This is a genomic window from Ruania albidiflava DSM 18029 (assembly GCF_000421225.1).
In the GTDB taxonomy this organism is placed as follows: domain Bacteria; phylum Actinomycetota; class Actinomycetes; order Actinomycetales; family Beutenbergiaceae; genus Ruania; species Ruania albidiflava.
On sequence record NZ_ATWL01000001.1, the window covers coordinates 1 to 57,322 of the forward strand.

Annotated in this window: 49 protein-coding genes (1 of these 49 cut by a window edge); 28 read left to right on the forward strand and 21 right to left on the reverse strand. The window is 70.5% G+C overall.

Translation table 11 applies throughout. The features are described from left to right. Both K338_RS0100005 and K338_RS0100010 read left to right on the forward strand, forming a co-directional pair. Positions 1–628 (forward strand): cytochrome c oxidase subunit I (locus tag K338_RS0100005; protein WP_022916130.1); only part of this gene is annotated, 628 nt, incomplete at its 5' end. Between the two features lie 65 nt (positions 629–693). Next, entirely contained in the window at positions 694–1,092 is a 399-nt protein-coding gene (locus K338_RS0100010; protein ID WP_027286259.1) for a cytochrome c oxidase subunit 4, read from the forward strand. Between the two features lie 441 nt (positions 1,093–1,533). Here K338_RS0100010 and K338_RS0100015 read toward each other — a convergent pair whose 3' ends face one another. From K338_RS0100015 to ctaE, 5 genes are all read right to left on the reverse strand, one after another. Then, positions 1,534–2,145: a superoxide dismutase gene (locus K338_RS0100015; protein WP_022916132.1), complete on the reverse strand. Its 612-nt coding sequence runs from the start codon at positions 2,143–2,145 to the stop codon at positions 1,534–1,536. Positions 2,146–2,276: 131 nt separating this feature from the next. Further along, complete coding sequence (gene qcrB, locus K338_RS0100020) at positions 2,277–3,986, reverse strand: cytochrome bc1 complex cytochrome b subunit (RefSeq protein WP_022916133.1); 1,710 nt, start codon at positions 3,984–3,986, stop codon at positions 2,277–2,279. Next, the gene (gene qcrA, locus K338_RS0100025) at positions 3,983–5,038 is read right to left on the reverse strand and encodes a cytochrome bc1 complex Rieske iron-sulfur subunit (protein ID WP_022916134.1); all 1,056 of its coding nucleotides are present in this window, start codon (positions 5,036–5,038) and stop codon (positions 3,983–3,985) included. Before qcrA ends, qcrB begins: the two co-directional genes overlap by 4 nt. Next, the gene (qcrC, locus tag K338_RS0100030; protein WP_022916135.1) at positions 5,035–5,814 is read right to left on the reverse strand and encodes a cytochrome bc1 complex diheme cytochrome c subunit; all 780 of its coding nucleotides are present in this window, start codon (positions 5,812–5,814) and stop codon (positions 5,035–5,037) included. Before qcrC ends, qcrA begins: the two co-directional genes overlap by 4 nt. Before the next feature lie 53 nt (positions 5,815–5,867). After that, complete coding sequence (gene ctaE / locus K338_RS0100035; protein ID WP_022916136.1) at positions 5,868–6,515, reverse strand: aa3-type cytochrome oxidase subunit III; 648 nt, start codon at positions 6,513–6,515, stop codon at positions 5,868–5,870. Positions 6,516–6,790: 275 nt separating this feature from the next. Between ctaE and K338_RS0100040 the strand changes: the two genes are divergently transcribed. Both K338_RS0100040 and trpD read left to right on the forward strand, forming a co-directional pair. Beyond that, positions 6,791–7,228, forward strand: a complete 438-nt coding sequence (locus K338_RS0100040; RefSeq protein ID WP_022916137.1) for a response regulator transcription factor — start codon at positions 6,791–6,793, stop codon at positions 7,226–7,228. Positions 7,229–7,246: 18 nt separating this feature from the next. Further along, on the forward strand, positions 7,247–8,296 hold the full coding sequence (gene trpD / locus K338_RS0100045; protein ID WP_245542868.1) for an anthranilate phosphoribosyltransferase: 1,050 nt from the start codon (positions 7,247–7,249) through the stop codon (positions 8,294–8,296). A 161-nt stretch (positions 8,297–8,457) separates the two neighbouring features. Here the strand turns inward: trpD and K338_RS0100050 are convergent, their stop codons facing one another. The 4 genes from K338_RS0100050 to K338_RS24185 all read right to left on the reverse strand — a co-directional run bounded on the left by K338_RS0100050 (position 8,458) and on the right by K338_RS24185 (position 13,237). Then, on the reverse strand, positions 8,458–8,739 hold the full coding sequence (locus tag K338_RS0100050) for an Lrp/AsnC family transcriptional regulator (RefSeq protein WP_022916139.1): 282 nt from the start codon (positions 8,737–8,739) through the stop codon (positions 8,458–8,460). Between the two features lie 77 nt (positions 8,740–8,816). Next, complete coding sequence (locus K338_RS19520) at positions 8,817–10,586, reverse strand: DEDD exonuclease domain-containing protein (protein ID WP_084480500.1); 1,770 nt, start codon at positions 10,584–10,586, stop codon at positions 8,817–8,819. 126 nt (positions 10,587–10,712) lie between these two features. After that, on the reverse strand, positions 10,713–12,530 hold the full coding sequence (locus K338_RS0100060; RefSeq protein ID WP_022916141.1) for an AMP-dependent synthetase/ligase: 1,818 nt from the start codon (positions 12,528–12,530) through the stop codon (positions 10,713–10,715). A 77-nt stretch (positions 12,531–12,607) separates the two neighbouring features. Next, positions 12,608–13,237, reverse strand: coding sequence for an AdipoR/hemolysin III family protein (locus K338_RS24185; RefSeq protein WP_157612122.1), 630 nt, complete (start codon positions 13,235–13,237; stop codon positions 12,608–12,610). A 175-nt stretch (positions 13,238–13,412) separates the two neighbouring features. Between K338_RS24185 and K338_RS0100070 the strand changes: the two genes are divergently transcribed. The 3 genes from K338_RS0100070 to K338_RS0100080 all read left to right on the forward strand — a co-directional run bounded on the left by K338_RS0100070 (position 13,413) and on the right by K338_RS0100080 (position 16,681). Next, on the forward strand, positions 13,413–14,651 hold the full coding sequence (locus K338_RS0100070) for a pyrophosphate--fructose-6-phosphate 1-phosphotransferase (RefSeq protein WP_040652542.1): 1,239 nt from the start codon (positions 13,413–13,415) through the stop codon (positions 14,649–14,651). Between the two features lie 63 nt (positions 14,652–14,714). Continuing rightward, positions 14,715–16,067: a class II 3-deoxy-7-phosphoheptulonate synthase gene (locus K338_RS0100075; protein WP_022916144.1), complete on the forward strand. Its 1,353-nt coding sequence runs from the start codon at positions 14,715–14,717 to the stop codon at positions 16,065–16,067. Then, a complete protein-coding gene (locus K338_RS0100080; RefSeq protein WP_022916145.1) occupies positions 16,067–16,681 on the forward strand; it encodes a molybdopterin-dependent oxidoreductase in 615 nt (204 codons plus the stop codon). Before K338_RS0100075 ends, K338_RS0100080 begins: the two co-directional genes overlap by 1 nt. Before the next feature lie 29 nt (positions 16,682–16,710). Here the strand turns inward: K338_RS0100080 and pknB are convergent, their stop codons facing one another. Next, positions 16,711–18,630 (reverse strand): Stk1 family PASTA domain-containing Ser/Thr kinase, encoded by a 1,920-nt coding sequence (pknB, locus tag K338_RS0100085; RefSeq protein ID WP_022916146.1) that lies wholly within the window; start codon positions 18,628–18,630, stop codon positions 16,711–16,713. A gap of 38 nt (positions 18,631–18,668) precedes the next feature. After that, the gene (locus K338_RS19530) at positions 18,669–20,216 is read right to left on the reverse strand and encodes a LysM peptidoglycan-binding domain-containing protein (RefSeq protein WP_022916147.1); all 1,548 of its coding nucleotides are present in this window, start codon (positions 20,214–20,216) and stop codon (positions 18,669–18,671) included. A gap of 223 nt (positions 20,217–20,439) precedes the next feature. Here K338_RS19530 and K338_RS0100095 point away from each other — a divergent pair, with 223 nt between their 5' ends. Continuing rightward, positions 20,440–20,799, forward strand: coding sequence for an Rv2175c family DNA-binding protein (locus K338_RS0100095; RefSeq protein WP_022916148.1), 360 nt, complete (start codon positions 20,440–20,442; stop codon positions 20,797–20,799). Between the two features lie 29 nt (positions 20,800–20,828). On the opposite strand, the gene K338_RS19535 is transcribed toward K338_RS0100095, so the two are convergent. Continuing rightward, a complete protein-coding gene (locus K338_RS19535) occupies positions 20,829–21,926 on the reverse strand; it encodes a polyprenyl synthetase family protein (RefSeq protein WP_169579497.1) in 1,098 nt (365 codons plus the stop codon). A 133-nt stretch (positions 21,927–22,059) separates the two neighbouring features. On the opposite strand from K338_RS19535, the gene K338_RS0100105 reads away from it, so the two are divergent. From K338_RS0100105 to K338_RS0100130, 6 genes are all read left to right on the forward strand, one after another. After that, positions 22,060–23,298, forward strand: a complete 1,239-nt coding sequence (locus K338_RS0100105) for a DUF4192 domain-containing protein (RefSeq protein WP_169579498.1) — start codon at positions 22,060–22,062, stop codon at positions 23,296–23,298. A gap of 96 nt (positions 23,299–23,394) precedes the next feature. Next, positions 23,395–23,781: a universal stress protein gene (locus tag K338_RS0100110; RefSeq protein WP_022916151.1), complete on the forward strand. Its 387-nt coding sequence runs from the start codon at positions 23,395–23,397 to the stop codon at positions 23,779–23,781. 54 nt (positions 23,782–23,835) lie between these two features. Then, positions 23,836–24,924, forward strand: a complete 1,089-nt coding sequence (gene gcvT, locus K338_RS0100115; protein ID WP_022916152.1) for a glycine cleavage system aminomethyltransferase GcvT — start codon at positions 23,836–23,838, stop codon at positions 24,922–24,924. Between the two features lie 20 nt (positions 24,925–24,944). Then, positions 24,945–25,316, forward strand: coding sequence for a glycine cleavage system protein GcvH (gene gcvH, locus K338_RS0100120; RefSeq protein ID WP_022916153.1), 372 nt, complete (start codon positions 24,945–24,947; stop codon positions 25,314–25,316). Positions 25,317–25,327: 11 nt separating this feature from the next. Then, complete coding sequence (gcvP, locus tag K338_RS0100125; RefSeq protein WP_022916154.1) at positions 25,328–28,210, forward strand: aminomethyl-transferring glycine dehydrogenase; 2,883 nt, start codon at positions 25,328–25,330, stop codon at positions 28,208–28,210. A gap of 203 nt (positions 28,211–28,413) precedes the next feature. After that, positions 28,414–29,988 (forward strand): RNA polymerase sigma factor, encoded by a 1,575-nt coding sequence (locus tag K338_RS0100130; RefSeq protein ID WP_022916155.1) that lies wholly within the window; start codon positions 28,414–28,416, stop codon positions 29,986–29,988. 217 nt (positions 29,989–30,205) lie between these two features. Here the strand turns inward: K338_RS0100130 and K338_RS0100135 are convergent, their stop codons facing one another. Then, on the reverse strand, positions 30,206–30,430 hold the full coding sequence (locus tag K338_RS0100135; RefSeq protein ID WP_022916156.1) for a DUF7455 domain-containing protein: 225 nt from the start codon (positions 30,428–30,430) through the stop codon (positions 30,206–30,208). 153 nt (positions 30,431–30,583) lie between these two features. Between K338_RS0100135 and K338_RS0100140 the strand changes: the two genes are divergently transcribed. The 3 genes from K338_RS0100140 to K338_RS19540 all read left to right on the forward strand — a co-directional run bounded on the left by K338_RS0100140 (position 30,584) and on the right by K338_RS19540 (position 34,714). Then, entirely contained in the window at positions 30,584–32,707 is a 2,124-nt protein-coding gene (locus K338_RS0100140; protein ID WP_022916157.1) for a DNA gyrase/topoisomerase IV subunit B, read from the forward strand. Positions 32,708–33,046: 339 nt separating this feature from the next. After that, complete coding sequence (locus K338_RS0100150) at positions 33,047–34,027, forward strand: GNAT family N-acetyltransferase (protein WP_022916159.1); 981 nt, start codon at positions 33,047–33,049, stop codon at positions 34,025–34,027. A 3-nt stretch (positions 34,028–34,030) separates the two neighbouring features. Beyond that, positions 34,031–34,714 (forward strand): lysoplasmalogenase, encoded by a 684-nt coding sequence (locus K338_RS19540; RefSeq protein WP_022916160.1) that lies wholly within the window; start codon positions 34,031–34,033, stop codon positions 34,712–34,714. Between the two features lie 82 nt (positions 34,715–34,796). On the opposite strand, the gene K338_RS0100160 is transcribed toward K338_RS19540, so the two are convergent. Next, a complete protein-coding gene (locus K338_RS0100160; protein ID WP_022916161.1) occupies positions 34,797–37,265 on the reverse strand; it encodes a DNA gyrase/topoisomerase IV subunit A in 2,469 nt (822 codons plus the stop codon). A 160-nt stretch (positions 37,266–37,425) separates the two neighbouring features. Here K338_RS0100160 and K338_RS0100165 point away from each other — a divergent pair, with 160 nt between their 5' ends. Genes K338_RS0100165 through K338_RS19545 form a run of 3 tightly spaced genes read left to right on the forward strand, consistent with a single transcriptional unit; the run spans position 37,426 to position 41,854 of the window. Next, the gene (locus K338_RS0100165) at positions 37,426–40,071 is read left to right on the forward strand and encodes a GNAT family N-acetyltransferase (protein WP_022916162.1); all 2,646 of its coding nucleotides are present in this window, start codon (positions 37,426–37,428) and stop codon (positions 40,069–40,071) included. Positions 40,072–40,115: 44 nt separating this feature from the next. After that, entirely contained in the window at positions 40,116–40,712 is a 597-nt protein-coding gene (locus K338_RS0100170) for a DUF5998 family protein (RefSeq protein WP_022916163.1), read from the forward strand. After that, positions 40,709–41,854, forward strand: a complete 1,146-nt coding sequence (locus tag K338_RS19545; RefSeq protein WP_022916164.1) for an alkaline phosphatase family protein — start codon at positions 40,709–40,711, stop codon at positions 41,852–41,854. The genes K338_RS0100170 and K338_RS19545 overlap by 4 nt, the downstream gene beginning before the upstream one ends. A 77-nt stretch (positions 41,855–41,931) precedes the next feature. Here K338_RS19545 and sepH read toward each other — a convergent pair whose 3' ends face one another. Beyond that, entirely contained in the window at positions 41,932–42,972 is a 1,041-nt protein-coding gene (gene sepH, locus K338_RS0100180) for a septation protein SepH (RefSeq protein ID WP_022916165.1), read from the reverse strand. 302 nt (positions 42,973–43,274) lie between these two features. Between sepH and K338_RS0100185 the strand changes: the two genes are divergently transcribed. Then, entirely contained in the window at positions 43,275–43,574 is a 300-nt protein-coding gene (locus K338_RS0100185; RefSeq protein ID WP_022916166.1) for a DUF4193 domain-containing protein, read from the forward strand. 112 nt (positions 43,575–43,686) lie between these two features. On the opposite strand, the gene K338_RS0100190 is transcribed toward K338_RS0100185, so the two are convergent. After that, positions 43,687–44,139 carry a DUF3093 domain-containing protein gene (locus K338_RS0100190; protein ID WP_022916167.1) on the reverse strand — a complete coding sequence of 151 codons (453 nt, stop codon included), beginning with the start codon at positions 44,137–44,139 and terminating at the stop codon, positions 43,687–43,689. Positions 44,140–44,272: 133 nt separating this feature from the next. Between K338_RS0100190 and dut the strand changes: the two genes are divergently transcribed. From dut to K338_RS19555, 4 genes are read left to right on the forward strand one after another with little or no spacing between them, the layout of a single operon-like run. After that, on the forward strand, positions 44,273–44,749 hold the full coding sequence (gene dut, locus K338_RS19550) for a dUTP diphosphatase (protein WP_040652490.1): 477 nt from the start codon (positions 44,273–44,275) through the stop codon (positions 44,747–44,749). Beyond that, positions 44,746–45,516 (forward strand): DUF3710 domain-containing protein, encoded by a 771-nt coding sequence (locus K338_RS0100200; protein WP_245542869.1) that lies wholly within the window; start codon positions 44,746–44,748, stop codon positions 45,514–45,516. Before dut ends, K338_RS0100200 begins: the two co-directional genes overlap by 4 nt. Beyond that, a complete protein-coding gene (locus K338_RS0100205; RefSeq protein ID WP_022916170.1) occupies positions 45,513–45,893 on the forward strand; it encodes an OB-fold nucleic acid binding domain-containing protein in 381 nt (126 codons plus the stop codon). The genes K338_RS0100200 and K338_RS0100205 overlap by 4 nt, the downstream gene beginning before the upstream one ends. Continuing rightward, positions 45,890–46,654 carry a DUF3159 domain-containing protein gene (locus K338_RS19555; RefSeq protein WP_022916171.1) on the forward strand — a complete coding sequence of 255 codons (765 nt, stop codon included), beginning with the start codon at positions 45,890–45,892 and terminating at the stop codon, positions 46,652–46,654. The genes K338_RS0100205 and K338_RS19555 overlap by 4 nt, the downstream gene beginning before the upstream one ends. Here the strand turns inward: K338_RS19555 and K338_RS0100215 are convergent. Further along, complete coding sequence (locus K338_RS0100215; RefSeq protein ID WP_022916172.1) at positions 46,584–47,264, reverse strand: potassium channel family protein; 681 nt, start codon at positions 47,262–47,264, stop codon at positions 46,584–46,586. The two genes, K338_RS19555 and K338_RS0100215, sit on opposite strands and share 71 nt — an antisense overlap. A gap of 2 nt (positions 47,265–47,266) precedes the next feature. Continuing rightward, on the reverse strand, positions 47,267–47,920 hold the full coding sequence (locus tag K338_RS0100220) for a potassium channel family protein (RefSeq protein WP_027286263.1): 654 nt from the start codon (positions 47,918–47,920) through the stop codon (positions 47,267–47,269). A gap of 99 nt (positions 47,921–48,019) precedes the next feature. On the opposite strand from K338_RS0100220, the gene K338_RS0100225 reads away from it, so the two are divergent. From K338_RS0100225 to K338_RS0100235, 3 genes are all read left to right on the forward strand, one after another. Then, positions 48,020–49,981 carry an APC family permease gene (locus tag K338_RS0100225; RefSeq protein WP_022916174.1) on the forward strand — a complete coding sequence of 654 codons (1,962 nt, stop codon included), beginning with the start codon at positions 48,020–48,022 and terminating at the stop codon, positions 49,979–49,981. 3 nt (positions 49,982–49,984) lie between these two features. Continuing rightward, positions 49,985–51,223, forward strand: a complete 1,239-nt coding sequence (locus K338_RS0100230; RefSeq protein ID WP_022916175.1) for a class I SAM-dependent RNA methyltransferase — start codon at positions 49,985–49,987, stop codon at positions 51,221–51,223. A gap of 94 nt (positions 51,224–51,317) precedes the next feature. Then, positions 51,318–54,143 carry an aconitate hydratase gene (locus K338_RS0100235; RefSeq protein WP_022916176.1) on the forward strand — a complete coding sequence of 942 codons (2,826 nt, stop codon included), beginning with the start codon at positions 51,318–51,320 and terminating at the stop codon, positions 54,141–54,143. 190 nt (positions 54,144–54,333) lie between these two features. Here the strand turns inward: K338_RS0100235 and K338_RS0100240 are convergent, their stop codons facing one another. The 3 genes from K338_RS0100240 to K338_RS0100250 all read right to left on the reverse strand — a co-directional run. Continuing rightward, complete coding sequence (locus K338_RS0100240) at positions 54,334–54,837, reverse strand: nucleotidyltransferase domain-containing protein (protein ID WP_022916177.1); 504 nt, start codon at positions 54,835–54,837, stop codon at positions 54,334–54,336. Positions 54,838–55,081: 244 nt separating this feature from the next. Beyond that, on the reverse strand, positions 55,082–57,082 hold the full coding sequence (locus K338_RS0100245) for a S9 family peptidase (protein WP_022916178.1): 2,001 nt from the start codon (positions 57,080–57,082) through the stop codon (positions 55,082–55,084). A 7-nt stretch (positions 57,083–57,089) separates the two neighbouring features. Next, positions 57,090–57,322: the end of a GuaB1 family IMP dehydrogenase-related protein gene (locus K338_RS0100250; protein ID WP_022916179.1), read on the reverse strand. 1,222 nt of this gene lie beyond the right edge of the window; the window shows 233 of its 1,455 coding nt (coding positions 1,223–1,455); its start codon lies beyond the right edge, outside the window — the gene reads right to left on this strand; its stop codon occupies positions 57,090–57,092.

Sequence of the window (57,322 nt, forward strand, 5' to 3'; positions counted from 1 at the left end):
CACGTTCCTGTTCGGCGGGTTGACCGGCGTGATCCTGGCCAGTCCGCCGCTGGACTTCCACGTGACCGACACGTACTTCGTGGTGGCCCACTTCCACTACGTGGTCTTCGGCACCGTGGTGTTCGCGATGTTCGCCGGGTTCTACTTCTGGTGGCCGAAGTTCACCGGCAAGATGCTCGACGACAAGCTCGGCAAGATCCACTTCTGGATGCTGTTCTTCGGCTTCCACGGCACGTTCCTGATCCAGCACTGGCTGGGCGTGATGGGCATGCAGCGCCGCATCCCGGACTACCTGCCGGAACCGGACTTCGTCTGGATGAACCAGGTGTCCACCATCTCCGCCATGCTGCTGGCGATCTCGACGCTGCCGTTCCTGTGGAACGTGTACAACACCTGGCGGCACGCACCGAAGGTCACCGTGGACGACCCGTGGGGCCACGGGAACTCCCTGGAGTGGGCCACCTCCTGCCCGCCGCCGCGGCACAACTTCGTCACCCTGCCGCGGATCCGTTCCGAGCGACCGGCCTTCGACCTGCACCACCCCGAGGTGTTCGCCCTGGACCACGCCGAGCCCGACCCGGCTCTGGTGGGTGGCGGCACCGGTAGCAAGGAAGGACAGACCAAGTGAGTACCCGGGTACGCAAGCCGCGGCAGACGGGCTCGCACCAGCCGCGCACCGAGCCGTACAAGCCGATGCGACCCGAGGCGGTGTTCTTCGTGGCCCTGGTGTTCTTCTTCGTGCCGGTGTTCCTGCTGTACGGCTTCTGGTCGTCCTGGGAGCCAGTCGGATCCACGATCCTGCTGCTGTGCGTCGGGCTGTGGGGGATGACCGGCGCCTACCTGATGATCGTCGGCAAGCGCATCGACCCCCGGCCGGAGGACGACCCGGTGGCCGAGATTGCTGACGGGGCCGGCGAGTACGGCCACTTCTCCCCGTGGAGCTGGTGGCCGCTGGTGATCGCCATCGGGGTGACCCTGGCGTTCCTGGGGGCTGCGGCCGGCTGGTGGGTCACCTACCTCGGCTTCGCCGTCGGTCTCGGTGGTCTGGTCGGGCACGTGCTGGAGTACAACCGCGGCCCGCACGCGCACTGACCCCCGGACGGAGCACCGCCCGCTCGCTGGACGTTCCCTGGTCCCCTCAGGCAGAGGGAACCAGGGAGCGTCGGCACATGTGTGCGGCTCCGGCGGCCACAGCCCCTCCTGGACGTTCCAGGGCAGCGCGCGGCACAGCGAGCGCAGCCGCTGCTGCCGCGCTGGTGGGGATTGTTGCAGCGCAGGTGCGGCTGCGGCGCGGGGAGACGATCTGGGGAGGCACAGACCGTTGCTCAGGTGGTCGACGGCTGCGACGCAGCGGTGCTGCTTGGCCGCATGTCAGAGGACGGCGGAGCGCACCAGCCGGGCACCGTGGCACGCTCATGGTGCCCGGTCGGGCATGCGCCACGCACGAGACGCGGCAGTCCCCGCACCTTTTCGGGTGCGGGGACTGCCGCGTGGAGGTTCGTCTGACGCGGCGGAGCCGCGCCACGGACGGACTCAGAGGGTGTTCTGTGCGCGCGCCTTCTCGAGGCGGGCAGCCACGTCCTGCCAGTTGGCGATGTTCCAGAACGCCTTGACGTAGTCCGCCTTGACGTTGAGGTAGTCCAGGTAGAACGCGTGCTCCCACATGTCCAGCATGAGGATCGGGGTGATCGACACCGGCACGTTGGACTGCTGGTCGTACAGCTGGAAGATCGCCAGCCGCTGGCCGAGGCTGTCCCAGCCGAGAACTGACCAGCCGGAGCCCTGGATGCCGGTCGCAGCTGCCGCGAAGTGCGCCTGGAAGGCCTCGAAGGATCCGAAGAACTCGGTGATCGCGGCGGCGAGCTCACCGTCCGGCTGGCCACCACCGTCGGGGGAGAGGTTGTTCCAGAAGACGGTGTGGTTGATGTGCCCGCCGAGGTTGAACGCGAGGTTCTTCTCGTGCAGGTTCACCGCGGCCAGGTCACCGCTCTCCCGTGCTGCCTCGAGCTTCTCCAGTGCAGTGTTCGCACCGGTGACGTACGCCTGGTGGTGCTTGTCGTGGTGGAGCTGCATGATCTTGCCGGAGATGTGCGGCTCGAGCGCCGCGTAGTCGTACGGCAGGTCAGGAAGCGTGTACTGCGCCATCGGGGTCCTCCCATTCGTCGTGGGCTTGCTGCTGCACGGCTGCGCGAGCCGTGCTCACCGGTTCAGATCGGTACCGATCTGAGCCGGAGGGACTAACACTCCCACCATAGGCACGTTCGGGCCCGATCCGCTCAGTGCGTCCGCGCCTCGATCTGCCCGGCTGAGTCTTCGGATGTGATCTCCTCGTGCGCCTCGGTGGCCGGCAGCTCGTCGTGCTCGCCGTGCGACTGCGCGGCCGCCAGCTCCGCCGGGGTGACCGGCTCGATGCGGTCCTCGTAGAAGAACTGGGAGAGCTTCTGCCAGCGACGCTCCTTCTTGTACCCCGGCCGGGCGACGCCGTTCGCGTCCTCGGGCGGATCGATCTGCAGCGGTGCGGGCGAGTCGTGGCTGACCAGCAGCCACCGCTCGTACTCGTCCAGCGGCTGGTGCACCTCGATGAACTCACCGGAGGCGAACCGCACGATCCTGCCGGTCTCGTGCCCGTGCAGGGCCAGCTCACGATCCTTGCGCTGCAGGCCGAAGCAGATGCGTTTGGTCACCAGGAAGGTCACCACCGGTAGCACGAAGAACAGGATCCGGAAGATCCAGGTGATCAGGTTCAGCGAGACGTTGAAGTGGGTGGCGATCAGGTCGTTGGCACCAGCTCCGATGAGCACGAACCAGACCGCCAGGAAACCGGCGCCGAGGGCGGTACGGGTGGCCGCATTCCGCGGACGGTCCAGCAGGTGGTGCTCACCGGTGTCCTTGGTGACGGCCCGCTCGATGAACGGGTACAGCCCAAGGAAGGTGAACAGCAGGCCGGGAAGAATCACGCCGGGGATGAGGATGGCCAGGGACAGCGTGAAGCCGCCGATCACCACCTCGAGGCCGGGCATGAGCCGCAGTGACCCTTCCAGGAAGAGCATGTACCAGTCCGGCTGAGCTCCGGCGGAGACCACGGACGGGTCATAAGGGCCGTAGTTCCAGACGGAGTTGATGCTCATTGTCGCGCCCATCAGGGCGATGACACCGAAGACGATGAAGAAGAACCCACCCGCCTTGGCGGTGTAGATCGGGAACAGCGGGAACCCGACCACGTTCTTCTGCGTGCGACCCGGACCCGGGTACTGGGTGTGCTTGTGCCACACGATGAGGAACAGGTGCACTGCGATCAGCGCGAGGATGAGTCCCGGCACCAGCAGGATATGCACGGTGAACAGCCGCGGGATGATGTCGTCGCCCGGGAACTCACCGCCGAAAAGTGCGAAGCTGACGTAGGAGCCGATGATCGGGATGGCCAGCGCCACACCGTCGGCGATGCGCAGACCGTTGCCGGAGAGGACATCGTCGGGCAGGGAGTAGCCGGAGAAGCCGGCGAGCAGCCCCATGATCAGCAGGGTGAAGCCGACCAGCCAGTTCAGCTCACGCGGGCGCCGGAACGCGCCGGTGAAGAAGATCCGCAGCATGTGGACGACCATGGCGCCCACGAACAGCAGCGCCGCCCAGTGGTGGATCTGCCGCATCAGCAGACCGCCACGCACGTGGAAGGACATGTGAATGGTGGAGGCGTACGCCTCCGACATCTGCACGCCCTGCATCGTGACCGGCAGCGCATCGGTGGGGTAGTGGGTCTCGGCCATGCTCGGCACGAAGAACATCGTCAGGAACGTGCCGGAGATGAGCAGCACGATGAAGCTGTACAGCGCGATCTCGCCGAGCAGGAAGGACCAGTGGTCCGGGAAGATCTTGCGCGCGAACTCCTTGACGATCTTGGAGATGCCCACGCGCGTGTCCAAGAAGTCGGCCGCAGCCGCCAGGCGCGGGTCCGCCTTCTCAGCCGGTGCGTTGGTTGCGGCAGTCATCGTTCACGCTCCCAAAAGCTCGGTCCGACAGGCTCGTGGAAGTCACTCTGGGCGTACAGGTAGCCTTCCTCGTCGACGGTGATCGGCAGCTGGGGCAGCGGCCGTTTCGCCGGGCCGAAGATCACCTTCGCCTGGTCGGTGATGTCGAAGGTCGACTGGTGGCACGGGCAGAGCACGTGGTGCGTCTGCTGCTCGTACAGCGCCACCGGGCAGCCCACGTGGGTGCAGACCTTGGAGTAGGCCACGATCCCGTCGTAGGACCAGTCCTTCTTCTCCTCCGGCTCCTTCAGCAACTTCGGGTCGAGGCGCATCAGGATGACGACCGCCTTGGTCTTCTCCTCGAGGAAGTTCTCCTCTTCCTCCAACCGCCACGGCTGCACGTGCACCATGGAGCCGCGGGTCACCTCGGAGGCCTTGATCCGGCGGTCGGTCGGGTCGGTCGCCAGGTAGCGCCGCCCGCCCCCAGGCGCGGAGGCCCAGGCCGTGTGCCGGAACTTGGAGATGTCCCAGTCGCCGCCCAGGTTCCCGATGAGCGGCACCAGGAACGACAGAGGGGCGATGGCGACCGCCGTGCCCAAGGCCCCCTTGATCAGGGGACGGCGGGCGATGGCGGAGTCCTCGACGCCTTCGCGCATGATGTCGACCGCCTCGGCCCGGGTAGCGTCGTCCCCCCGCTGTGGGTGCCGCTCCTCGACCTTCTCGTGGTCGTTCATCAGGGTCTTCGCCCAGTGCACGGCACCGACACCGATGCCGAGCATGCCTAGGCCCAGACCGAGCCCGATCACCAGGGTGGACATCCGCACGTTGCCGACCTGGAGGCCGTCCACCGGGAAGGCGAAGAAGCCCCAGATGGCGGCGATCGTGGCGATGATCGAGATGACGAAGAGCACGACCACCTGGTGCTCGGAGCGCTTGTTCGCCTTCGGGTCCTCGTCGCCGAGCCGCGGCCGGTGCGGCGGTAGTCCAGGGTTCTCGAAGCGCTCCGGGTGCTCGACCTCGCCAGACTCGCTCTGCTGCAGGTCGTGGGAGCCGCGTGGCTGCTCGATGCTCATGAGGAACGCGCTCCGATCCACACGGCGAACCCGATCAGGACCGACATGCCGATGGCGAACGCCCACAGGCCCTCGGACACCGGACCCAGGGCACCGAGGCTGAAGCCACCGGGGCTGGGCTCACGCTGCTCCATCAGGTAGGCGATGATGTCGCGCTTGTCGTCCGGGGTGAGGGTGGCGTCGTTGAACACCGGCATCGACTGCGGGCCGGTGAGCATGGCCTCGTACAGCTCGGTGGGCGTCGAGTCGTACAGCGGCGGGGCGTGCTTGCCGTTGGTCAGCGCACCGCCAGCACCGACCGCGTTGTGGCACATCGCGCAGTTGGTGCGGAAGATCAGCCCGCCGTTGGCGGCATCGCCCAGCGCCGGGTCCACCTGCTCCTCGCTGGGGATGCCGGGGCCGGCACCCAGCGAGGCGACGTAGGCAGCCAGCTGCTGGGTCTCCGCCTCGTCGAACTGGGGTGGCTTCGCCTCAGCCTGCGGCTGGTTGGCATCCATCGGCATCCGGCCGGTGGCGACCTGGAAGTGCACCGACGCTGCGCCCACGCCGATCAGCGACGGCCCGTGGTCCGTGCCCTGGGCATTCATCCCGTGGCAGGTGGAACAGTTCGCGATGAACAGTTTCTCGCCGGCCTCGACCTCGCCGGCGCTGGGCGTCTCCGCCTGGGCAGGGGAGGGGGCGAGCGCGGCGTAGACCACGCCGGTGAACAGCAGAGCCAGCGTCATCAGGACGACGGGCGCCAGCCGGTGCCGTCTGCCTGCCGCTAAAGCCTTCACTTCTACGAATCCTCGAATCACGTGGGGACAGATTTACCGATGACAGGTGGGTGCTACAGCAGGAACGGGAGCAGGTAGATCGTGCCGAACAGGACGATCCACACGGCATCGACGAAGTGCCAGTAGTAGGAAACCACCAGGGCGAACGTCGCGTCGCGCTCGTTGAAGCGGTCGCTGGAGAAGCCGCGCAGCAGCACGAACAAGAAGGCGATCAGCCCACCGAGCACGTGCAAGCCGTGGAAGCCGGTGGGGATGAAGAACACCGAGCCGTAGCTGGAGTTGGCGATGGTCAGACCGTTGTGCACCAGCTCGGCGTACTCGTACACCTGGCCGGCGATGAAGAAGGAGCCCATCAGGAAGCTCAGGATGTACCACTCCTGCATACCCCACCGGGTCACCTGCCACAACGGCCCGCTGCGCACCTTGCGGAACTCCTCCGCCGCCCACACGCCCATCTGGCAGGTGACCGAGCTGAGCACCAGGATGAGCGTGTTGATGGACGCGAACGTGACGTTGTGGAACCCGTGCCCGCGGGCCCAGACCTCGGGTCCGGCCACCGCCTGGTGGGTGAAGTACATCGCGAACAGACCCGCGAAGAACATCAGCTCGGAGGAGAGCCAGACGATCGTGCCGACCTGGGTCAGGTTCGGCCGGTTGACCGCCAGACGAGGGGCAGGGGGAGGAGAAGTTGCAGACGACACGATGTCATTATGGCGGTTCTTCGACAGTGGTGTGCACCTTCGCCAGCCCGTGTTGCGACTTTCTCGCACGGGGCCGCGGCAAAACGGCTACGCCACGGCCGGGGCGCGTCAGCGGTGGTGACGTCGGCTGCTGCTGGGTGGCTGCGATCGAGGGTCGGGTCCCGAGGGCGACGCGCACCTGGCGGGCTGCTCGGGCAGCATGGCCGAGGTGGCTAGGATGAGGGTGGAGTCAACGGTGTAGCCCGGGCGCCATGCCGCGGGCCGGAAGGATCACGATGACCGCGGTAGTTCGGGAGGACGCCATGGCGCCCAAGGGTGAGCAGACCGAGCAGGAGGCTGTCTCGGTGCTGTTGTACAGCGACGACGTCACCACCCGGGAGCAGGTGCTCACCGGGGTGGGCCGGCGGGCGTCGTTCGACACTCCCCGGATCCGCTGGCACGAGGCCGCCACGCCGGCCGCCGTCGTGGACTACGTGGAGAACCGCAGCTACGACCTGCTGGTGCTCGACGGCGAGGCCGCCAAGTTCGGGGGGATGGGCCTGTGCCGCACCCTGAAGTCCGAGATCTACCAGTGTCCACCGATCCTGCTGCTGATCGCTCGCGCAGAGGACGCGTGGCTGGCCGCGTGGTCCGAGGCGGATGCCGTGGTGTCCATGCCGTTGGACCCGATCGAGCTGCAGGAGACGATCGCCGACATGATCCGGCGCCGGTGAGCCGTGGGTGCCGGTGAGGTGACCTGGGCCGACCTGACCACCCGTCTGATCGGCGGTGCTGACCTCGGACCGGAGGAGACCCGCTGGGCGATGAACGAGGTGATGGCGGGCAACGCCCACCCGATCGCTCTCGGCGGGTTCCTGGTGGCGCTACGGGCCAAGGGTGAGACCGTGCCGGAGGTGCGCGGTCTGGCCGACGAGATGGTGGCGCACGCGGTACCGGTGGCGATCGACCGGGACGCCGTGGACGTCGTGGGCACCGGCGGTGATCGGCACCGCAGTGTGAACGTGTCCACCATGGCGGCCCTGGTGGTGGCCGGAACCGGCACGAAGGTGGTCAAGCACGGCAACCGTGCCTCCTCCTCGGCCAGCGGCTCGGCCGACGTGCTCGAAGCTCTCGGTGTGCGCCTGGAGCTGTCCGCAGCACGCGCCGCCGAGATGGTGCAGGCGGCCGGTATCACGTTCCTGTTCGCGAACTCCTTCCACCCCAGCTTCCGGCACGCGGCCGCCACCCGGCGGGAGCTCGGTGTAGCCACCGCCTTCAACATCCTGGGGCCGTTGACGAACCCGGCACGGCCGCGCGCCGGCGCGATCGGGGTGGCGGACGCACGGATGGCCCCGCTGGTAGCCGGAGTGTTCGCCGACCGCGGCACGTCCACGCTGGTGTTCCGCAGCGAGGACGGACTCGACGAGATCGCTACCACCGCCCCGGTGCGCATCTGGGAGGTCACCGGAGCCAGCGGGGGGCAGGTGGTCGAGCACCTGGTCGACCCGGTGGCCGCGTTCGGGCTGCCGCGGGCAACGCTCGAGGACCTGCGCGGCGGCACACCGGAACAGAACGCTCAGGTCGTCCGTGACCTGCTGGCCGGAGCGCCCGGTCCGGTGCGGGACACGGTGCTGCTGAACTCCGCGGCCGCGTTGGTGGCGCACGCGAGGCTGGCGGGTACTGCTTCCGGCTCGCTCACCGACCGGCTGGCCGCCGGGCTGGAGCACGCCCGCCGCTCGATCGACGAAGGCAGGGCGGCTGCGACGCTCGCTGCGTGGGTGGCCGCGAGCCAGGAGGACTAGAGGCAGGGCTCCCGGGACGCGGTCGATACCTGCCCTGCCGGTGCGATACCGCAGAGCACTACCTGGCGCAGCACGTCTCGCGTGGATCGATTCACGGCAGGTCCGGAGACTGGCAGGCCGGGAGGAAGGGCGAGCGGGAGGACAGAACGGAACGGGCCAGGTCAGTCGTCCAGGCCGAGGGCGAAGGCGGCGTCCAGGTCGTGCTTGGAGTAGGTCTGGAAGGCGATGTAGGTCTGCGTGCGGACCACTCCGTCGATCTTGCTGATCTGGTCGGCGATCACCCCGGCGAGGTCCTCGTGCTGGGCAACCCGCACCATCGCGATCAGGTCCACGTCCCCGGTGACCGAGAACGCCTCGGTCACCCCGGGCAGCTCCGCGACCTGCCCGGCCACCTCCGGGATGCTGTCAGCTTCGGTGTCGATGAGAACGATCGCGGTGATCATGGCGGCTCCCTCGGGCGTACGTACGGCGGGTCGGTGGTTCCACCGCAGAGCCTAACCGCTGCGGGCCGGTCAGCCGGTCAGCCGGTCAGGTCCTCCAGGTGCCGTTGGGCACCGTCGACGGGCACCGACCAGCCGGGACCGTCAGCGGCGTCCAGGTCGCACTCGATCAGCCGTGTGCCGGGCCGCTCCAACCAGTCCGCGAGCAGCGCGGTCTCCTCGTCGCTGGCCGGTCCTGCGAGCGTGTCGGTGTCCAAGACCTGCTCCCCGGTCTCGCGCAGCGACTCCACTGCCGGCATCGGTGAACGGCCCGGGGGTGTGACCACGGTGCCGGCGAACCTGCCGTACCGCACGAGCACGATCTCCCAGCCGCCGACGGTCCCGCGCCGGGCGGCCAGGACCTGCCGGGCCCGGCGCAACGGCCCCAACCGTTCGGCTCGGGCGGCGGTGCGCAGGTAGGCCAGCAGCTGGTCCCGCCGGGCGGCCGCCTCCTCGTAGCGTTCCTGGGCGCTGAGCCGGGCCAGGATGCCACGCATGTGCTGCACCACGGTCCCGGCATCGCCGGTGAGCACCCGCTGCGCACGCGCCACCCGCTCGGCGTAGTCGGTGCCGGTGTGCACGCACGGTGCCGCACACCGGCCCAGCTCGAGCAGGATGCAGGCGTTCGCTCCGGCCGCGGGGACCCGCGGCAGGGGAGCGGTGCAGGTGCGCAGCCCGGTGGCGGCGACGATCGCCTCCACCGCCGAGGACGCGCTGGCCCGGGAGGGGAACGGACCCAGGCTGGCTCCGCCGTCGACCTTGGGCGCGCTCCGGGCGACCGAGAGCCGCGGGTATGCCTCGGCGGTCAGCCGCACCCAGGGACGTCGGTGCGGTGCGCGGGAGCGGCGGTTGTAGCGCGGTTCGTGCTCGGCGATCGCACGCAGCTCCCGCACGGCCGCCTCCAGCGGGGTGGCGCACGGGATCGGGCGCACCGCGGTCGCCAGGTCCACCATCTCCCCGATCCGGGCGCGCTTCTCGGCTGCGGTGAAGTAGGAGCGCACCCGGCGGCGCAGGTTGGTCGCGGTGCCCACGTACAGCACCTCGCGCCGCGGACCGAGGAACAGGTACACCCCGGGTCTGGTGGGCAGGTCGTCGGCGAGGGTGGCCTTGCGCCGCCGCGCAGGCGGGACCGGGTCGGCCGCGGTAGCCAGGTCCTCGAGGTGCGTCAGTCCCAGGGACGACATCCGCGCGAACAGTCCGTGCAGCACGTCCACAGTGGCGCGTGCGTCGGTCAGCGCCCGGTGGTCGGGAGTGACCTCGGTACGGAACAGTGCGGCCAGGGTGCCCAGCTTGTGGTTCGGTGCCTCGTCCCGGGTGACCACCCGGCGGGCGAGGGCGAGCGTGTCCACCACGCGTGGGCGAGGCCAGTCCAGGTCCAGTCGGGCAGCGGCTGCCTTGAGGAAGCCGACGTCGAACCGGGCGTTGTGCGCCACCAGCACCGCATCGCCGAGGAACTCCAGGAATGCTGGCAGCACGGCAGAGATGCGCGGTGCGGTCATCACCATCGCGTTGGTGATCCCGGTCAGCATCGTGATCGTCGGTGGGATGCCCACACCGGGGTTCACCAGGGTCTGGAACTCCCCGAGGTTCTCCCCGCCGCGTACCTTCACCGCCCCGATCTCGGTGATCGCCGACTCCCGGGCGGAGCCGCCGGTGGTCTCCAGGTCCACGACCACGAAGGTGGCGTCGAACAGCGGGGTGCCGATGTCCGCCAGGCCGAGCTGCACCGGCTGCCCGATGGCGCCCGTACCCGCATCCGGTCGGTCGATCCGGCCACCGGGGCGGGCGGCGGTGAACAGGCTTGCACGCATCGGCATCACGGTAACCCCGGCCGCTGACAACCTGGCGGAGGAGCCACCGTCAGCGTGACAGTCCTACGCATGCGACCTCGGCTGTGCGGCGAGCTCTCGTGCGTAGGACTGTCGATACCGCCGGTGCTACGCCTTCTCGCCGGCTCGCTCCGCAGCGGCCCGCTCGTACAGGCGATCGATCCGGTCGGCGAAGTCGCGCAGCACCAGGTTGCGCTTCACGCTGAGCTTCGGGGTCAGGTAGTCGTCCAGGGTGAAGTCTTCCTCGAGGACCTCGTACCTGCGGATCGACTCCGCGCGGGAGACCGCCCGGTTCGCCCGGTCGATCGCCCCTTGCAGCGCTTCGGCCACCTGTGGGTGTGCAGCCGCCTCGGTGACGCTCATCTCCGGCAGACCGTGGTTGGACAACCAGGTGGGCAGCATCTCCGCGTCCAGGGTGATCAGCGCGGCGATGAACGGACGCTGGTCACCGACCACGACGCACTGGCTGACCAACGGGTGCCCCCGGAGCCGGTCCTCGAGCACGGAGGGCTGCACGTTCTTGCCGCCGGCGGTGACGATCAGCTCCTTCTTCCGGCCGGTGATCCGCAAGTACCCGTCGGCGTCGATCTCGCCGAGGTCACCGGTGTGGAACCAGCCGTCGGTGATCGCTTCGGCATCGGCGTCCGGGTTGTTGTGGTAGCCCCGGAAGTTCGCGATGCCCCGGGTGAGGATCTCGTCGTCCTCGTCGATCTTCAACGACACGCCGGGCAGGGCCGGGCCGACGGTGCCGATCTTGGACCGGGCGGGCACGTTCACCGTCACCGGGGCGGTGGTCTCGGTCAGCCCGTACCCCTCCAGCACCCGGATACCCACCCCGCGGAAGAAGTGCCCGAGCCGCTCACCCAGCGGGGCGCCGCCGGAGATGGCGAACTCCGCCTGCCCGCCGAGCGCTTCGCGGATCTTGTGCAGCACCAGCGTGTCGGCCACCTTGTACTTGGCCTTCAGCAGCACACCCGGCCCACCGGTGTCCAGCGACCGGGAGTAGTCGGTGGAGACCTTCGCCGCCCAGCGGAAGATCTTCACCTTCCCGCCTGCGGCGGCCTTCTGCTCCGAGGAGTTGTACACCTTCTCGAACACCCGGGGCACGGACAGGATGAACGTGGGCCGGAAGGTGGCGATGTTCGGCAGCAGCGTGGCCGTGTCCGACACGTGCCCGATCGGCACACCCGCGCAGACGGTGAGCACGGAGACGAACCGGGCGAACACGTGCGCCAGCGGCATGAACAGCAGCGTGCGGGCGCCGTCGTGCAGGATCTCCGCACCGAGCGCGGCGGTGGCGTTGCGGGTGAGCTCGACGAAGTTGCTGTGCGTCAGCTCCACCCCCTTGGGTCGGCCGGTGGTGCCGGAGGTGTAGATCACCGTGGCCAGGTCCTCCAGCCGGAGCGCGTCGTAGCGCTCGCGCACCTGGGCGTCGGTGACCTCGCTGCCGGCTGCGGTGAGGGTGCCCAGGGCGTCCTCGTCGATCACCCAGACCGTGATGTCCCGGCCGATCTGCTCAGCAGCCTCGGCCACGGTCTGGGCGTGCGCGGTGGACTCCACCAGCACCCGGTCGGCGCCGGAGTCCTGCAGGATCCAGGCGGCCTGCTCCACGGACGAGGTCTCGTAGATCGGCACGGTGACCGCACCGGCGTACCAGATCGCGAAGTCCGCGATGGTCCACTCGGCGCGGGTGCGGGACATGATCGCCACCCGGTCGCCGGGCTGCACCCCGGAGCCGATCAGGCCGCGGGCCAGGCCGAGCACCTGCTGGTGCAGCTCGGCAGCAGTGACCGGCGTCCACCCCTCCCCGGCGGGCAGCTCCAGCAGCACCCGCTCGGGCTCCTTGGCCGCCCAGTCCACCAGCAGGTCCGGGATGGACATCTCGGCGGGAGTCTCGACCATCAGTGGGGACTCGGCGTGGGACATGGGCTGGCTCCTTCGACAGGACGGGGGTGCTGAGCACAGCCTAACCGGCAGCGGCGCCGGTCGGCGCCCTCCCGGGGTCAGAGCACAGCGCCGTCGTCGTCGTCGGAGTCCCGCCGCCCGCGGGGCATCCGCCAGAACAGCACGAGCCACCCGGCCAGCGACGCGGCCACCGCGGACAGGTAGAGCCAGCTGGGTGCCGCCGTCCAGAAGATGAGCAGCAGCACGGTCAGGATCGGCCCGCCCAGCGCCATGCACCAGGCGAGCGTGGGCAACGGGTCGGTGGCACCGATCGGTGGGGGTTCCGGCGGGGTGTATCCCTCGTCCTCGTCCTCCGGCGGTTCGTAGTCGCGCGGGCCGGGCGCGCCGGCACCCGGGGTGCTGCGGGGCAGGTCTCCGAGCCGCGGTGCTCCGGGGACCACCGACGACGGCGGTCGCCCGCTGTGGTCGGTGTCCTCACCGGCTGTGGGGGTGCTCGGGGAGGTATCGTCCGGGGCCCGGTCGCCACCGGTACGGCCACCGGCACTGCGGGGCGGGTCCTGCCGAGGTGGGGGAGCGGCGTCGGCACCGGGACCAGGGGCCTCGTTGCCCAGACCGGCCAGGTCGGACAGCCCGGCGGTGATCTGCTCCCACTCCCGCTGCACATCGGCGTCTGTGGGCTCGCGACGCCCCCGACGTCCGTCGCCCTCGTCGGAAGTTCCACCGGCCATGGGGCCACTGTACGGCGGACGGCGGCGCTCGGCGCTCCCGGTGATCAGTAGCATGGGCGCAGGCGTCGTCCGGGCGACTGCTGGGCACCTGCACGAGTGGTGCCCGCGCCCGGCGACCTGTTCCCACCGGCTCCTGGCAGCCGTGCCCACCCGCAACTGGAAAGGCTCGCCCACCATGACCACCACTGCGCCGATCCGCCGGATCGCCCTGCTCACCGCCGGCGGCTTCGCCCCGTGCCTGTCCGCCGCTGTGGCGGGGTTGGTGCGCCGCTACTCCGAGGTGCTGCCGGATGCGGAGATCATCGCCTACCAGTACGGCTACCACGGGCTGCTCACCGGCACCTTCGAGGTGATCGGTGCCGAGGCGCGCGCGGCGATCGACGTGCTGGACAACTTCGGCGGCAGCCCGATCGGCAACAGCCGGGTGAAGCTGACCAACGCGAAGAACCTGATCGAGCGCGGTCTGGTCCGCGAGGGGCAGGACCCCCTGCAGGTGGCGGCGGAGCAGCTGCGCGCCGACGGTGTGGACGTGCTGCACACGATCGGTGGCGACGACACCAACACCACTGCCGCGGACCTGGCCGCCTACCTGGAGGAGCACGGGTACCACCTGACCGTCGTCGGCCTGCCGAAGACCATCGACAACGACATCATCCCGATCAAGCAGTCCCTCGGGGCGATCACCGCTGCCGAGCAGGCCTCCCGGTTCGCGCAGAACATCATCGGTGAGCACCGGTCGAACCCGCGGATGCTGATCGTGCACGAGGTGATGGGTCGCCACTGTGGCTGGCTGACCGCTGCGGCCGCACAGGACTACCGCTCCTGGCTGGACCGCCAGAGGTGGAACCCGGCCCTCGGGCTCACTCGGGAACGCTGGGACGTGCACGCCGTCTTCCTGCCGGAGCTGAAGCTGGACATGCAGGCCGAGGCACAGCGCCTGCGCGCCATCATGGACGAGATCGGCAACGTGAACATCTTCCTCTCCGAGGGCGCCGGGGTGCCGGAGATCATCGCAGAGCTGGAGGCGGCGGGCGAGGAGGTCCAGCGCGACCCGTTCGGGCACGTCAAGCTGGACACCATCAACCCGGGCGCCTGGTTCGCCAAGCAGTTCGCGGACCTGATCGGTGCGGAGAAGACGATGGTGCAGAAGAGCGGCTACTTCTCCCGCTCGGCCGCGGCGAACCAGCAGGACCTGGAGCTGATCCGCACCATGACCGACCTGGCGGTGGACACGGCGGTCGCCGGTGAGTCCGGGGTGATCGGGCACGACGAGGAGAACGGTGACCAGCTGAGTGCGATCGCCTTCCCGCGGATCGCCGGCGGCAAGGCGTTCGACGTCAGCCAGTCCTGGTTCACCGACATGCTCGCCGACATCGGTCAGGACGTGCAGCCGGCACCGCCCGCTGAGCACTGAGCCCGGGTCCGCACCTCGGACGGCGGTCCAGGGGCCGGTCCGCTCGGGCCTATCCTGGTGCGCGTGAGCGTTCTACCTGATCCCGCCGTCGTCGCCGGCCTGGACCACTGGCGCCAGCTCGAGGCCAGGCAGCAGCCCACCTGGCCGGACGCTGGTGCCCTGCACGAGGCCACCACCCGGCTAGCCGAGGTTCCGCCCCTGGTGTTCGCCGGGGAGGCGGACCGGCTGCGTGAGCTGCTCGCCGCAGCCTCCCGTGGTGAGGCGTTCCTGCTGCAGGGCGGCGACTGCGCCGAGACGTTCGCCGAGCTGAGCGCGGACAGCATCCGGGACAAGATCAAGACGATCCTGCAGATGGCGGTGGTGCTCACCTACGGGGCGAGCATGCCGGTGATCAAGATGGGCCGGATGGCCGGTCAGTACGCCAAGCCGCGCAGCTCGGACACCGAGACCCGGGACGGGCAGACGCTGCCGGCCTACCGGGGCGACATCATCAACGACTACGCCTTCACCCCGGCCTCCCGCATCCCGGACCCGCAGCGGCTGCTGGAGGCCTACCACAACTCGGCCACCACGCTGAACCTGATCCGGGCGTTCACCCAGGGCGGGTTCGCCGACCTGCGGCTGGTGCACGACTGGAACCGCGGTTTCATGACCAACCCGGCCTACGCCCAGTACGACGCGTTCGCCACCGAGATCGACCGTGCCATCCGGTTCATGAAGGCCGCAGGCGCCGACTTCGACGCGCTGCGCACCGTGGAGTTCTTCTCCAGCCACGAAGGCCTGCTGCTGGACTACGAGCGTCCGCTCACCAGGATCGACTCCCGCACCGGGCACCCGTACGACTGCTCGGCCCACTTCCTGTGGATCGGGGAGCGCACCCGACAGCTGGACGGGGCACACGTGGACTTCTTCTCCCGCGTGCACAACCCGATCGGCGTCAAGCTCGGGCCCACCACCACAGTGGACGATGCGCTGGCGCTGATGGACACGCTGAACCCGGAGGGCGAGGCAGGTCGGCTGACGTTCGTCTCCCGGATGGGGGCGAGCAAGATCCGCGACCTGCTGCCCGCGCTGGTGGAGGGAGTGAAGGCGGACGGACGCCCGGTGACCTGGGTGTGCGACCCGATGCACGGGAACGGTTTCACCTCCGACAACGGCTACAAGACGCGCCGGTTCGCCGACGTGATCGACGAGGTACGCGGCTTCTTCGAGGTGCACCGTGCCGCGGGCACCGTCCCGGGCGGGCTGCACGTGGAGCTCACCGGCTCGGACGTGACCGAGGTCCTCGGCGGGAGCGAGGAGATCGACCAGGAAGCCCTCACCCGCCGGTACGAGACCCGGGTCGACCCTCGCCTGAACCACCAGCAGTCGCTGGAGATGGCTTTTCTGGTGGCGGAGATGCTGCGAGGGTCTTGATGTCCTCAGCCGCGGACCAGCCACACCACAGCGGCGCTCTGCCGCCAGGTCAGCACTGGCGCGACGAACCGGAGATCATGCACTACGGCCCCGTCCCGCCGCTGCGCCCGGACCGGTGGACGTTCGTGCTGGGCGGTGCCACCGCGGACGGGTTGGAGCACACCTTCGAGTGGGCCGACCTGGCTGCCCTGCCCCGGCAGGACCTGGTGGCGGACATGCACTGCGCCACCCGGTGGAGCGCGGCGGGGCTGCACTGGGCCGGGCCGCGCGCGCTCGATGTCATCGCCCTGGCACCGCCGGCACCGGAGGTCGCCAGCGTGCTGGTCTTCGCCGAGTACGGCTACGCCGCGAACGTGCCGTTGGCGGACCTGCGCCGGCCCACCACGCTGCTGGCCACCACGCTGGACGGTGTGCCGCTCACCCCCGAGCGCGGGGCCCCGATGCGGCTGGTGATCCCGCACCTGTACACCTGGAAGGGGCCGAAGTGGGTACGGGGCTGGAACTACCTCGGTGCCGAGGACACCGACCTCGGGTTCTGGGAGCAGCGCGGCTACCACCGGCGCGGGCACGCCTGGCAGGAGCAGCGCTACGACTACCAGGGGGAGCATCCCTGAGCACGGCTAGTCCCGCCGTCACCGGCTGGTCAGACCACGGTGAGCACGATGACCGTGCCCGCTGGAACTCTCTCCCCAGCCGCCACCGACTGGTTGCGCACGGTGCCGAACACCCCACCGAAGACGTCCTCGCGCTGCACGTCGAACCCCAGCTCGGTCAGCTGGTCCTCGGCGTCGCTGTACTGCATCCCGAACACGTCGGGCACCTCGAACAGCTCCGGTCCCCGGGAGAGGGTCAGGTGCACCACGTCCCCGCGTAGGGCATCGCCGGTGACGGTCTGGGAGACCACGTGCCCCTCGGGGACCGTGTCGTGGTAGACGCGCTCGTCGACCTGCGGGACCGCACCTGCGTCGTCGAGGGCCGCAGCGGCGTCCTCCTCGCTCTCCCCGGTGACGTCCGGCACCGTGATCGGCTCCTTGCCGCGGGAGACGGTGACCGTCACCTCGGTGTCGTGGCGCACCTGCTCACCGGGCGCCGGATCGGTGCTGATCACCACCCCCTCGGCGACGTCCTGGTGGTAGACGCGGTCGACCGGGGCGACGGTGAACCCTTCTGCCTCGAGCGTGGCCAGCGCCTCGTCCTCGGGTTGCTCGGTGACGGCCGGCACAGTGAGCATCTGCACCCCGCGGGAGACCACCAGCTGGACCTGACCGTCACGGCGGACGTCGTGACCGGGACCGGGGTCGGTGCTGATCACCTGCCCCTCGGGGACGTCGTCGGAGAAGGTGGTGTCCACCGCATAGTCCAGCGCACGGTCGGTGAGCGTGGCCTGGGCCTGTTCCTGCGGGGCACCGACTAGGTCCGGTACCTGCGTATAGGCTCCGGGGCCGATCGTCAGGTACCACCAGGTGCCACCGCCACCCAGTGCGGCCAGCAGCAGCACCACGAGCAGCACCAGCAGCACGCGGCGACCCCGCACCCTCCGGCGCGGCGTCGGGTCTTCGTCCTCGTCGCGGGTGAGCGGCACAGCACCGATCGGCAGGGCGATCGTGCCGGTGTGCCCGACGGCGGTGGTCACCTCGGCCTGCACGTCGCCGGTCTCCGGGCTGCTGGGCGTGGGCGGATCCTCGGGCACGTCTGCGCGCCGGTCCAGGTCGTGCGCGTCCAGCGAGGTGCGCACGCGGTGCACGAGCGAGCGGGCGGCACCTGCGTCTGCCGGCCGGTCCGCCGGGTCCTTGGCGGTGAGGGCTGCGACCAGCTCGTCCACCTGGTCCGGCAGCCAGAGGATCTCCTCCGAGGGGGCGGGCACCTGGCCGTGCACGTGCTGGTAGGCCACCTGGATCGGTGTCTCGCCCTGGAACGGCTGGTGCCCGGTGAGCAGCTCGTACAGCATCGCGCCCACGGCGTAGACGTCCGCGCGGGCGTCTGCCTCACCGTTGGTGACGATCTCGGGGGAGAGGTAGGCGACTGTGCCCAGCAGGCTTCCGGTGGTGGCCACGGTGGCCTCGGAGACCGCGCGGGCCAGGCCGAAGTCGGCGACCTTCACCTCACCGTCGGTGGTGATGAGGATGTTCTCCGGCTTGACGTCCCGGTGCACCAGGCCCGCCCGGTGCGCCGCGGCGAGTGCATCGAGCACCCGTTCGACGGTCTGCAGTGCTTCGCCGACCGGCAGCACCCCGCGGCGCCGGAGCAGTGCGCGCAGGTTGGTGCCGTCGACGAACTCCATCGTGAGGTAGTTGAGCTCGTCCGTGCTGCCCTGGTCGTAGACACCGACCACACCGGGGTGGGCCAGCCGGGCGGCCGCACGCGCCTCCCGGCGGAACCGGGCGGCCACGTCCACACCGTCGGCCAGGTGCGGGTGCATCACCTTCAGCGCCACCACCCGGTCCAGCCGGCGGTCCAGGGCGCGGTAGACGGTGGCCATCCCGCCGCGCGCGATGCGCGCAGTGATCTCGTACCGGCTGTCGACCAGGCGGCCGATCAGCGGGTCGGAGACAGTGGTGGCCATGTGCGGAGTTTATGCGCGGAACTCCGCGGATCGGTGGCTCAGCCGTAGCGTGTCATGAGGGTCTGCACGTTGGCCACGTACCGGCGGGTGTCGGAGTACAGACCGTTGTCCTGCACCGAGCCGAGGCCCTGGTAGTAGCCGCCGATCGCCTCGGACTGGTTGTCCGCCATCCGCTGCAGCTGGCGCAGGATCGCCACACCGGCGGTGACGTTGTCCTGCGGGTCGAGCAGGTTCAGCTCCTGGCCGACCAGCTGGGAGGCCCACTGCCCGGAGGACGGGATCACCTGCATCACCCCGACGGCGTTGGCAGGGGAGACGGCCGCGGCGTTGAAGCCGGACTCCTGGTGCGCGATCGCAAGCGCCAGAGCCGGGTCCACGCCCATCTGCTGGGCGGTCTGCCGGATCATCGAGCGCATCTGGTCGCGGCTGGGCAGGTTCGCGTTCAGCAGCTGGCGCTTGTTCGCGTTCGCCGCCGCGGTCACGTCCCCGGAGTAGGTGTAGTGCAGGAAGGTGTTCGAGACGACGCCGCCCGGGATGCGCAGCGTCTGCCCGACCCGGATCACCGCGTTCGAGCCGAGGTCGTTCGCGTCCACGATGGCGCCGGTGGTGGTCCCGTACTGCGCCGCGATCGAGGAGACCGTGTCGCCGGCCCGCACCTTGTGGTCCACCGAGCTGGACGAGCTGCTCGAGGAGCCGCCGCTGGTCGAGCTGCCCCCGGCGGACTGCGAGCCGCCGCCGGAGCTGGAGGAGGCGCCCGAGCCGGGGATGCGCAAGGTCTGACCGACCCGGATCATCGCGCGTGAGTTGAGGTCGTTGGCGTTGATGATCGCCCGCACCGTGGTGTCGTTGCGGGCGGCGATCGCCGAGACGGTGTCCCCGGAGCGGACCTTGTAGGTGCTCGCGCTGCTGCTGGCCGAGCTCCCACCCGCAACCTGTCCGCTACCGCTGGAGCTCGCAGAGCCGCCGGAGCTGGAAGACCCGCCCGAGCCGGGGATGCGCAGCGTCTGCCCGATGCGGATGAGGGCCTGGGAGTTGAGGTCGTTGGCGTTGATGATCGCCCGCACCGTGGTGTCGTTGCGGGCGGCGATCGCCGAGACGGTGTCCCCGGAGCGGACCGTGTAGCTGGAGGAGCCGGAGCGGCTCGAGGAGCTCGACGAGCTGGAGCTGCTCGAGCTGGCAGAGCCGTTTCCCGAGCCGTTGTCGGTCGGGATGCGCAGCGTCTGCCCGATGCGGATGAGGGCCTGGGAGCTGAGGTCGTTGGCGTTGATGATCGCCCGCACCGTGGTGCCGTAGCGGTGTGCGAGCGCCGAGACGGTGTCCCCGGACCGGACCGTGTAGACCACTGGGGACTGCTGCGGCGCCCGCTCCACGGCACCGATGTGCGGGGTGCGCTGCACCGCACCACCAGCCAGGGGTTGAGGTGTGGACAGCGGTGAGCGTGCCTGCGCCGAGTCCGCCGGCTGGGCCTCTGCTGGCACGGCCGAACCCAGACCGACAGCCGTGACGGCGCCGACCGCACCGAGGGTGCTCAGGGTGGCGTAACGACGGGCCTCCGCCCGCTTGGAACGGCGAACAGTTCGGGACATCTGCGCTTCCCCCCGGCAAGTGGTCTCGGACCTGCAGCACGACCTTCACCGGCGTGTCGCAGTGAATAACGAGGTTCGAGTGGTGTATGTGGAAAATGGGACAGGTGTGACAGTAGTGGTTATGCCGAATCGTGACAAGCCCGTGATTTCGCTGTGACCTTTGACGCCGGTGGGTGCGCCCACCTGGGCACCGGTGCGAGCACGGCCCAGTACGCTCGCTGCTGTGAGCGATGAGCAGAACTGGCTGAGCCTGCCTGAGGTGGCCGAGGCGACCGGGCTCGAGCAGCGCACCGTCCGCGGCTATCTGCGCGACCGGGTGCTGGTAGCGGCGCGCCGCGGCGAGAACAACGCGCTGCAGGTACCGGAGGACTTCCTCGTACCGGGCGAGGAACCAGGGAGCAGGACGGTGCTGCCGGCGCTGCGAGGAACGATCATCCTGCTGGGCGATGCAGGTTTCGACGACGAGGAGATCGTCGCGTGGCTGCTGCGGCACAGCGAGGAGCTCGGCAGCAGCCCGGTGGAGGCGTTGCGGGACGGACGCACGCACGCGGTGCGCCGGACCGCCCAGGCGCTGGCCTTCTGAGCAGCGCTGGTCCGCAGCGGCCGTAGAGATCAGGACGTGCGGGTCACCGCCGCCTGCACCAGGGAGCGCAGCACCGCTGCTGCACGGTCGCTGACCGCTGTGCCCTGCAGCACCCGAAGCCCTGCGGTGACCCGTTCCTCGATCAGCTGCTCCACCTCGCCGACGGCGCCGGTCACCGTGAGGATGTGCCGTACCCGGTCCACCTCGGTCTCCTGCAGCTCCGGGTTCCCCAGCGCCGCCCGCAGCACCGCACGCTGCTCCGCGGTGGCCCTGGTCATCGCCGAGGTGACCAGGACGGTGCGCTTGCCCTCACGCAGGTCGTCCCCGGCTGGCTTGCCGGTCAGGCTCGGGTCACCGAAGACACCGAGGACGTCGTCGCGCAGCTGGAAGGCTTCCCCGACCGGCAGACCGAATGCAGCGCACGCCGCCAGGCCGTCGTCGTCTGCACCGGCCATCGCAGCGCCCAGCCGCAGCGGCTGCTGCACGCTGTAGGAGGCAGACTTCGCGCGAATCACCCGGTGCGCCCGGTCCAGGTCCACGGCCGGGTCAGTGCTCCACGGCGCCGCCTGGGCATAGATGTCCAGGTACTGCCCGACGGTCACCTCAGCCATCATCGCCTGCATGATCGAACGTGCCCGCCCCCGCGCGGCAGCCGGGAGATCCGCCAGACCACGCTCCAGCTCCTGCTGGGAGGCAACCAGCAGCAGGTCGCCGAGCAGCACCGCGCCGCTCTGCCCGAACCGGTCACCATCGCCCTGCATGCCCAGGGTCTGGTGCCGAGCAGCGAGCTGACGGTGCGCGGCCGGCATCCCGCGCCGGGTCAGCGAGGCGTCGATCACGTCATCGTGGACCAGGGCCGCCATCTGGAACAGCTCAAGGCCAGCACCCGCCCGGACCACCGGGGTGCTCAGGTCCCGGCCACCGAACGCAGCCCAGCCCGCTGCGGCGAACGCCGCCCGGAGCCGTTTGCCGCCGGACAGGAGCCCGGTAGCGATCGTGAACAGGTCCGCCACCTCGGCGCCGACACCGGCGTGGGTCTCGGCCAGCTCGGCGATCCCTATCGACAGCCGCTCCGAGACCGCCCGCCGGAGCTGTGCCAACCAGTGCTGGGTGTCTACCGTCTCCACCACGCCAGCGTATCGGTGACGACGCGCGGCCCAGACCGTGCTAAGCCGCACCCGGTCGCCGGGATGCCACACCGTCCACAACCCCCTGCTAGCCCCCCCGGCCGCACGCTGCAGGATGCGGTCGGATCAGGTGATGGACGAGAACATCCCACCCCTGACCAGCAGAGCCGCCAGCGTCCCGGGCGCCGGGCCCCCGGTGCCCGGTTCCGGTCCAGAACCACCTGGACGGGCAGTGCCCAGTCGGCCCCGACTCTTCCTCGATCGCCCGCGGGAGGTGCTGGCCTGGTTGCCGTACCAGCTGCACTTCTGGCCGCACGAGTCCGTGGTGCTCGCCTCGGTCCGCGAGCCCGAGACCGAGGCACCCGCAGAGAGCAGTGGACTGGGCCTGGTCGCCCGCACCGACCTGAGCATCATCGGCAACTCCGTCGGCGGACGCCAGGCGCAGGTGGAGATGAGCCGCCACCTGCAGCGCGACGGTGCCGCCCAGGTGCTCTGCGCGATCTACACCGAGCAGGCGTTCGCCACTGTGCTGCGCGGCGAGGGCCCGGCCGGGCGCACCCTCACCTGGTGGCGCAGCACGCCTTGGGCGGACCTGGGCCGCAGCTACCTCGTCGGCCCGGAACGGTTCCGCTGTGTGGAGTGTGCCGCCGAACCGTGCTGCCCGCACACCGGGCAGCCGCTGGAGGTGCTGCGGAACACGCAGGTCGCCGCCTGGCACGTGTACCACGGCCACCGGTACGCCGAGCGCCGCGACGCCCTCGTCCCGGACCACCAGGCCGCCGCCAGCACCCGAGAGGCCGCCGCAGCGGCAGCACGCCACCACCTGGACCGCCGACCCACCCGCGCCGGCACGCAGCTGGTCGCCTGGCAACAGGAGATGGCCGGCAGATGGGCCACCCTGGTGCAGACCTGCGACCCGGCCACAGCGGACCACCTGTGCCTGCCGGGAGAGAACGACCGAGAACCCTCCCCAGCGGAGACCGGTGCCGTGCTGGCTGGTATGTCCGACACCTGGGTGCGGGATGCGGTGCTGCTGTGGAGCGGCACCGGGCAGCTGCTCGGTGAGCGGGTGCGCGCGGACGTCACCGAGGCGGTCTTCTCCGGGAGGCTGCGGCCTCAGGCCGCCCGGGTGCGTGCCGCGGAACGTGCCTTGGCAGTGCTCAGTGCCCATGCCAGCGACCGGTGGCGGCCGCCCGTGCTGACCTGTCAGTCCTGGCTGGCCTGGTGGACCGGTGACGGTGCACGCGCGAACATCCTGCTGCACCGTGCACTGCAGACGGACCCGGACTATGCCCTGGCCCGACTGCTGGGCACAGCACTGGCGCACGGTATCCCGCCGGGCTGGGTGCGACCCGCGCCCCGTGCGTCCTGAGCACAGCAGCCTCCCGCAACCGTCCCCGCCGTCGATGGCATGCCCTGCACCGAAGGACGCGCTAGGGTCAGCCGTAGCCGATGGGAGGAGCACCAGGTGATCGTGGTCGGGTTCATCGCCACCGCAGAAGGCCGAGCGGCCCTCGAAGCTGCCGTCGAGGAAGCGCGCCGTCGCGAGGAGCGACTGCAGGTGATGGTGCATGCACCACGGGGATCTGACCAGTCGGACATCGACGACTCGGTCACGGAGGCGCAGCAGCTGCTGCAGCGTACCGACGTGGACTTCGAGGTACAGCCGGTACCGCGCGGGGACGACGTGGCCGAGGCACTGATGAGCGCTGCGGAGACCGGAGCAGCGTCGCTGATCGTGATCGGCCTGCGCCGCCGGTCACCGCTGGGCAAGCTCATCCTCGGCTCGAACGCCCAACGTATCCTGCTTGATGCACCCTGCCACGTGCTGGCGGTGAAACCGGACACTGCCTGAAACCCCTGGCACCAGGCCAGCAACTGATGCGCCAGGCCCGAGGATGAAGAGGTCATGACAGAGCTGAGCACGCCCCTGCACGCCGAGCACCTGGCCGCTGGAGCGGCGATGACCGACTTCGCCGGCTGGCAGATGCCGCTGCGGTACACCAGCGACCGCGCCGAGCACCAGGCGGTACGAGGCCGCGCCGGGCTCTTCGACCTGTCCCACATGGCCCAGATCGAGGTGCACGGCCCGCAGGCCGACCTTGCCCTCGACGCCGCCCTGGTCAGCGCGGTCTCCCGGCTGCGCACCGGTCGTGCGCGCTACACCATGCTGGTCACCAGCGAGGGCGGCATCCTGGACGACCTGATCGTCTACCGCCTCGCTGACGACGAGTTCCTGGTCATCGCGAACGCCGCCAACCGAGCCACTGTGGTCGACCAGCTGACCGTGCGCAGCGCCTCGTTCCAGGTCGGCATCGTCGACCGGACCACCAGTCGCGCACTGATCGCCCTGCAAGGACCGCGCGCAGCCGAGGTGCTCGCCACGCAGACCGCTGCCGACCTGGACGCCCTGCGCTACTACTCCGCCACGCCCACCGAGGTCGCCGGCGTCCCGGTGCTGCTGGCTCGCACCGGATACACCGGCGAGGACGGCTTCGAGCTGTCCAGCGCCGCAGTGTCCGCCACCGAGCTGTGGCAGGCGCTCCTCGAGGCCGGGGAGGACGCCGAGGTGGTCCGCTGTGGCCTCGCCAGCCGGGACTCCCTCCGTCTGGAGGCCGGGATGCCGCTCTACGGGCAGGAGCTCACCGACCAGCTGAGCCCCTACGACGTGGGCATGGGACGCCTGGTGCACCTGGACCACGAGTTCGTCGGACACGAAGCCCTCGCCGCGCGCGCCGAGCAGCCACCCCGCCACCACCTCGTCGGCCTGCAGGGTGAGGGACGACGAGCAGCCCGCGCCGGGTACGCCGTCTTCCTCGCCGGCGAGCAGGTCGGCGAGATCACCTCCGGCATCCTCTCGCCCACACTGGGCCACCCGATCGCCCTGGCACGGGTGGACCGGGAGCTGTCCGCAGACACCGATGTGACCGTCGACGTGCGTGGCACCCCGACCCCGATGACCGTCACCAAGCCCCCGTTCTACCGCCGTCAGAACTAGTCCAGAGAAGGAGCGCGGCCATGAGCCTGCCCACCGACCGTCAGTACACCGCCGAGCACGAATGGGTGCAGCTCTCGGGCGATGTCGCCCGCGTCGGAGTGACCGAGTACGCCGCCACGTCCTTGGGCGACGTGGTCTACCTCGACCTGCCGGACGTCGGCACGCAGATCACCGCCGGCCAGACCTGCGGGGAGATCGAGTCCACCAAGTCGGTCAGCGACCTGTACGCACCGGTCACCGGCGAGGTCGCCGAGGTCAACACCGAAGCAGTGGACAACCCCGAGCTGGTGAACACCGACCCGTTCGGCACCTGGCTGTTCACCGTGCGCACCACCGGCCAGACCGCCGAGCTGCTCGAGGCCGACGCCTACACCGCCCTCACCCAAGGCTGAGCCGACCACCGATGACCCACCCCGCACCGCGCACCGAACCCGCAGCCCCCTTCACCGCCCGCCACATCGGCACCAGCAGCGCCGAGCAGCAGCAGATGCTCGAGCTGCTCGGGTACCCCGACCTGGACGCACTGATGGCCGATGCGATGCCCGGCGCCATCCTGCACGAGACGGCACCGGACCTTCCTGAGGCCGTGGGAGAAGCGCAGGTGCTCGCCGAGCTGCGTGCCATGGCCGCGAAGAACACCGTCCGCACCGCGATGATCGGCCAGGGCTACTACGGTGTGCACACCCCGGCGGTGATCGCGCGCAACGTGCTGGAGAACCCCTCCTGGTACACGGCCTACACCCCCTACCAGCCGGAGATCTCCCAAGGCCGCCTGGAGGCGCTGCTGAACTTCCAGACGATGGTCTGCGACCTCACCGGTCTGGACATCGCAGGCGCGTCCATGCTGGACGAGGCCACCGCTGTCGCCGAGGCCATGCTGCTCGCCCGCCGCGCGGTCAAGGGGCAGGCCGACGTGTTCTACGTGGACGCCGACACCTTCACCCAGACGAAGGCCGTGCTCGCCACCCGGGCCGCAGCTGTGGGCATCGAGCTGCGCGAGGTCGACCCGGCCGCACCACCAGAGACCCTCGCGGACGCCTTCGGGGTGCTGCTGTCCTACCCGGGTGCCAGCGGGCGGGTGCTGGACCGCGCCACCGTCGCCCACTGGGAACGGATCACCTCCGAGCGTGGCGCCCAGCTGGTCGTCGCCGCGGACCTGCTCGCCCTCACGCTGCTCGAGGCACCCGGCTCCTGGGGCGCGGACATCGTGGCCGGCACCACCCAGCGTTTCGGCGTACCAATGGGCTTCGGCGGCCCGCACGCCGGTTACCTGTCGGTCCGCACCGGTCTGCAACGTCAGCTGCCCGGTCGGCTGGTCGGCGTGTCCAAGGACGCCGACGGACAGGTGGCCTACCGGCTGGCGCTGCAGACCCGCGAGCAGCACATCCGGCGGCAGAAGGCCACCAGCAACATCTGCACCGCCCAGGTGCTGCTGGCTGTGATGGCCTCGATGTATGCCGTGTACCACGGCCCTGACGGGCTGGCCCAGATCGCCCGGCACGCGCACACCCAGGCCCGCACCCTGGCGACCCGGCTACGGCAGGCGGGCGCCGCCGTCGTGCACGAGCAGTTCTTCGACACGGTCTGTCTGCACCTGCCCGGCCAGGCCGGCGCCCTGCACGAGGCCGCTCTCGCCGAGAACGTGGCCGTGCACGTGGCCGACGAGAACTACGTGACCCTGTCCTGCGACGAGACCACCACCGATGAGCACCTGGACCGGGTGCTGGCCGCCTACACCCGGTTGACCGGGGGAGCCGGCGGTGCAGATCCGGCCGAGCAGCGACGCTGGGGCCTGCCCGAAGACCAGCTGCGCACCACCGACTACCTCACCCACCCGGTGTTCCACCGCCACCGCTCGGAGACGGCGATGATGCGCTACCTGCGCCACCTCGCCGGCAAGGACTATGCCCTGGACCGCGGGATGATCCCGCTCGGGTCGTGCACGATGAAGCTGAACGCCGCCACCGAGATGGCCGCCATCACCTGGCCGGAGCTGGCGAACATCCACCCCTACGCTCCCGCCGGAGACGTCACCGGCTACCTGGAGCTGGTCGACTCCCTGCAGACCTGGCTGGCCCGGCTGACCGGCTATGCAGCAGTCAGCGTGCAGCCGAACGCAGGATCGCAGGGGGAGCTCGCCGGGCTGCTCGCGATCCGGCGGTACCACGAGGCGCGTGGTGAGCAGGACCGCACTGTGTGCGTGGTGCCCGCCAGCGCGCACGGCACGAACGCCGCCTCCGCCGTGCTGGCCGGTCTGGACGTGGCGATCGTGGCCACCGCCGAGAACGGCGACGTGGACCTGGCAGACCTGCGACGCGTGCTGGCCGAGCACGAGGGCCGCATCGCTGCGATCATGGTCACCTACCCCTCCACCCACGGGGTGTACGAGACCGGTATCACCGAGCTGTGCGAGCTGGTGCACGCTGCCGGTGGCCAGGTCTACATCGACGGCGCCAACCTGAACGCACTGGTCGGGTGGAGCGGACCGGGCGACTTCGGCGGCGACGTCTCCCACCTGAACCTGCACAAGACGTTCTGCATCCCGCACGGTGGAGGCGGTCCCGGTGTCGGCCCCGTGGCGGTCGCCGAGCACCTGGTGCCCTACCTGCCCGGGCACCCGCTGGACCCGGCCCGCGGCCCGGCCGAGGGTGCCGTCAGCGCCGCCCCGTACGGGTCGCCGTCCATCCTGCCGATCAGCTGGGCCTACCTACGGCTGATGGGCACCGCCGGACTACGGGCGGCCACCGCCGCCGCTGTGCTCAGCGCCAACTACCTGGCCCGCCGCCTCGGGGACGCCTACCCGGTGCTCTACCGCGGCAGGAACGGGCTGGTAGCCCACGAGTGCATCCTGGACGTGCGTGAGCTCACCGCCCGCACCGGGATCACTGTGGACGACGTCGCCAAACGGCTCATCGACTACGGCTTCCACGCCCCCACGATGAGCTTCCCGGTCGCCGGCACGCTCATGGTCGAACCCACCGAGTCCGAGGACCTGGCCGAGCTGGACCGGTTCGTCGAAGCGATGCTCGCCATCCACGCCGAGGCACAGCAGGTCGCCGACGGCACCTGGCCGGCCGACGACAACCCGCTGGTGAACGCCCCGCACACCGCTGCGCACGCGATCGGCCAGTGGTCCCACCCCTACAGCCGGGAGGTCGCCGTGCACCCGGTCCCGGCGGTGGTCGCGGACAAGTACTGGCCACCGGTGCGGCGGGTGGACGGCGCCTACGGGGACCGGAACCTGATGTGCTCCTGCCCGCCGGTGAGCGCCTTCGCCGCAGAGTGACCGACCGCGCCTCGGGAACAACGTGCGGCTACGGGACGTTGACCCAGGTGTCCACACTGTCCGCGCGCGCCCGAAGAGCGCGCATCCACGGTGAACCCGCTGCGGTCGCGTTATAATTGTAGGGCGCCGCGACATCCAGTTCGCCGTTCGCCCCACGTATCCACGCCGAAAGGTTCTCTGTGACGTCGCTTCGTCCTGCCGCCATGCTGCCGCGCGAGTTCGAGCACTCCGCTCTGAAGGAGGCCTACGAGCGAGGGGTGGAACGCGGGTCGTTGACTGCAGCAGAGGTTCGCACCGCATGCGAGCAGGCGGATGTCAAGCCCCACCGGCTCAAGGAGGTCCTCGGCGCCATGCAGGCTGCGAACATCACCGTGACCGAGGTCGCCACCCGAGCGGTGGCCAACGCTGCACCTCGTCGCGGGACCACGATGACGATCGAGAAGGGGGAAGAGACCACGTCCGCCACGAAGACCAAGCCGGCCACGAAGAAGCCCACCAAGTCCACGCCCAAGAAGTCCACCTCGGCCAAGACCGCCACGAAGGGCACCACGGCTGAGGACACTGCTCAGGAGACCGACGTCACCACCACGGCTGCGAAGAAGACCAAGACCGCCACGAAGAAGACCGCGACAAAGAAGAAGAGCACCAAGGCGCCCGCGAAGAAGACCACGCGGAAGGCTGCCGCCACGGCCATCGAGGTCGCCGAGACCCCGGAAGAGGCGGTGGACGACGCCGTCGAGGAGGCGCACGCTTCGAAGGTGAAGGCGAAGGAGGAGCAGAAGGCTGAGGCCGAGGAGGCCGGCGGCTTCGTGTTCTCCGACTCTGACGACGACGACGCCCCTGCCCAGCAGGTGGTCACCGCCGGGGCCACCGCCGACCCGGTGAAGGACTACCTGAAGCAGATCGGCAAGGTCGCGCTGCTGAACGCTGAGCAGGAGGTGGAGCTGGCCAAGCGGATCGAGGCAGGCCTGTTCGCCGAGGAGAAGCTGGCCGCCGAGGCCGAGAAGATCCAGGGCAAGCTCAAGCGGGAGCTGAGCTGGATCGCCCAGGACGGGCGCCGGGCGAAGAACCACCTGCTGGAGGCCAACCTGCGCCTGGTGGTCTCCCTGGCCAAGCGGTACACCGGCCGCGGCATGCTGTTCCTGGACCTGATCCAGGAGGGCAACCTCGGTCTGATCCGCGCAGTGGAGAAGTTCGACTACACCAAGGGCTACAAGTTCTCCACCTACGCCACCTGGTGGATCCGCCAGGCGATCACCCGCGCCATGGCCGACCAGGCCCGCACCATCCGCATCCCGGTGCACATGGTCGAGGTGATCAACAAGCTCGCCCGCGTCCAGCGGCAGATGCTGCAGGACCTGGGCCGCGAGCCTGCACCAGAAGAGCTCGCGAAGGAGCTCGACATGACCCCGGAGAAGGTTGTCGAGGTGCAGAAGTACGGGCGCGAGCCCATCTCGCTGCACACTCCGCTGGGCGAGGACGGCGACTCGGAGTTCGGTGACCTGATCGAGGACTCCGAGGCGATCGTGCCCGCCGACGCCGTGAGCTTCACGCTGCTGCAGGAACAGCTGCACGCTGTGCTGGACACTCTCTCGGAACGGGAGGCCGGAGTGGTCTCGATGCGCTTCGGGCTCACCGACGGGCAGCCGAAGACTCTGGACGAGATCGGCAAGGTCTACGGCGTCACCCGTGAGCGGATCCGGCAGATCGAGTCCAAGACGATGTCCAAGCTCCGCCACCCGAGCCGGTCCCAGGTGCTGCGCGACTACCTGGACTGAGCCGACCCGGCGACCGGCGGATGGCCGCCGGTCGCCAGCGGACCGTGGCCGGTGCGCCGAGCACGAGCAGAGGCCCTGCACCCCTCGAATGGGGTGCAGGGCCTCTGCTCGTTCCGATGCGGCTCCACCTGGCCGGGCACACGTCCTGCGGTGAGGACGGCCCGGTCCGGGTTCCGGCCCGCGCTGGGTCAGCGCGGGGCCGCCTCGTGCTGCCGGCTCAGCGCTCGTTCTCGTTCTTGGCGTGCAGCCGGTCGGTCTCGTCGTGGATGTGGGTGGCTACCGAGGAGAGAGCCTCGGAGTGCTTGCGCGCGTGGTGGGCGCAGAAGAGCAGCTCGCCACCTCCGGCCATGAGGACCCGCACGTACGCCTGTGCGCCACAGGCGTCGCACCGGTCGGCCGCTGTCAGTTCGGGTGCCGCGTTCTCGGCAGTCAAGGTACTCACATCGCCATATAACCACCGCACCCCCCGATCTCGTCCACCCAGACCGGCGAGTTCGCTCACTGCAGAAACCACCGCCCGCCTCCAGCGGGGTCAAACCCGGCACAAGGTATGGCGTTCCGCAGTTGTCGGCCGGCACGCGCCTAGAGTGGTGGCGTGTCGAAGACCACCACCGAAACCAGCTACACCGCCCGGCACCTGTCCGTGCTCGAGGGCTTGGAAGCCGTACGCAAACGGCCCGGGATGTACATCGGGTCCACGGACTCCCGGGGCCTGATGCACTGCTTGTGGGAGATCATCGACAACTCCGTGGACGAGGCCCTGGAGGGCCACGGGGACGCGATCGAGATCGTGCTGCACCCGGACGAGTCGGTCGAGGTGCGCGACAACGGACGCGGCATCCCGGTGGACACCGTCAGCAACGTGGGCCTGAGCGGGGTGGAGGTGGTGTTCACCAAGCTGCACGCCGGCGGCAAGTTCGGCGGCGGCTCCTACGCCGCCTCCGGCGGGCTGCACGGCGTCGGCGCCTCGGTGGTCAACGCGCTGTCCGCCCGGTTGGACGTGCAGGTGGACCGGGCCGGCAAGACCTACGCGATGAGCTTCCACCGGGGTGAGCCCGGAGAGTTCGAGGACACCGGTGACCCATCCCCGGAGGCGCCGTTCACCCCGTTCACCAAGCGGTCCCAGCTGGCGGTGGTCGGCAAGGCCAAGCGGGGTGTGACCGGCACCCGGGTGCGGTACTGGGCGGACCGGCAGATCTTCCCGAAGACGGCGGCGTTCTCCTACGACGAGCTGATCACCCGCGCTCGGCAGACCTCGTTCCTGGTGCCCGGGCTGCAGCTGTCCGTGCGCGACGAACGGCGGCTACCCGGCACCCCTGGGGAGGACGGCCCGGTCGAGGAGGTGTTCCGGCACGACGGCGGGGTGGTGGACTTCGCCGACTTCCTCGCCTCGGACGCCTCGGTCACCGACACCTGGCGGCTGCAGGGCTCGGGCACGTTCACCGAGACCGTGCAGCAGCTGGACAGCAAGGGACACCTGCAGCCGATCGAGGTGGAGCGCACCTGTGAGGTGGAGGTGGCGCTGCGTTGGGGCATCGGCTACGACACCGAGGTCCGCAGCTTCGTGAACATCATCGCCACCCCGAAAGGCGGCACCCACCTCTCCGGTTTCGAGCAGGGTGTGGTGAAGAGCGTACGCCGGCAGGTCGACGCCAACGCCCGCCGGCTGAAGATCGCCAAGAACGGCAAGGAGAAGATCGAGAAGGACGACGTGCTGGCCGGCCTGACCGCCGTCGTCACCGTGCGCCTGCCCGAACCCCAGTTCGAGGGGCAGACCAAGGAGGTGCTCGGCACCGCACCGGTGCGGTCGATCGTGAACAAGGTGGTGGACACCGAGCTCACTGCGCTGCTCACCTCCAGCAAGCGCCAGGAGAAGACCCAGGCTGCTGCCGTGCTGGACAAGGTCGTGGGGGAGATGCGCGCCCGGATCGCCGCCCGCACCCACAAGGAGATCTCCCGCCGGAAGAATGCGCTGGAGACCTCCACGCTGCCCGCCAAGCTCGCCGACTGCCGCACCGACGACGTGGAACGCTCCGAGCTGTTCATCGTGGAGGGGGACAGCGCCCTGGGTACCGCGCGGCTGGCCCGCAGCTCGGAGTTCCAGGCGTTGCTGCCGATCCGCGGGAAGATCCTGAACGTGCAGAAGGCCTCGCTGGCGGACATGTTGAAGAACGCCGAGTGCGCCTCGATCATCCAGGTGATCGGCGCCGGCTCCGGGCGCACCTTCGACCTGTCCGACGTGCGCTACGGCAAGGTCATCCTGATGACCGACGCCGATGTCGACGGTGCACACATCCGCACGCTGCTGCTCACCCTGTTCTTCCGGTACATGCGCCCGCTGGTGGAGGACGGTCGGGTGTTCGCCGCCGTGCCACCCTTGCACCGGGTGGAGACGATGGCCCACGGCAAACGTGGCCGGCAGGTCACCTACACCTACTCCGAGGCTGAGCTGCACCGTCACCTGGCCAAGCTGGACAAGGCGGGTCGCCGGTACAAGGAACCGATCCAGCGGTACAAGGGCCTCGGCGAGATGGATGCCGACCAGCTGGCAGAGACGACGATGGACCCGGCACACCGGACGCTGCGGAAGATCACCATGGCGGACATGGAGGCGGCCGAGGCGGTGTTCGAGCTGCTGATGGGCAACGACGTCTCCCCGCGCAAGGACTTCCTCATCGCCGGAGCCCGCGACCTGGACCGGGAACGGATCGACGCGTGAGCCAGCCGGGGTCGCCCGGCGCACCTCTGCACCGCAGCGGACCCGCCAGCACCGGTTCCCGCTGCGCCGCCGCAGGACGGGCGCCGGTCCACCAGGTGTGGCTGCCCAGCCACCGGGCGGCTTTGCCCGCGGGTACCCTGGCCGCATACGCTGCCGGGGACATGGACAGAGCACGCCTGGACACCAGTGCCCCGGACGCAGGCCCGATCGAGACCTGCGCCGCGCTCAGCGCGCCCGGGCACGGCATGTGCGGGCTGCAGAACACCGAGAGCTGAGAGACACCCGCATGCACCCAGCCCCTCGCGCTGCCCAGCACGTCCCCGGCCCTTGGGAGGCGGAGTGAGCCCAGCCCTGCCCAGTCCCGACCTGCAGCTCAGCTGGCGGCCCCTGACCGTCGCGGACACCGGCGACCTGTACGCGCTGCTGCGCCGGATCGAGGAGCACGACGACCCGCCCTACCGCAGCACCCGCGAAGAGGTGGACGACACGGCGCTGAGCCAGTGGACCGACCTGGCCGGCAACTCTCTGGCCGGCTTCGACACTGCCGGTGTGCTGCGAGCCTATGGCGTGCTCATCGAGGGGGAGGCCCGGCGGTCTGCGCCTCGCACGTTGCTCGAGGGCGGCGTGGACCCGGAGGTACGGCACCGTGGCGTGGGCAGCGCCCTGCTCACCTGGCAGCTGCAACGGGCGAAGGAGCTGCTGGCTGGGGCAGAGGAGCCGGGCCGGGTGATCGTGCACGTCGAGGACGGGATGAACGCCAGCGCGGACCTGGTGCAGCGGCACGGCTTCGTCCCGGGCGGGTTCCACACCGAGATGCGCCGCAACCTGGCGACGCTCGAGCTGCCCGAGGTGCACCTGGCGCACCCGCTGGAGCTGGTCGGCTGGAGCCCCGAGCTCGACGATGCGGTGCGGATCGCCCACGGCGAGGCCTTCGGCAACGGGACGAGCCCACCGACCCCGCAGCGGTGGCAGGAGGGCCGCACCTACTTCGTGCCCGAGTGGAGCTTCCTGGTGCTGGACCGCACGTCGGACCGGGCGCAGGTGGCCGGCTACCTGCTGTCCAGCAAGTACGAGCAGGACTGGCCCACGCTCGGGTGGAGCGAAGGCTACGTGGACATCCTCGGCGTCCGTGCTCCCTGGCGGGGCCAGCGGATCGCCACCGCGTTGCTGGTGCGTGCGATGCGCGCCTACAAGGAGTCCGGGATGGAGTACGCAGCGCTCGGGCTGGACCATACCGACAAGGAGGAGCGGTTCGGGCTGTTCGACCGGTTGGCGTTCACCCCGACCCGGGGCTCCACCACGTACGTGCTGCAGGTGTGAGGTATGGGGGCGCGGTCGTGGCGGGTGGCCCTCGGGCTGGTCGCGGCCGCGCACCTGCTGGCCCAGCTGTTCGGTGCGCACACGCTCGCAGCCGGCACCCAGGTGCTGCTCGTGCCCACGCTGGCCGGCTGGGTGTGGTCGGCGAGCCTGCTGCCGGCACGGTCCGGGAGCACCCGGGCGTACGCCGCGGCGTTGCTGCTGTCCTGGTTGGGGGACGCGATACCGCGTCTGGTCGACGGCGAAGCCTCCTTCGTGGCGATGGTCACCTTCTTCCTGCTCGCCCAGGTGTGCTTCATCGGCGCCTACCTGTTGCTGGTCCGGCAGTGGCCGTCGCTGCCGGTGATGGCCGCCTACGTGGTGGTCTTCGGCGCGCTGTACGTGCTCTGTGCCCCCGGTGCCGGTGATCTGCTGGTGCTGGTCGCCGTCTACGGGCTGCTGCTGGTCACCGCCGGTGCGCTGAGCAGCACGGTCTCGCTGGTCACCGCGATCGGTGGGGCGCTGTTCGTGCTCTCGGACGCGCTGATCGCGCTGCACAGGTTCTGGTACTCCTACCAGCTGCCGCAGCACGACTTCCTGGTGATGGTCACCTACATCGCCGCACAGGTGCTGATCGCCTACGGGTTCCTCCGCCACCACCGTGCGCGCCCGGCGGGCACGCCGCGGAGGCAGGTTCGCGGCACCGACTGAGGTTCGCCGCTGGCAGGATCCTGCCTCCCGCGACCGAGGTGCCTGCGAGCTGGGAGACGGTGCCGGCGGGTACGCGGCCGGCTCAGCCCAGCCCGGTCACCGGGGCGCTGAGCGGACGCCCGGAACCGTCCCGGCGCTCATCCATCTCCGGCAGCTCCACCGCCTGGCCGGCGGACCCGACCGCGCGCACCGGGTCTGGTGCCACCGCCGCCAGGTACAGGCTGTCCTCACCGCGCAGGAACCGGTGTGCCCGCACCCCACCGGTGGCCCGACCCTTGCTCGGGAACAGGCCGAACGGGGTGACCTTTGCCGAACCGCCGACCGTACCGGGCAGGGCGCCGGCGGATCCGGCCAGGGTCACCACCACTGCATCCTCGGCGCGGGCGGGGGACAGCACCGCGAAGCAGACCACGTAGGCGCCGGGCGCCAGCTTGATCCCGGCCATGCCGCCGGCGGTGCGGCCCTGCGCACGAACCACAGAGGCGGCAAAGTGCAGCAGCTGGGCGTCGGAGGAGACGAACACCAGCTCGTCCTCGTCCCGCGCCGGGGCCGCGGCGACCACCTCGTCCCCGTCCTTGAGGCTGATCACCTCCCAGGAGTCCTTGTTCCGCGGATGGTCTGGGGCGACCCGTTTCACCTGACCGTTCCGGGTGCCCAGGCCCAGCGGCGGGGCATCGGCACCGATCGGCACCAGGCCGACCACCTGTTCGTCCGGCTCCAGCAGCAGCACCTCGGAGACGCCCACCCCGCCGGACAGGCTCGGGGGTGCATCCGTGGGCGGTAGGGCCGGCACGTCGATCACCGACAGCCGCAGCACCCGGCCGCGACTGGTGACCGCCCCGACGTGCCCGCGCGCCGTGGCCCGTACCGTGGCGCGCAGCGCATCGTGGGCGCTTCGCCGACCGTTGCGCACCGGTTCGGTGTCATCGGCAGTGCGTGCCAGCAGCCCGCTGGCCGACAGCAGCACCCGGCACGGCGCGTCCTCCACCTCCAGCGGCAGGGCGGCAGCCTTCCGCCCGGTGGGGCTCTTCGCCGCAGGTGCCGTCGCCCCGGAGGACTCCAGCAGCACCGTGCGCCGCGGGGTGCCGTGCTCGGCGGCGACCTGCGCCAGCTCGTCGGAGACCACCTGGCGCAGCAGCGTGTCGTCGGCAAGGATCGCCCGCAGCTCCTCGATCTGCCGGGCCAGCTCGTCCCGCTCCGCCTCCAGGTCGATCCGGGAGAACTTCGTCAGGCGGCGCAGCCGCAGCTCCAGGATGTACTCCGCCTGGGCGTCGGACAGGTCGAAGACCACCTTCAGCCGCTCCCGGGCCGTCTCCGCATCGTCGCTGGAGCGGATCACCTGGATCACCTCGTCGATGTCCAGGATGGCGATCAGCAGACCCTCCACGAGGTGCGCCCGCTCGGACTTCTTCGCCAGCCGATGCTCGCTGCGCCGCCGGACCACGTCGAGCCGGTGGTCCACGTACACCTCGAGCAGCTCCCGCAGCCCCAGCGTGCGTGGCTGACCGTCGACCAGCGCGACGTTGTTGATGCCGAAGGACTCTTCCATCGGGGTGTGCTTGTACAGCTGCTCGAGCACCGCGTCCGGGTGGAACGCGTTCTTCACCTCGATCACCAGCCGCAACCCGTTCTTGCGGTCGGTGAGGTCGTTCACCGCAGAGATGCCCTGCAGCTTCTTCGACTGCACCGCGTCCTTGATCTTCTCGATCACCCGCTCCGGGCCCACCTGGTAGGGCAGCTCGGTGACCACGATGCCCTGCTTGCGGGCGGTGATCCGCTCGATCCTGGCGGTCGCGCGGGTGCGGAACGAACCCCGGCCACCGGCGTAGGCCTCCCGGATGCCGTCCAGACCGACGATCTTGCCGCCGCTGGGCAGGTCCGGCCCCGGCACGAACCGCATCAGCTCCTCCAGCGTGGCCTGCGGGTGGTCGATCAGGTGCCGCGCAGCGGAGATCACCTCCACCAGGTTGTGCGGGGCCATGTTCGTGGCCATCCCCACGGCGATCCCGCTGGCGCCGTTGACCAGCAGGTTCGGCAGCGCGGAGGGGAGCACCACCGGTTGGGTGAACTGGTTGTCGTAGTTCGGGACGAAGTCGACGACGTCCTCGTCCAGGTCGGCGGTCATCACCATCGCTGCCGGCGCCAGCCGCGCCTCGGTGTACCGGGGAGCGGCCGGGCCGTCGTCCAGGGAACCGAAGTTGCCGTGCCCGTCCACCAGCGGCAGCCGCAGGGAGAACGGCTGAGCCATGCGCACCAGGGCGTCGTAGATGGCGGCGTCCCCGTGCGGGTGCAGCTTCCCCATCACCTCGCCGACCACCCGGGCAGACTTCACGTGCCCACGGTCCGGGCGTAGGCCCATCTGCGCCATCTGGAACAGGATCCGGCGCTGCACCGGCTTCAACCCGTCCCGGGCGTCCGGGATGGCCCGGGAGTAGATCACCGAGTAGGCGTACTCCAGGTAGGAGGCACGCATCTCCGCCGAGACGTCGGTGTCGACGATGATCGAGTCATCGGTCGGTTCTGCAGGTCCGGTAGAGCGACGGCGTGCCATACCTGCCATTGTCCCGGATCGGCGCCGCACCGGTCGCCAGCACACACCGACCACCACAGAAATCCCTCGCCCCACCTCGGGTCGTGGTGCCAGGAGTGCGCCAGAGCGCACGCTGGACATGACGACCCGGTGGGGAGGGGGTGGGCGGTAGGGTCGAGGCATGCCTGACGGTGCCCCACCCACCCCGCCGAGCTATCCGGAGCACTGGGAAGCCGACGTGGTGCTGCGGGACGGGTCCACGATGCGCATCCGCCCCATCCATCCCGAGGATGCCGAGGCGCTGCAGCGATTCCACGGTCGGCAGTCGCCGGAGTCGGTGTACCTGCGGTTCTTCGCCCCGCTGGCCCGACTGCCCGAACGGGACCTGTACCACTTCACCCATGTGGACCACCACCAGCGGGTGGCCCTGGTGGTGCTCTGGCAGGAGGAGATCGTCGCCGTCGGCCGGTTCGACCAGATCGGCGGCGGGGACGCCGAGGTCGCCTTCAACGTCTCCGACCACGTGCAGGGCAAAGGGCTGGGCTCCGTGCTGCTGGAGCACCTCGCCGCCGCCGGCCGGGAGCTCGGGGTGCGCCGGTTCGTGGCGGACGTGCTGCCGCAGAACGCGCGCATGCTGCGGGTGTTCACCGACGCCGGCTACGACGTGCAGCAGGTCTACGACGACGGCATCGTGGCCGTCTCCTTCACCATCCGGCCCACGGACCGTTCCATGGCGGTGCTCGCCGAGCGGGAACGGCGCGCCGAGGCGCTGAGCATGTCCGCCATCCTCTCCCCGCGCCGGGTGCTGCTGGTCTGTGCGGGACAGGAGGGGCGATCCTTCGGGGCCCGGCTGGTCGAGCACCTCGAACCCACCGGACGGCTGCGGGTGGTGGGGCTCCCGGGCCATCCCGGCTCGCTGACCGAGCTGGACCCCCTCCCAGACGAAGACCTGGCGCTGGTGGCCGCAGACGCAGCCACCGTGCTCGAGCTCGCCCCCGGTCTGGCCGACCACGGCATCAAGGCGGTGGTGCTGTACACCGGAGGCTTCGCCGTCGACCCGCGGACCGGGAAGGTGCCGCAACGCACCCTGGTGACCACGCTGCGCCGGCACGGCCTGCGCCTGGTGGGACCACGCTCGTTCGGCATCCGCAGCACTGGTCCCGACCCGCTGGATGCGACGCTGTGGCCCGGGCCCCTGCGGCAGGGCAACGTCGGCATCTTCTGCCAGTCCGCGGCCGCCGGGCTCGCGCTGCTGTCCGGGGCTGCCGAACGGGATCTGGGCATCTCCTCGTTCCTGTCCGCCGGCCACCGGGTGGACGTCTCCGGCAACGACACGATGCAGCTGTGGACCACCGACGAGGGCACCGAGGTGGCCTGCCTGCGGCTGGAGTCGATCGGCAACCCGCGCAAGTTCTCCCGGGTGGCGCGGCGGCTGTCCGAGAAGGGACCGGTGGTCGCGATGATCGCCGGCTCCACCGGACAGCTCAACCCACCGGGGCACGCTGTGCGCACCACCTCTGAGCCGCGGCGGGCGCTGGATGAGCTGATGCGGCAGGCCGGTGTGCTGGTGGCCGAGACCGAACCCGCGTTGCTGGACCTGGCGGCGCTGCTGTCCGAGCAGCCGCTGCCGACCGGCGACCGGGTGCAGGTGCTCACCAACTCCGGTACGCAAGCAGCGATCCTCGCCGAGCTGATCGCCCACCACGAGCTGCAGGCAGCAGCCGAACCGATCGCACTGCCCGCAGGCGCTGACGGCACCGCCTACGCTGAGCAGGTGGCCGACCTGGCCGACCGGGACGACTGGGACGTGGTGCTGGTCGGGTACGTGCCGTTGCTCACCGATGACGGCGCAGCCGTGGCCGAGCAGGTCGCTCACCTGGCCGCCACGTCCGGGCGCACCACGCTCGCCTGCCTGTTCGGCGTCACCGGGCTGTTGCCGTCGGCCCGGCCCGAGGGTGAACCCGGTCCGCGCGTACCGACGTTCCCCAGTGCCGAGGACGCGGTTGCCGCCATCGCCGCGGCGCGGGCCTACCACCGGTGGCGGCACACCGACCGCGGGCCTCGGGTGGACCCGCCCGGGATGGACCGGCGGGAGGCGAAGTCGTTGGTGCAGTCGGCCCTTGCCGACCTGCCGCGGGGCAGCACGAAGCGGCTCGGGGCAGCAGAGGCCGCCCGGCTGCTCGGCTGCTACGGCATCTCCGTCTGGCCGGAGCGCCGCGTCAGCGACCAGGACGAGGCGCTGGCCGCGGCGAACGAGCTCGGCTGGCCGGTCGCGCTCAAACCCGCTGACGAGGTGCTGCGGCACCGCACCGACCTGGGCGGGGTGCGCCTGGACCTGTCCACCCCCGCCGAGCTCACCGAGGCGTACACCTCAGCAGCCGCCCGGGTGGCTGGGATCATCGGGCACGGCTGTGCCTTCGACGTGCAGCCGATGGCCCCACCCGGAGCGGGTTGCGTGGTGCGCGCCGTGGAGGACGAGCTGTACGGTCCGATCGTGTCCGTGGGCCTGGCGGGGGACGCCGTCGAGCTGCTCGGTGATGCCTCCTACCGGGTGCCGCCGCTGACCGAGACGGACGTGGCGGAGATGGTCCGCTCGCTGCGCGCCGCCCCGCGGCTGTTCGGGCACCGGGGGATGCCGCCGCTGGACGTGGCCGCACTGGAGGACGTGCTCGCTCGGGTGTCGGTGCTCAAGGAGGAGCTGGCGGAGATCGCCGGGATCGTGCTGCACCCGGTGCTGGTCGGGGAGCAAGGTACCGCGGTGCTCGGGGTTCGGGTGGACGTGGCCCACCCCAGCCGGGGCGACGTGGCGCGCCGGGTGCTGCCCTGAGGCGTCCGGCGCCGGAACTGCGCCGCAGGTGCGAGACTGGGCCCGTGACCTCACGTACCGAACACCTGCAGGACCTGCGTCAGGACATCCAGCGTGCCGGCTACTACCCGGCGCTGGTGACCGACGTGCTGGAGATCGCCCTGGCCGGCGAAGACGTGCGCGCCCATCTGGTGCACCAGGAGACCATGTTCGAGCGCACCGAGGTGCGCCGGCACATCACCACACTGGTGCTCACCCCGACCCGGCTGGTGCTCGCGCACGTGGACGACATCCCCGCCGAGGACCCTGGCGGTGCGCCGACGGCCGCTGCCACCACCGAGGCGGTGCCGCTGCACCAGGTGCGGTCGGTCGGCCTCACGCACGGGGTCGCCGACCCGGCTGCCTACCCGGACGGTGGTGGCAGCACCGAGCTGACCATCGCCTTGAGCTGGGGGGCGGTGCGTCGGATCGACCTGGAGCCGGCCACCTGCACCGACCCGACCTGCGAGGCGGACCACGGGTTGACCGGCACCTCGATGAGCGACGACCTGGTGGTGCGGATCAGCGCTCAGGCCGAAGGCCCGTCGGCGATGCAGAACGCCCTGCACTTCGCCACGGAGCTCTCGCTGGCCACAGTCGGGACCGGGCAGCCTGCGAAGTGACCGACCCGACCACGGACGCCGACCGGGAGGACCCGTCCCCCCGGCTCGGTGACGTGCTCCTCGGCGCCGCCGGAGCCTGTGGTGTCGACCTGCCCGGCCAGGACACCACCGGCACTGCACACCGCCTGGGGCTGCCCGCCTCCACCAAGGTGTGCGTGGTCCTCGTGGACGGTCTCGGCTGGTACAACCTCACCGCCCGGGCCGAGCTCGCCCCGTTCCTTGCCGGGAGCGCCCCGCAGCAGGCCCGGTGCACGTTCCCCTCCACCACCGCCACGAACCTGGCCTACCTGGGCACCGGACGAGAGGGCGGCCAGACCGGGATGCTCGGGTACACGGTCCGCGACCATGACGGACGGGTGCTGAACCTGGTCTCCTGGAACCGGGACGTGGACCCGCTGCGCTGGCAACCGGTGCCGACCGTGTTCGAGCAGCTGGCCGACGCCGGCCGGCTGGCGGTGAGCGTGGGCCCGTGGAAGTTCGCCGAGTCGGGGCTCACCCGGGCTGCGTTGCGCGGCAGCGAGTACAGCCCGGCACAGTCGCTGGCCGACCGGGTGGACGGTGCGCTGAGCCACCTGCGCGACCCGGAGGTGGACCTGGTCTACCTGTACTGGGGCGAGGTCGACTCCGCCGGGCACCAGCACGGGTGGCGCTCCCAGCGATGGGCCGAGGAGCTGCGCGCCGCGGACGGGGAGCTGCAGCGGCTGGCCCGCCGGGTGCCGCCGGGGACGCTGCTGATCATCACCGCCGACCACGGGATGGTGGACGTGCCGGTCGCCGACCGCACCGACGTGGCCGACCAGGACGCGCTCGCCCAGGACGTCGACCTGCTCGCAGGGGAGCCGCGGGCGGTGCACCTGTACACCCGTCCCGCGCAGGCTGCCGCAGTGGCCCGCCGCTGGGCCGAGGTGCTCGGCGAGCGGGCGCAGGTGCTGGAACGTGACGAGGTGATCGCTGCCGGGCTGGTCGGCCCGGTGGCGCCGGCGATGCGCCGGGTGCTGGGCGATGTGCTGGTGGTCGCCCGGGGCACGCATGCGGTGCAGGACACCCGCAGAGGTCCGCGCGAGGGCAGCCCGATGGTCGGGATGCACGGAGCGCTCACCGCCGAGGAGATGACCGTGCCGCTGATCGTGCTCCCCGGCTGACCCTCCTTCGCGAACGCTCGTGCTAGCGGCGCTAACCCGCTGCGGAGCCGCAAACCGGAGCGTTCGCGACAGTGGGATCAGTCGTTCTTGGCGCCGAAGACGATCTCGTCCCAGGACGGTACGCTGGTGCGCCGGTTCCGGCGGGACCGACGCCGTGGGGCCGGCTTGGGCTTGTGCTGGGCGTCCTCCTCGATCGCCGGTTCCTCCCCGGGCGGGGTGAGCACCTGCGGGTCCGGCGGTGTTTCCTCCGGGTGGGATGCGGACGGGTGCGCCGCAGGCGGGTCCTCCCAGAGCATCGGCTCGTGCACCCCGTCGCCGGCGTCTTCCTCCGCGCTGCCGGGGCGGACCCCACGGTTGGCGCTGAGCTCCTCCAGCAGCGCCGCGGTGCTCTCGTCCTCCTCCGCCCGGTCGGCCTTCTCGGCGTCCCGAGCCAGACCGGCGTCCACGGCCTGCAGCGACTCCGCCAGGGCGTCGACCCCGTGGGCCTCCTCGTCCGCCTCCACGTCGTAGACCCGGCTGCTGCGCACCGCCTGCAGGTGCCCGCGGGCAGGTGCGGACTCCAGGTCGGTCTCGGACAGCCACCGGGCCTCGTCGTCGATCGCCCGCGTCATCCGCGCGGTCAGGTCGACCTCCCAGGTGGCCTCCCGCATCTTGTCCCCGGAGGAGAACCGCACCAGCACCTGCCAGGGCTCGTGCCCGTTGCGGCGGGCGTCCCAGCTGATCTCCTCGGTGTCCACCCCGCGGGTGGCCAACCGGTCCAGCACCACGTCCCCGAGCACCGGCGCATCCGGGTCCCGACCGATCGGCAGCGCCTGGGCACGCTCGCTGACGTGCTCGCGCTCGGCGAGCACCGGCCCCTCGTACCGGCGCACCGTTTCGATCGGCAGACCGCCGGCCTCGGCCACCTCCTCTGCGCTGGCGCCGGCCCGGATCTGTACCTGGATGTCCTTGGGGCGCAACGCCCCGGACGAGCGCACCTTCTCCAGGTGCGGGCGGTCCCTGCGCACCGCTGCGCGCAGTGCCTCGTCGATGACCAGGCGGTAGCGCTCACCGTCGGGAGCCATGACGATGAGGTGCTCCCCGTCGCTGTGGATCCCTACCAGTTCCAACTCAACCATGACGCCTCCGTGCCCTGTGCCTGATGAGCCGCCCCCGGGAGCGGCCCGGACCGGCGTGGCTTGCCAGCCATGGTGCGGCACACGCAACGAGCGTGCCAGGTGGTGCCACCGCCAGCCGTCATTGTCGTCGGTGTGGCGGGGAATCGGTAGTCTCCTGCCGGCCGAAACCCGGGCCTGGGCCAAGAAAGGTGCATTCCGGTGCGTGATGGTGCACAATGCCCTCGCCACGGGAACAAATCGGCGCGCCGAACGTTGTACGTGCGAATGTCCAATCCGACCAGAGACCGGAGCGCTTGCCCATCATGGCGACCGACTACGACGCCCCCCGCAAGACGGAAGAAGACCTCTCCGAGGACTCCCTCGAGGAGCTGAAGGCCCGTCGCGCGGACAAGAATTCCAGTGTGGTCGACGAGGACGAGGCCGAGGCCGCGGAGGGATTCGAGCTCCCTGGAGCCGATCTCAGCGGCGAAGAGCTGTCTGTCCGCGTCGTCCCTCGACAGGCTGACGAGTTCACCTGTTCACAGTGCTTCCTGGTGCACCACCGCAGCCAGCTGGCCTACGAGAAGAACGGCCTGCCGGTGTGCTCGGAGTGCGCCGCCTGACCATCGCGCCAGGACGGAAGCAGGCAGTCACCGCACCTTGGGCGGTGGCTGCCTTCTGCTGTGCGCGAACACGCCGCCGGGGTGCGGCGCCGCGAGTCCGCGTCGCATGGTCTCAGCTGGTGCGGGACCGCTGGTGGCCGAGCGCGGCTGCCAGCTCGACCGGACGGCGGGTGGACAGCAACCAGTACGGCGTCGGATCCTCCGGGTCCGCCAGCACGACGCGCACCGAGTGCTCCGCCCAGGCACGGTGGCGCAGGTAGGCCCGGGCGTCCAGGTCCGGGCCCATGGCCTGTTCTGTACCAGGCCGGTCCAGCACGTCGACGGCGGAGATCACCTGGATCGGCAACCTCGCCCGATCCACGGTCAGCACGCCGTCCTGCACGGTGATCTTCGGTGAGGCGCGCCAGAGCAGCACAGCCACCACCAGGGCCGCTACGCAGGTGCCGAGCACGCCTACCCAGACGCCGATCGGCAGCAGCATGATGCCCACCAGCGCCCCACCAGCGGGTACGAGCAACCAGGCCGCCACCGAGGGCAGCACACGTTCACGGAAGACCTCGGCCATAGGTCAAGACTGCCACGCCCTGGCACCGGCAGGAGAACTGCCGGCGCAGAGGGTGCCTCACCGGTGCGGGTGCGGCAGGTGGGCGGCGTCCGGGCTGGGGAGCGTTGCGGGTGTACCCGTTAGGCTCGCCTGCGTGACTGAGACGCCGAACGCCGATGTCGAGGTGCTGGTGCAGCGCTTGGACCCGGACCTCCCGCTGCCCAGCTATGCACACCCCGGTGATGCCGGCCTGGACCTGTGTGCGCGGACGACACTGACGCTGGGTCCCGGAGAGCGCTCCGCCGTGCCCACCGGGGTGGCGATAGCGCTACCGGCTGGCTATGCCGCGTTCGTGCACCCCCGCTCCGGGCTCGCTGCCCGGGACGGGGTGACTGTGCTGAACGCGCCTGGCACCGTGGATGCGGGGTACCGTGGAGAGATCAAGGTGATCCTGGTGAACACCGACACCAGCCGGACCGCAACGCTCACGCGTGGCGAGCGGATCGCTCAGCTGGTCATCCAGCGCGTGGCGCAGGCCCGTCTCGTCGAGGTCGAGCAGCTGCCCGGCAGCGCACGGGGCGCAGGGGGCTTCGGGTCCACCGGGCGCGCAGCGATGGAAGGACGTGGATGATGGCGCTGTTCCGGCGCAAGCGGTCTCGCGCGGACGACGTCGAGGAGCAGGTCGAGGAACCGACCCCCACGCGGTCGACGGCCTCGGCAGGCAGCGGCCCGGATGCGGACGGGACCACCGAGGCGGGCGAGGTCCAGGACGAGACGAGCGACGCCGTCGAGGACCTGATCGGCCCCTGGGACCTGGAGGAGCAACCAGAGCTCGGTGCCCGCGTGGACCTCGGCGCGTTGCGGGTGCCGAAGCGCCCCGGCCTGCAGATCCGCATGGAGGTGGACAAGAAGACCCGGCGCGTGGTGGCGGTGAACGTGGCCCTGGACGGTTCTGCCCTGCAGCTGCAGGCGTTCGCAGCCCCCCGCAGCGAGGGCCTGTGGCAGGACCTGCGGGGTGAGCTCGCCACCCAGGTGGGCAAGCAGGGCGGGTCGGTGCAAGAACGCATCGGCACGTTCGGCGACGAGCTGCTCGCACGCCTGCCGGTCCGCATGCCGGACGGACGCACCGGGCACCGGCCGGCCCGGTTCCTCGGGGTGGACGGACCGCGGTGGTTCCTGCGCGGGGTGCTCACCGGCAAGGCGATGGTCAACGACCAGCACAGCGCCGACATGGAGGCGATCTTCGGCGACGTGGTGGTGGTGCGCGGTGAGCAGGCACGCGCACCACGAGACCTGCTGCCTCTGCACCTGCCCGGGCAGCGGCAGCAGCCGACCGACTCAGGCCGGCCCAGCCTGGAGCTGCCGCGGCGCGGCCCCGAGATCACCGAGACCCGATGAGCATCCGGGCGGCGCTGCGCGCACTGCTGGCCTCCCGTACCGAGCTGGACGCGGGGGCCGAGCAGCTGGAGGCGCGCCGGCAGGGCGCCCAGCCGGTGGCCAGCTGCACGCTCCGGCAACGGGTGCAGCTGTCCGGGGTGCTCCGGTCGGTGACCTTCCCGCCGGGTGCGGCGGCGCCGGAGCTGACCGCTGAGCTCTACGACGGCACCGGCAGCGTGGACCTGGTGTGGTTGGGTCGCCGGGAGATCCCCGGGATCGAGCCCGGGCGGCGGCTGACCGCCACCGGGACGCTGTGCCGCCCAGAACCGGAGCGGGTGCGGCCGGTGATGTACAACCCGGCCTACCGGCTGCTCGCGAGCACCACGGCCGCCCGATGAGCTACGACGACCACGCCGCCGACGCGACGAGCACCGACACATCGCCGGAGCCTGCCGGCGAGCCCGCGGACCAGGCTGCCACGGACCAACCCACAGCAGACCAGGCTGCCGGTGGGCGGGGTCTGCGCCAGCTCGAGGCGGAGGAGTTCGACGCCCTCGCCTCGGTGGGCGGTGTGCGCGGACTGGTCGAGACCGTGCTACCCGGTGTGGTGTTCGTCGTGCTGTTCGTCATCACCCGGGACCTGATGCCCCCGCTGATCGCCTCGGTGGCGGTCGCAGTGGTGGCAGCGACCGCGCGGCTGATCGGTCGCACCCCGCTCACCCAAGCGGTCTCTGGGCTGCTCGGTGTGGCGATCGGGGCGGTGTGGGCCTGGCGCACCGGGGAGGCCGCAGACTACTACCGCTGGGGCCTGTACGTGAACCTCGCCTGGGCGGTGGGTGTGCTGGTCTCGATCCTGGTGCGCTGGCCGGTGGTGGGGGTGGTCGCCTCCCTGCTGGCCGGTCGGAACTTCTCCTGGCGCCAGGACCGGGACCTGCGCCGCCGGTACGTGCTCGCCTCCTGGCTGTGGGTCGCGGCGTTCACGCTGCGGCTGGTGGTGCAGGTGCCGCTCTACCTGGAGTCCTCGGTCGGCTGGCTGGGCACGGCCCGGCTGGTGATGGGGCTGCCGATGTGGGCGCTGGTGCTGTGGATCACGTGGTTGCTGGTGCGGCGCCGAGCAGCTCCTGCAGCGCAGCCAGGGTCTCCGGCTGCGCCGAGGTGACCAGCAGCAGCAGCTCGTCACCGTTCTCCAGAGTGTCGTCCGGGCTGGGCGCGATCGGTCGTTCGCCACGGATGATGGCAGCCAGCGCCACGTCTGCCGGCCAGGGCACCTCCGAGACGCGCTGACCCACCACCCCGGCACCGCTGGCGAGAGTGATCTCGTACATCCCGGCACCGGACTGGTGGAACGTGAAGATCCGCACCAGGTCACCGACCGCCACGGCCTCCTCGACCATGGCGGTCATGATCCTCGGGGTGGAGACGAGCACGTCCACCCCCCAGGCCTCGTCGAACATCCACTCGTTCTTCGGGTTGTTCACCCGGGCCACCACCCGGGGCACTCCGAACTCGGTCTTCGCCAGCAGAGAGACCACCAGGTTCACCTTGTCGTCCCCGGTGGCAGCCACCACCACGTCGCAGGTCTCCAGCTCGGCGCCGGCGAGGGAGGAGATCTCGCAGGCGTCGGCGAGCAGCCAGTCCGCCTCGCTCACCGAGGACACCTTCATCGCTGCCGGTTCCTTGTCGATGAGGGTCACGCCGTGCCCGTGACCGATCAGCTCCCTGGCGATGGAGCGGCCCACGCTACCGGCGCCGGCGATGATCACCCGCATCCTCACGCCTCCTCGGTCTGTGGTGGCCGGTTCAGGATCCGCTGCGTGGTGTCGACCTGGTCGCTGTAGACCAGCGCGTGCAGCACGTCCTGGTCCTGCAGCACGTCCTCGGCCACCGGGACGAGCCCGTCGCCGAACCGGGACAGGAACGCCACCCGGGCACCGGTGGCCGCCTCCACCTCGGCCACCGTGCACCCGATCCACCCCGGGTGGGTGTCGAGCTCGCACAGGCTGACCTTCCCGGAGGAGTCCCGGAACTCGCTGGCCGCCCCGGCGGGCATCAACCGCCGCAGCACCTGGTCGGCGGTCCACCGCACCGTCGCCACTGTGGTGATGCCCAGCCGCTGGTAGATCTCCGCCCGGCCCGGGTCGTAGATGCGCGCCACCACGTTGGCCACCCCGAACGTCTCTCGCACCACCCGGGCGGCGATGATGTTCGAGTTGTCTCCGCTGGAGACCGCGGCGAAGGCGTACGCCTCCTCGATACCGGCCTGGGTGAGCGCATCCCGGTCGAAGCCCATACCGGTGACGCGGCGGCCCTCGAACTCCTCCGGCAGCCGCCGGAAGGAGTCCGGATTCTGGTCGATGATCGCCACCGAGTGCCCCCGTGCGGTCAGCGTCACCGCCAGGGTGGTGCCGACCCGGCCAGCGCCCATGATCACGAAGTGCACGGCACAGACGCTACACGCAGCCAGCCGCCACCGCGCCGCAGCGCTCAGCACGCCCTGCCGGTCCGGCCCGCGTAGCATGGCCGCGTGCCCGATCTCGCCGACGCTGCCAAGCGGATCCTGGTGGGCCGACCGGTACGCAGCGACCGGGCCGGCGGTCCGCTGCTCCCGAAACGGATCGCGCTGCCGGTGTTCGCCTCTGACGCGCTCAGCTCGGTGGCCTACGCCCCGGACGAGATCCTGCTCACCCTCGCCCTGGCCGGCACCGCCGCCTATGTGGTCTCCCCGTGGGTGGGGGTGGCGGTGGTGGCGGTCATGCTCACTGTGGTCGCCTCCTACCGGCACCTGGTGCGCGCCTACCCGACCGGTCGTGGCGACTACCAGGTGGCCAGCGAGAACCTCGGAGCAAAGGCCGGTCTGGCGGTCGCCTCGGCGGTGCTGGTGGACTACGTGCTCACTGTGGCCGTCTCCCTGTCCTCGGGGGCGCAGTACCTGGTCACCATCGTCCCGGTGCTGCGCGGTCACGAGGAGTGGATCGCCACTGCCATGGTCGCCGTGGTCACCCTGGTGAACGTGCGGGGCAGCCGCCGGCCCCGGATGTTCGCGATCCCGGTGTACCTGTTCTTGGCGGCGATGGGCACGATGGCGCTGGTGGGCGGTATCCAGTGGGCCACCGGCACGATCGAGCAGGCGGCCAGCGCCGGGTACGAGGTGCTGCCCGCCGCCGGGTACGAGCAGGGGCTGCTCGGCCTGGCCGGGGGCTTCCTGGTGCTGCGCGCCTTCTCCTCCGGGGCGGTCGCGCTCACCGGTGTGGAGGCGATCAGCACCGGTGTGCCCGCGTTCCGCCGTCCCAAGGCACGCAACGCCTCCGTCACACTGGTGCTGCTCGGCCTGCTCGGGGCGGCGATGCTGCTGTCCGTGCTCGGTCTCGCCCAGGCCACCGGGGTGCGGATCGTCACCGACCCGGGCACCCAGCTGCTGATCGACGGTGAGCTCCCGGGGGAGGAGTTCCGGCAGACGCCGGTGGTCGGGCAGATCGCCAACGCCGTGTTCGCCCCCGCCCCCTGGCTGTTCTACGTGGTCGGCGGCGCCACGGCACTGATCCTGTTGCTCGCCGCGAACACCGCGTTCAACGGCTTTCCCCAGCTGGCCTCTGTGCTCGGCAAGGACGGCTACCTGCCCCGGCAGCTGCACGCCCGCGGCGACCGGTTGGCGCTCACCAACGGGATCCTGTCCCTGGCGGTCGCGGCGATCGCACTCATCTGGTTCTTCGATGCCGAGGTGACCTGGCTGATCCAGCTGTACATCGTCGGGGTGTTCGTCTCCTTCACGCTCAGCCAGCTCGGCATGGTCAAGCACTGGAACGCCCGGCTGCGCACGGTGGTGGCCGCCAAGGAACGGGCGAGCATGCTGCGCGCCCGGGCCACGAACGCGTTCGGGTTCGTGCTCACCGGGATCGTCCTGGTGGTCGTGGTGCTCACGAAGACCACGCACGGTGCCTGGATCGCACTGGGGCTGATGGCCGCCCTGTTCGTGCTGATGGGGTTCGTGCACCGGCACTACGACCTGGTCGCCGAGGAGCTGGCTGTGCGCGACGTGTCCAAGGCGAGGGCCCTGCCCAGCCGGGTGCACGCCGTCGTGCTGGTCTCGAACGTGCACAAGCCGACCATGCGGGCACTGGCCTACGCCCGGGCGACCAGACCCTCGTCCCTGGAGGCGATCGCCGTGGCCGTGGACGCCGAGGAGGTCACCGAGCTGCGCCGGCAGTGGGACGCCCTCGAGGTGCCGGTGCCGCTGACCGTGCTGGACTCGCCCTACCGGGAGGTCACCCGCCCGGTGGTGGAGTTCGTCAAGACCATCCGGCGCACCTCACCACGGGACCTGGTGGTGGTGTACGTACCGGAGTACGTGGTCGGCCGCTGGTGGGAGCGGCTGCTGCACAACCGCAGCACTGCCCGGATCAAGGCCCGGCTGTTGCACATGCCCGGTGTCGTGATGGCCTCGGTGCCCTGGCAGCTGGCCTCCGCCGAACCCGAGACGCTGGACTGAGCCGTGCCCGACCTGGTGGAGCTGACCGCGGGACCTGCCGTGCACGGCGGGCACTGCCTGTCCCGGCTGGAGGGGCGTGTGGTGTTCCTACGCCATGCGATCCCCGGGGAACGGGTGCGAGCCCGACTGACCGAGACCCGGAAGAAGGGGCACTGGCGGGCGGAGACCGTGGACGTGCTCGACCCTGCCCCGCAGCGGGTGCCGACCGTGTGGCCGGAGGCCGGTCCGGGCGGCGTGGGCGGCGGTGAGCTGGGGCACGTCAGTCTGTCCGGCCAGCTGGACTGGAAACGATCGGTCGTCGACGACGCGCTCGCCCGCATCGCCCGGCTGCCGGCCGAGCACCCGGCCCGTGCCGGCCTGGTGGTGCGGCACGCCCCCGGGGAGGAGCAGCGTGGCGGGCTCGGGTACCGCACCCGGATCGATCTGGTCGCCGACGGCGCTGGTCGCCCGGGGATGTACCGGTACCGCAGCCACGAGGTGCTGCCCGTAGCGCAGATGCCGCTGGCTGCACCGGGTATCGACCTCGAGGAGCTGCGCCGGCGTCGGTGGCGACCGGGACAGCGGATCGAAGCGGTAGCGCCGAGCACCGGTGAACCGCTGGTGCTGCTCGACGGTGCACCGCTGCACGGCAACCGCAGGGTGGTCACCGAACGGGTGCAGCTCCCGGGTGCGGGGGAGTGGCGCTACCGGGTGGATGCGGCTGGTTTCTGGCAGGTGCACCGCCTGGCGCCAGCGGTGCTGGTGGCCGCCGTGCTGGCAGCAGCCGACGTCCAGACCGGGGAGACCGTGCTGGACCTGTACTCCGGTGCCGGTCTGCTCACCCTGCCGCTGGCAGACGCAGCGGGGGACCGGGGCACTGTGCACGCGGTGGAGGCCGATCCCCGTGCGGGCCGCAACGCCCGCAGGAACGCCCACACCCGTGGCCAGGTGGTGCTGCACCAGAGCTCGACCGAAGGTGCGCTGGCTACGCTGCCCCGGCCCGCCGTCGTCGTGCTGGATCCGCCCCGGCGGGGTGCCGGCGAGGCGGTGATGGCCCACCTGACGAGGTGGCGGCCACGGCGGATCGTGTACGTGGCCTGCGACCCGGCAGCCCTGGCTCGGGACGTCGGCTACGCGCGGGAGCAGGGGTACGAGCTGACCGGGCTGACCGGCTTCGACCTGTTCTGCCACACCCACCACGTGGAGTGCGTGGCCGTGCTGGAACCCGGCGCGTCGGTCGCGCCGGACAACGGGGTGCGATAAGATATCTCGACATCGAGATAATTATCTGACGCAGGGCTTTCACAAGTACCGGTAGTACCCGGCACAGGCCCGCACAGTGAGCCGAGGAGTGGTTGTGAGCACCGTCGACAGCTTTGGCGCCAAGGGCACCTTGAGGGTGGGCGAGAAGGACTACGAGATCTACCGGCTGAGCGCCGTCGAGGGTCTGGACCGGCTGCCGTACAGCCTCAAGGTGCTGGCGGAGAACCTGCTGCGCACCGAGGACGGCACCAACATCACCGCCGACCACGTGCGCGCGCTGGCCGGCTGGGACCCGCAGGCTCAGCCCAGTACGGAGATCCAGTTCACCCCTGCGCGCGTGGTGATGCAGGACTTCACCGGTGTGCCGTGCGTGGTGGACCTGGCCACGATGCGTGAGGCCGTGGCCGAGCTCGGTGGCGACCCGGCCTCGATCAACCCGCTCTCTCCGGCCGAGCTGGTGATCGACCACTCGGTGCAGATCGACGTGTTCGGCCGCGCCGACGCCTTCCAGCGGAACGTGGAGTTCGAGTACCGGCGCAACCACGAGCGCTACCAGTTCCTGCGCTGGGGCCAGACCGCGTTCGACGACTTCAAGGTGGTGCCGCCGGGCACCGGCATCGTGCACCAGGTGAACATCGAGTACCTGGCGCGGGTGGTGATGACCCGGGAGGTAGATGGTGTGCTGCGCGCCTACCCGGACACTCTGGTGGGTACCGACTCGCACACCACGATGGTCAACGGGCTGGGTGTGCTCGGCTGGGGCGTCGGTGGGATCGAGGCCGAGGCGGCGATGCTCGGCCAGCCGGTCTCGATGCTCATCCCGCGGGTGGTCGGCTTCAAGCTGAAGGGTGAGATCCCCTCCGGTGTGACCGCCACCGATGTGGTGCTGACCATCACCCAGATGCTCCGTGAGCACGGGGTGGTGGGCAAGTTCGTGGAGTTCTACGGCAAGGGTGTGGCCGAGGTGCCGCTGGCCAACCGCGCCACCATCGGCAACATGAGCCCGGAGTTCGGCTCCACCGCCGCGATCTTCCCGATCGACGACGTCACCCTGGACTACCTGCGCCTCACCGGCCGGGACGAGTCCCAGGTGCAGCTGGTCGAGGCCTACGCCAAGGAGCAGGGCATGTGGCTGGCTCCGGGGTCCGAGGACTACACCGAGCCGGAGTTCTCGGAGTACATGGAGCTCGACCTGTCCACGGTGGTGCCCTCGATCGCCGGGCCGAAGCGCCCGCAGGACCGGATCGAGCTGACCCGGGCCAAGGAGCAGTTCCACGCTGACCTGAAGAACTACGTGCTGGACGGGCAGGGTATCGAGAAGAGCCCGGTGGACGAAGAGCTCGCGGACACCTTCCCGGCCTCGGACTCGCCCTCGCACGACGCGCACGAGGAGTCCTCACCGCTGGGGCGGTCCAGCAGCTCACCGGTACGCGAGTCCAAGCGGGCCCACAAGCTCGTCGACGTGACCGCCGCGGACGGCTCCACCTACCAGCTGGACCACGGCCGGGTGGCGATCGCCTCGATCACCTCGTGCACGAACACCTCCAACCCGGAGGTGATGCTCGCCGCGGGTCTGCTGGCCAAGCGCGCGGTGGAGAAGGGGCTGCAGGTCAAGCCGTGGGTGAAGACCTCGATGGCACCGGGGTCGCAGGTGGTGACCAACTACTACGAGAAGGCGGGCCTGTGGCCCTACCTGGAGAAGCTCGGCTACCACCTGGTGGGCTACGGCTGCACCACCTGTATCGGTAACTCCGGTCCGCTGCCGGACGAGGTCTCGAGGGTCGTCAACGAGCACGACCTGGCCGTGGTCTCCGTGCTCTCCGGGAACCGGAACTTCGAGGGCCGGATCAACCCGGACGTGAAGATGAACTACTTGGCCTCCCCTCCGCTGGTGATCGCCTACGCGCTGGCCGGCACGATGGACTTCGACTTCGAGACCGAGCCGCTGGGCACCAGCGAGGACGGCACCGAGGTGTTCCTCAAGGACATCTGGCCCAGCCCGCAGGAGGTGCAGGAGACGATCACCTCCTCGATCAGCCGCGAGATGTTCACCTCCGACTATGCGGACGTGTTCGCCGGTGACGAGCACTGGCGGTCCCTGGACACTCCGGAGGGCGACACGTTCGCCTGGGATCCGCAGTCCACCTACGTGCGCAAGCCCCCGTACTTCGAGGGCATGGGCGTGCAGCCGGAGCCGGTGGCCGACATCTCTGGTGCCCGGGTGCTGGCCAAGCTCGGCGACTCGGTGACCACCGACCACATCTCCCCGGCCGGTTCGATCAAGCCGGACTCGCCGGCGGGCAAGTACCTCGCCGAGCGTGGGGTGGCGCGCAAGGACTTCAACTCCTACGGCTCCCGGCGTGGGAACCACGAGGTGATGATCCGCGGCACATTCGCCAACATCCGGCTGCGCAACCAGCTGCTGGACGGTGTGGAGGGAGGGTTCACCAAGAACTTCCTCACCGGTGAGCAGGCCACCATCTTCGACGCCGCACAGGACTACCAGGCCCAGGACATCCCGCTGGTGGTGCTCGGTGGTGCCGAGTACGGTTCCGGCTCCTCGCGGGACTGGGCGGCCAAGGGCACCCTGCTGCTCGGTGTGCGAGCGGTGATCGCCACCAGCTTCGAGCGGATCCACCGGTCGAACCTGATCGGGATGGGCGTGCTGCCGCTGGAGTTCCCCGAGGGCAAGAGCGCCGACGACCTCGGTCTGGACGGTACGGAGACCTACGACATCTCTGGGGTGACCGCGATGAACGACGGCCCCACGCCGGAGACGGTGCAGGTCACCGCCACCAAGGAAGACGGATCTACGGTGGCCTTCGACGCCGTGGTGCGCATCGACACCCCCGGTGAGGCAGAGTACTACCGCAACGGCGGCATCCTGCAGTACGTGCTGCGTCAGCTGGTGGCTGCCTGACCGGCAGGCCACGACGGAGGCGCCCCGTCGGTCCGGTGGGCCGGGCCGGCGGGGCGCCGCTGTGTTTCCCGGGTGCGCTGCCGCCACGCTCCGGGCCGCTCGTGCCGTGGCCCGATGGCTCGTGCTCCCCGGTCCCGAGCCATCGGGCCAGGTGCCGAGTGAATCTTTCCAGCGCGCGAGGCGGGCTGCCTCAGCGCAGGTGTGCCCACTCGTGGTGCGGGTCGATACGGGCAACGGCCTGCCGGAGCCAGCTGCGCGCCCCCTCGTCCAGACGCGGCAGGGGCACATGGGCGTCGTGTCGGTCCTTCTCCCGCACTTGGGCAGCCTTGAACATCAGAGTGACTTCCGGCCGTTGGTACCGAAGGCCGTCCGCGGCGACCCAGGTGACGTCGTCGAGATCCTCCGTGTGATCCGGATTGCGCTTGTTCGTCCACCGGCCGCCGAGGAAGAGGCGGAACGCTTCGGCGTCGCTGGACAGGATCGATATGTCCATGTCCTCATGATCGCGATGGATGCCGGTGAAGGCCTCCAGGCTCCACCCGCCGATGATCCACCAGGGCCGATCAAACCCGGTCATGAAGTCCGCGATGGTGGTGGGATCCAGAGGAGCCCACCCGCCGTACCAGCGCTTGAACTCCTCGGGACCGAGCGGCCGGACGTCACCGGGCGCGGCGTCGGGAGGCTGCGGTCTCATGAGGTCAGGAGCATACTCGCCACCCACGGCCGCGAGATCGCAGCAGCAGTTCAGTCGCGTGCCTGGCGTAGCCGCTGACCGGGTGGTTCGGAGGTGGTGGCGGGCCGACGGGATCCAGCCGCCTTCGGCCGGCTCGGCACCGGGGCCGGGGAGTGGTGACCGGGGAGCACGAGCCATCGGGCCAGGTGCCGAGTGAATGGATTCACGCGGTGGTGGGGTGCGCGGGGGTGCGGCGGGTGCCCGGTCAGGCGGGGCTGAAGCCGAACACGCGGCCGTAGAAGGCGAGCTCGGCGGTCAGTGCCCGCTCGGTGCTCTCCGGCTTGCGGAACCCGTGGCCCTCAGGGAACAGGTGCACCTCGACCTCGTGCCCGGCCTTGCGCACCGCAGCGGCCATCTCCTCGGCCTGGTTCGGCGGCACCACCCGGTCCTCGGTGCCCTGGAAGATGATCATCGGCGCCGTCAGGGAAGCGACATGGTGGATCGGGGAGCGGTCCCGGTAGGTGGCCTGCTCGGCCGGGTAGGGGCCGACGAGCTGGTCCAGGTACCTGGACTCGAACTTGTGCGTCTGCGCGGCGAGCGCCTCCAGGTCGCCGATGCCGTAGTAGCTGGCGCCGGCGGCGAACGTGTCGGTGAACGTCAGCGCTGCGAGCGTGGTGAACCCGCCGGCACTACCGCCGCGGATGGCCATCCGCGCCGGGTCCACCAGCCCGCGGTCGGCCAGAGCCTGGGCGCCGGAGGCGCAGTCGGCCACGTCGACCACACCCCAGCGGCCGCGGAGCCGGTCCCGGTAGGCCCGGCCGTAGCCGGTGGAGCCGGTGTAGTTCACGTCCAGCACCGCGAACCCACGGCTGGTCCAGAACTGGATACCGGCATCGAACCCGGGCAGGGACATGCCCGTGGGTCCGCCGTGGGAGATCACCAGCAGCGGCGGTAGCTCACCGGCGGGGGCCTGTGCAGTGCCGGCCGGCGGGTAGAAGAACCCGTAGGCGTCCCCGGTGCGGGAGGCCCAGATGACCTCCTCGGCCACGGAAACCGTCTCCGCGGGCACGGTCAGGTCGGTGCTCGCCCGGAGCACGTTCACCTGTCCCCGGCCCAGGTCCAGCTCCACCACGGCGGACGGACCGTCGTCCCGGTTGCCGACGAACACCACCCGCCCGTCCCCGGCGGCAAGGGAGCCGACCGGCTGCCAGGGTCCGTCCCACGCCTCCAGGGCACCGTTGGCAGTACGGACCGCCGCGAGGTGCCGGCGCCCGGCCACCGTGTAGGCGGCCATCAGGTGGTCGCTGTCCAGCACGCACAGGGTGCGGGTGCCCAGCTGCCACTGCGGCACGGTGAACTCTGCCTCCGCCGGGTGCAGGTGCCGGGTACGGACCTCTCCGTCGCGCTGCTCGGTGCGGTAGAGGTTCCACCAGCCGGTGCGGTCGTCGACGTGCACCAGGTCACCGTCAGCGGTCCACACCGGTTCGGCCACCGACACCCGGTCACCGCCGGCGACCCTGCGGCGGTGCACCAGCCGGGCCCCGCCGTCGGTCACCGAGGCGACGTGCAGGCGTCCGGCGTCCCAGGGCATGTCCGGGTGCGACCAGGCGATCCAGGCAAGTACCGCACCGTCGGGGCTGAGCCGCGGTGCAGCGACGAAGTCCTCATCCCGGACCAAGGTAGCCACCAGCTGCGGGTCCTCGGCCGCGGAACCGTCCAGCGGTACGGATACCAGCGTCGTGGTCGGATCGGTGCGGAAGGCACCAGGCCCGCCGTGGTCCTCGGCGACGGCGTAGAGCACCTCCCGCTGGGCATCCACCTCCAGGTCGGCGTACCGGCGTCCGTCCTCGGGCACCAGCGGCACCGCCTCGGCCCAGCCGTCGCCAGCCCGGTCGATCCGGTACAGGCGGTCGTCGGTGTGCGCGGAGAGCACCACACCGGTGGCGGTGAGTGCGTAGCTGCCACCGCCGTACTCGTTCACCCGGGTGCGTACCGGCACCGGTTCGCGGGCGCCGTCCCGGCCGGTCCAGAGCACCCGGTCCACGGTCCCGTCCGCGCGGCGGCGTACCAGCAGGGTGCGACCGCCGGCAGCCGGGTCGGACTCGGTCCAGTACGTGTCGCCGCCGTCCAGGGCGACCTCGCCCAGGGCGCGCGACCCTGTGGCCAGGTCGGCAGCGCTGATCGGACCGGGCCAGGAACCATAGGGCAGCAGCGGGCGAACGCCGTGATCGTCTCCGACCCCGGTGGTCGGTTCGTCGAGCGTCATCCGCGGGTCACCAGCCGGCCGGTAGCGGTCGGCCTTCGTCGTAGCCGGCGGCGGACTGCAGCCCGATCACCGCCCGGTCGGCGAACTCCGCCATGCTCGCGGCGCCGGCGTAGGTGCAGGCGCTCCGCAGCCCGGCGGTGATGTGGTCCAGCAGGTCCTCCACCCCCGGCCGGTGCGGGTCCAGGTACATCCGGGAGGAGGAGATGCCCTCCTCGTACAGCGACTTGCGGGCCCGGGCGA

What these genes read in the sequence shown, in the direction of transcription:
- K338_RS19520 (WP_084480500.1), bottom strand. Translation starts at nt 10,586, where the DNA reads ATGCGTGCAAGCCTGTTCACCGCCGCCCGCCCCGGTGGCCGGATCGAC.
- gcvT (WP_022916152.1), top strand. Translation starts at nt 23,836, where the DNA reads ATGACAGAGCTGAGCACGCCCCTGCACGCCGAGCACCTGGCCGCTGGA.
- K338_RS0100040 (WP_022916137.1), top strand. Translation starts at nt 6,791, where the DNA reads ATGACCGCGGTAGTTCGGGAGGACGCCATGGCGCCCAAGGGTGAGCAG.
- K338_RS0100015 (WP_022916132.1), bottom strand. Translation starts at nt 2,145, where the DNA reads ATGGCGCAGTACACGCTTCCTGACCTGCCGTACGACTACGCGGCGCTC.
- K338_RS0100245 (WP_022916178.1), bottom strand. Translation starts at nt 57,082, where the DNA reads ATGACGCTCGACGAACCGACCACCGGGGTCGGAGACGATCACGGCGTT.
- K338_RS0100200 (WP_245542869.1), top strand. Translation starts at nt 44,746, where the DNA reads ATGATGGCGCTGTTCCGGCGCAAGCGGTCTCGCGCGGACGACGTCGAG.
- K338_RS0100165 (WP_022916162.1), top strand. Translation starts at nt 37,426, where the DNA reads ATGCCTGACGGTGCCCCACCCACCCCGCCGAGCTATCCGGAGCACTGG.
- gcvP (WP_022916154.1), top strand. Translation starts at nt 25,328, where the DNA reads ATGACCCACCCCGCACCGCGCACCGAACCCGCAGCCCCCTTCACCGCC.
- K338_RS0100205 (WP_022916170.1), top strand. Translation starts at nt 45,513, where the DNA reads ATGAGCATCCGGGCGGCGCTGCGCGCACTGCTGGCCTCCCGTACCGAG.
- K338_RS0100050 (WP_022916139.1), bottom strand. Translation starts at nt 8,739, where the DNA reads ATGATCACCGCGATCGTTCTCATCGACACCGAAGCTGACAGCATCCCG.
- K338_RS19540 (WP_022916160.1), top strand. Translation starts at nt 34,031, where the DNA reads ATGGGGGCGCGGTCGTGGCGGGTGGCCCTCGGGCTGGTCGCGGCCGCG.
- qcrA (WP_022916134.1), bottom strand. Translation starts at nt 5,038, where the DNA reads ATGAGCATCGAGCAGCCACGCGGCTCCCACGACCTGCAGCAGAGCGAG.
- K338_RS0100070 (WP_040652542.1), top strand. Translation starts at nt 13,413, where the DNA reads ATGACCACCACTGCGCCGATCCGCCGGATCGCCCTGCTCACCGCCGGC.
- K338_RS0100240 (WP_022916177.1), bottom strand. Translation starts at nt 54,837, where the DNA reads ATGAGACCGCAGCCTCCCGACGCCGCGCCCGGTGACGTCCGGCCGCTC.
- K338_RS19530 (WP_022916147.1), bottom strand. Translation starts at nt 20,216, where the DNA reads ATGTCCCGAACTGTTCGCCGTTCCAAGCGGGCGGAGGCCCGTCGTTAC.
- K338_RS0100080 (WP_022916145.1), top strand. Translation starts at nt 16,067, where the DNA reads ATGTCCTCAGCCGCGGACCAGCCACACCACAGCGGCGCTCTGCCGCCA.
- K338_RS19555 (WP_022916171.1), top strand. Translation starts at nt 45,890, where the DNA reads ATGAGCTACGACGACCACGCCGCCGACGCGACGAGCACCGACACATCG.
- K338_RS0100130 (WP_022916155.1), top strand. Translation starts at nt 28,414, where the DNA reads ATGCTGCCGCGCGAGTTCGAGCACTCCGCTCTGAAGGAGGCCTACGAG.
- qcrB (WP_022916133.1), bottom strand. Translation starts at nt 3,986, where the DNA reads ATGACTGCCGCAACCAACGCACCGGCTGAGAAGGCGGACCCGCGCCTG.
- K338_RS0100060 (WP_022916141.1), bottom strand. Translation starts at nt 12,530, where the DNA reads ATGTCCCACGCCGAGTCCCCACTGATGGTCGAGACTCCCGCCGAGATG.
- gcvH (WP_022916153.1), top strand. Translation starts at nt 24,945, where the DNA reads ATGAGCCTGCCCACCGACCGTCAGTACACCGCCGAGCACGAATGGGTG.
- K338_RS0100010 (WP_027286259.1), top strand. Translation starts at nt 694, where the DNA reads ATGCGACCCGAGGCGGTGTTCTTCGTGGCCCTGGTGTTCTTCTTCGTG.
- K338_RS0100215 (WP_022916172.1), bottom strand. Translation starts at nt 47,264, where the DNA reads ATGCGGGTGATCATCGCCGGCGCCGGTAGCGTGGGCCGCTCCATCGCC.
- K338_RS0100185 (WP_022916166.1), top strand. Translation starts at nt 43,275, where the DNA reads ATGGCGACCGACTACGACGCCCCCCGCAAGACGGAAGAAGACCTCTCC.
- K338_RS0100220 (WP_027286263.1), bottom strand. Translation starts at nt 47,920, where the DNA reads ATGGGCGCTGGCCGGGTCGGCACCACCCTGGCGGTGACGCTGACCGCA.
- K338_RS0100190 (WP_022916167.1), bottom strand. Translation starts at nt 44,139, where the DNA reads ATGGCCGAGGTCTTCCGTGAACGTGTGCTGCCCTCGGTGGCGGCCTGG.
- pknB (WP_022916146.1), bottom strand. Translation starts at nt 18,630, where the DNA reads ATGGCCACCACTGTCTCCGACCCGCTGATCGGCCGCCTGGTCGACAGC.
- K338_RS24185 (WP_157612122.1), bottom strand. Translation starts at nt 13,237, where the DNA reads ATGGCCGGTGGAACTTCCGACGAGGGCGACGGACGTCGGGGGCGTCGC.
- sepH (WP_022916165.1), bottom strand. Translation starts at nt 42,972, where the DNA reads ATGGTTGAGTTGGAACTGGTAGGGATCCACAGCGACGGGGAGCACCTC.
- K338_RS0100160 (WP_022916161.1), bottom strand. Translation starts at nt 37,265, where the DNA reads ATGGCACGCCGTCGCTCTACCGGACCTGCAGAACCGACCGATGACTCG.
- K338_RS0100105 (WP_169579498.1), top strand. Translation starts at nt 22,060, where the DNA reads ATGGACGAGAACATCCCACCCCTGACCAGCAGAGCCGCCAGCGTCCCG.